This is a genomic window from Microlunatus soli (assembly GCF_900105385.1).
GTDB classification, from domain to species: domain Bacteria; phylum Actinomycetota; class Actinomycetes; order Propionibacteriales; family Propionibacteriaceae; genus Microlunatus; species Microlunatus soli.
This window is the reverse complement of record NZ_LT629772.1, coordinates 3,669,739-3,726,595: the sequence shown is the minus strand read 5'-3', so window position 1 is coordinate 3,726,595 and position 56,857 is coordinate 3,669,739. Positions and strand designations below refer to the sequence as shown.

Genomic DNA, 56,857 nt, shown 5'->3' with positions numbered 1-56,857 from the left:
GTCGAGGAACGAGGACGGCATCGACCAGGGTGTAACCGTTCAAGAAGATCTCGCAGTCGCAGTATCCACCGACGCTGCCCAGCCGATTGGCCAGGCCGGTGGCGCGGGGCGCCCACCGATCACGATAACCGGTCGCCCACCGCAGAGTCGTGTCGCAACCGAACTCGTTGACCATCCGCGCCACGTAGCAGAACACGCACTCGCCCGGTCGGGCTGCGACCAACATCGCAGAGCGCGCCCGCAGGACCGATTCCAACTCCAGGACCACCGCATCGGTGTCTGTCATCTCTCCCCCTTCGCCACTGGGACGAGAGGATGCCGGGCAGGTCCGACAGTCCTGCTGTCGAAACCGGCCACGTATCGACAGATCGTTCGGCCGGGGCGTCCCGGCCGCGGGATTGCTCGCCGCTACGGTCGGAGCCGTGGAGCTACACGATTACCAACAGGCCGCGCTACGAACCGCCCGGGACAAGGATGCGCCGGATGAATTCATGCACCTGGTCCTCGGCCTGGTGGGCGAGGCAGGCGAGGTCGCCGAGAAGGTGAAGAAGCTGGTCCGCGACAAGGACAGCGTGCTGGAACAGACTGACCGCGAGAGCATGGTGGCCGAGCTCGGTGACGTGATGTGGTATCTGGCGGTGCTGGCGAACTTCCTGGGCTACTCGCTCGATGATGTCGCCCAGCGAAACATCGACAAGCTCGCCGACCGACAGCGGCGCGCAGCCCTCAGTGGATCGGGCGACGATCGCTGACTTTCCAAAGGAACGGATGCTGCACGCGAACCGGCGGTGGGGTTCCCCGCCCGGTACTCGGGCAGGCCCTGGCACCGTCGGGCTGAACGGTCAGCGACCGGCGGCGCGCTTCTGGCGTTCCTCGTTGGCGAGCTTCTGCTGGGCCTCGGCCTGGGCCTTCATGGCGTCCCAGTCGAGGGTGAGCAGCACCAGCGCGACGACGGCGGCGATACCGAGCGCGATCATCGGGGACAGCCCGAGCAGCAGCGGGGCGGTGATCAGCAGGCACATGTCGAAGCCGCGGATCAGGCCGATGAAGAGGCCCGGCGGAATCGCACCGAACTGACTGGCGACCGCCGGACCACCGAAGTTCGGGGGCTTACCGGTGGTCCAGCGGACGGCGCCGAGGAACCCGGCTGCCCCGGTGGCCAACGCCATCAGCACGGCGGTCGAGGGCGGATGGTGGATCCCGCCGGAACCGAAGCCGAGAAAGGCCGGCACCGCCGCAGCAACCCACAGCACCGTGATCACGGCCGGAACAGCGACCACCGCGCGCTTGATCGCTTTGGTCGGGAACGGCATGCAGCGGGCCAGACCACCGGTCCGGGTCAGCACCCGCAGCCCGTTCAGCATCGGGATCAGCGCACCGAACAGCACCAGCGCGGAGAAGATCGGCATCACCACACCCATCCCCAGCGCTTCGGCCGCATACGGCACCACCAGGCTGAGCGCGACCCACAGCAGAGGCTGCGGGCTGCGCGCGAGCCGCTGTGCCTCCCGCCAGATCAGCGGCTGCAGGCCGACACCGCGACCCTGCTTGGACTTGACGTGCCCGATCTCCATCGCCCGCCGGTCCACCACGATGTCGCGGATCAGACCGAAATCGAGGGCGAAGAAGGCTCCCGACAGACCGCTGACCAGCGCGCCGCCGCTCATCAACCGGGACCGCCTGATCCGGCTCAACCGCAGCTGGGAAAGCAGGATCGAGACGACCAGCACGACCACCACGACGGCGACCACGGCCAATCCGATCTCGGTCCCACGGGTGGTGTCGACGGTCAGGTCGATCCAGCCGGCCGCGACCGCGATCACCGCGAGCAGGGCGGCGAACCCGACCAGACCGAACAGATAGCTCAGTGCCCGGGTGAGCAGATGCCGTTCGACGCCTTGTTCGGCTGCGGCGAAGGAGATCGCCGCCGCCGCCGCCAGCCCGGTGGCTGCCGCCCAGACACCGATCTCCAGCGCCGGCGAACCGGTCAGGGCCGAAACCAGCGCACCGATCCCGGCACCGGCGACCAGACCGGCGACGGTGATGCCGATCAGTCGCGGCGCCAGCAAGCGGGCCCGCCGGACCGGCGCGTCCAGCAGCCAGAAGCCCTCCGCCGCCGAGGCGAGCACCGGCCCGAACAATCGGCTCAACACCAAGGCAGCGGCGACCGACACGGCGAACGCGGCCCAGGGCAACAGACCACGTGCCGACAGGCAGGCGTCCTGGTCACACTGGGACACCACGCTCTGGGCCTGGACGACGACGTTGGCGATCATGCCGCCGACCAACAGGAATCCGAAGACTGCGATATAGCCGTCGGAGATCGCCTCGCCCAGCGAACGGGTGGCTCGTCCCGTCCGCCAGTCGCGGATCATGTCCTTGAGCTCTTTGGCCGTCGCCGGATGGTCGGCGGTCAGCGGCGCACGACGGGACGGCCCGGCGTTCTCGGTGCCGCCCGTCGGGGTCACGGGAAAGTCGGCAGCGCTCATCGGTTGCGGTTCTCCGAGGGTGACTTCGGCCGGTTCTGCTGCTTCTTGCGGCCCTGGCTCGGCTTCGGCTTCTTCTTCGGCTGCTGGGTCTGGGTCTGCTGCGGCGCGCCGGCCCCGACCTGTTCGACCAGCGCCGGGTCGGCGGCGCCGGCCTGCAGCGACGGCTCGGCCAGGCTCTGCCCGGTCGGCGCACCGGCCTCGGCTCGGGCCGCACCCAGATGCAGGATTCGGGTCGCGACCGAGTTGACCAGCGTCGGCTCGTGACTGGCGAACACGATCGCCAGGCCGTTGTTCCGCTCCTCGGCGAGCCGCCCGGACAGCCACTTGATGCCCTCGGTATCCAGCCGCTGCTCCGGCTCGTCCAGGATCAGCAGCTTGCGCGGGCGGACGAACGCAGTGGCCAATGCCAGCCGGCGCCGCTGACCCGACGACAGCGTCCCCGGCAGCTGACCGGACTGCGGAATCAGTTGCACCTCGTGCAGGATCTCGTCGACCACCGGCTCGGGCTCGCCGAGGCCGTGGGCCCGGGCCAGCAGATCGAGATGTTCGACCACGCTGAGGTCGGGGAAGAAGTCCAGGTCGTCGATCACGGTGGCCATGTCGCGGCGAATCTCCGGAGCTGTCTCGGACAACTCGGTGCCGCAGACGGTGATCGAGCCGTCATCCGGCTTGTCGGCACCGACCAGGCAGCGCAGCAGGGTCGACTTACCGGCACCGTTGCGGCCGGTCAGCGCCACCGCCTCGCCGGCACGGACCTCGAGATTGAACTTGTCCAGAATGGTGACCGGACCGAAAGCACGCCGGAGCCCCGACACCTTCAGAACGACTTCGCCGCGTTTCGCCATAGTGCCTCCCAGTCTCTCACGCCGCGCCCGCCGGTCTCGTCGGCGTCAGCAGTCACCGGGTACCGGGCAGTGTGGGTGGGCCATGGCAGGCTGGGTTCCCATGATCGTCCTGGGAGCGTACGCAGCCCGCAGCTGTGCGGTGAAGACCCACAACGCGTTCGACCCGACGATCCAGGCGCCGATCCGGGAGCCCGACGAGGCGCTCACCGAGCTCTTCGAGGGCGGCGAGCAGTTCCGCGACGCGGTGATCAATCGGTTGGTCGGTGCCGCCGGTGGTCAGGTGATCGACCTTCGCCTGGCCGACGAGTTGCCGGCCCACATCCAGTCCGGTGCCTGCGCCGAAGCGGCAGCCTCGGGCGCGGAGTTGATCATCGGCGGTCTGCTGCCGCGTGATCCTGATCACCATCGGGTCGGTCGCCCCGACGTGCTGATCCGGGGAGCAGATCGCGCCGACGGCCGGCCCGGCTACCACGTGCTCGAGATCAAGATGCACAAGATCCACGAGCGGAAGCGGCCGACCACGGTCCGTCGTCCGAACACCTCTGTCCTGGTCAGCCCGTTCACCGCACCGGCACCCGAGCATGCCGACGAAATCGACGGGTACGGATTCCGGACCGGTTCGCGGGAGGCGGATCTGATCCAGCTGGCGCACTACCACCGGATGCTGATCGACCTCGGCTGGGACGCACCCGGCCGGCCGTACGCGGGTCTGGTCGGCACCGACGACTGGAGCGCGGAGGATCTGATCACCTGGATGGATCTGGACGAGCCGCTGCTGCGGACCTTCTCCCGGACCGGCCCGTCGGGTTGGACCGCGCGCAGTGCGCTGGTCCGCTACGACCACGAGCACGCGTTCCGGGTGGACGTCGCCACCGCCGCGGCCCAACAGGGACACAACGGCGCCAGCCCGCGGTTACTGGTGCAGCCGATCGTCACCGACGAGTGTTCCCGCTGCCAGTGGTGGGATCACTGCCGGTCCCAGTTGCCCGACGACGACGTCAGCCTGCGGATCGGCAAGGGCGCGCTGGACGTCCGGGAGATCGCCACCCTGCGATCCCGCGGGATCTCCACCGTCAGCGATCTGGCCGGCGTCGACCTTGATCAACTCCTGGAGTGGTATCTGCCGGAGGTGACCCATCGGGCCGGCGCGGAGGAACGACTGCGACGGGCCGCACATCGGGCCAGTCTGATCATCGACGGCGTCCACTTCGAACGGATCACCAGCGGTCCGATCGACGTGCCCGGCGCAGCGATCGAGATCGACTTCGACATCGAGACCACCGCCGAGGGATCCATTTATCTGTGGGGATTCCGGACGCATCAGGGCGGATCGACCGACGGTGCGTACCAGCCGTTCGTCGACTTCTCCGACCCGGACGCCGACACCGAGCGACAGCTCGCCGTCCGTGCGCTGAGCTGGCTGCGGGAGCAGGCCGAGGGCGAGGAGAGCGTCCGGGTCTACCACTACAGCGGCTTCGAGGTGGCGGCCCTGCGGCGGCTCGCCGAGGCCCACCCGGACGAGCCGATCTTCGGCTGGGCGCTGGAGTTCGCGGCGACCTCGTTCTGCGATCTGTTCCCGGTGATCAAGGAAAACTTCTTCGGCGTCGACGGCATCGGCCTGAAGCCGGTCGCAACACTCGCCGCCGGATTCAACTGGCGCGATGACGACGCCGGAGGGTTGAATTCGACGCGCTGGTTCATCGACGCGGTGCACGCCGAGTCCGCCGAGCAACGAGAACTGGCTCGGACCAGGGTGCTGCAGTACAACGAGGACGACGTGATCGCCACCGCGGTCGTCAGAGCGTGGCTGCGAGCCCGTTGAGCTGCTGATCGAGAGTACGACGATGGCGCCGGTCCACGATGACGTCGAGCACCTCGATCCCGCTCGGCGGCTGCCGCAGGGCCGCCGTCAGCTGGTCGACCGAGTTGATCTTGAGGTAGCCCGCACCGACCGCGGCGGCCAGTCCCGACAGGTCGGTCCCGTGACCGACGCCGAAGACCCGTTCGAACGCACCCATCTGGGCCGGGTGGCCCTGTTCCAGCGTGGCGAAGATGCTTCCCCCGTCGTCGTTGGCGACGACGATCCGTAGCCCTGGCCTGGGTTCGGCGGTCGGGACGATCAACCCACCGGCGTCATGCAGGAAGGTCAGATCACCGACCAGCGCGTGCGTCGGCCGGTCCGAGGCCAGCGCGATCCCGGCCGCGGTCGACAGTGCTCCGTCGATCCCGGCCAGCCCCCGGTTGGCGTAGGTCTGCGGGACCGTCGGTCCGATCGGTGCGAGATCAAGATCACGGACCGGGTTGGACGATCCGACGAACAACTGGTCGTCCTCGCCGAGAGCTCGCCACAGGGTCGCAGCCAGCGTCGGGCCGGTGATCGACTCGCCGTCGGCCGCTGTCGTGGTGATCAGTTCGTCGATCTTCGGACGCAGTGCATGGTCGGCCTGTTGCCACCGGGACAGCCAGTCGCCGTCCTGCACACCGCCCCGGTCCTCGCTGTCGTCGAAGCTGATGCCGCCCAACACCCGGTCGGCGTTCATCGCCGGGTCGGCCCACTCCGGACTTCCGTCGACGACGATCAGCTCCAGGTCCGGCCGGCGCATCAGGGCCGACACCGGGCGGGACAGCGTCGGATGCCCGACCACGACCACCCGTTCGATGTCGTCGGTGAGGCTCGACTGCAGCAGCAGCCGGTAGCTGCCGATCGCCGCCGGTCCACGCCGGGCGTTGCTGGACGGCTCGGCAAGCAACGGGATCGCGGCCCGTTCGGCCAGGTGGGCGATCCGGTGTCCCTCCTCCGGTGGCAGGTCACCGGCGATGATCACCGTCTGCGGCGCAGACGGCAGCACGGTCGGCGCGACCGACACCGCAACCGGATCGATCTGTCGGAAGTCCTCCTCGGGTCGATCGATCGGCTCCGGGACGAGCGGTTCGTCGAAGGCGATGTTGATGTGGGCCGGCCCGCCGATCATGCTGCGCCGGCCGGATGCTGCCACCAGCGCGCGTTGGATGGCGAAGCGCCACGCCCGCGGGCTGGATTCGCTGCTGGTCACCTGCACCTCGGACCGCACGTGTCCGGCGAACAGGCCGCGCTGCCGGGTGGTCTGATTGGCTCCGGTGTCGATCATGGACAGCGGTCGGTCGGCCGTGATCGCGATCAACGGGATCCGGGAATGCCAGGCCTCCATCACCGCCGGATGCAGATTGCCGGCCGCGGTCCCGGAGGTGGTGATCACCGGCACCGGCAGCCCGGACGCCTTCGCCATTCCGAGCGCGGTGAAGGCGGCGCTGCGTTCGTCGATCCGGACATGCAACCGGAGCAGGCCGATCTTGTCGGCCTCGAACAGTTCATAGGCCAGCGGCGCGTCCCGCGAACCCGGCGCCAGCACGGCCTCCCGGACGCCGAAGGAGATCAACTCCTCCACCACGACCTGGGCACACGCCGTCGAACTCATCGAACCCCCTGCACAGCAAGATCATCTTCACTGAGACCGGCCGACGCCAACGTTTCACCCAGTCGCGCCGACCAGCGCCGATGATCATCCTCGGCGGCAGCACAGCGACGCACCGCATCGTCGTCCACCACCAGGTCGTCGACCGGCAGGACGCCCTGCTCGGCCACCAGCGATGGCCGGCCAAGATCATCTTTCAGCAGCCGGATGGTGTTCAGCCCGCAGGCGTACGGCAACTCCGGCAGCGCTGCGGCCAGGGCGACGCCGGCCCGGATCCCGATGCTGGTCTCGACCGCACTGGACACCACCACCGGCATCCCGATCCCGGCGGCGATCTCCAGACAGGCCCGGACACCACCGAGCGGCTGCACCTTGAGGACGGCGAGGTCTGCGGCCTCGAGCTCGGCCACCCGGTAGGGATCCGTGGCCCGTCGGATCGATTCGTCGGCCGCGATCGGGATCGGTGTCCCGCCGGCTCGGAGCCGTCCGCGCAGCGCGGCCAGTTCCTCGGTGGTCGCACAGGGCTGCTCGGCGTACTCCAGGTCGAAGGCGTTCAGATCTCGCAGGGCCGCATAGGCCTCGTCGACATCCCAGCCGCCGTTGGCGTCCACTCGGATCCTGCCGCCGTCTCCGAGCGCGGCCCGGACGGCCGCCACCCGGGCAAGATCATCTCCGGGCGACTGACCCGGCTCGGCGACCTTGATCTTGGCCGTCCCGCAGCCGGACTCGGCCGCCATCCGGTAGGCGACCTGCGGCTCCACCACCGGAATGGTGCAGTTCACCGGGATCCTGTCCCGGACCGGGGTCGGCCACGGCTCGGTCGCCATCTCCCGGGCGGCTCTCAGCCAGGGCACCAGCTCGTCGCCGGCGTAGTCCTCGAACGGGCTCCACTCGGCCCAGCCTGCAGGGCCCCGCCAGACCATCCCGCGTCGCTCGGTGATCCCGCGGAAGCGATTCCGCATGCCGATCGCGTAGCTGGCGATACGGGCGACTGCGGACACGCAGGTCAGTGTAGGGGCCGGCTCGATTCCGGGTTCGAGGGTCGGCGCGGCAGACTGTCGGGGTGCATCCCGAAGCCCTGCGACTCCTGCCACCCGGCAGCGACCTGGCCGTGGTGACCGAGGCCGTTGCCGCGGCAATGGCTGGCGGACAGCCGATCGCACCACTGCCTGCCGACCCGGCCGAGGCGTCCCGGGTGCGGACCATGCTGCGTCCGGACCGACCGGTCACCGAGCCCGACGCCGCGGTGATCGTTTCCACCTCCGGTTCGACCGGGACCCCCAAGGGCGTGGTGCTGTCCCGGAGCGCGATCAGTGCCTCGGCTGCCGCCACCCATGCACGACTCGGTGGCGCCGGGCACTGGCTGCTTGCGTTGCCGACGCACTATGTCGCGGGTCTGATGGTGGTCACCCGGGCCGTGGCCGCCGACGTCGGTGTCAGCGACGTCGGCTCGGACCTGTCCGGCCTGGCTCGCGTGCTGGCCGCCGACGACATCGGCCGCAGCTACCTGTCGCTGGTGCCGACCCAACTCGCCCGCGCGTTGGACGATCCGGATCTGTCGGCGGCGCTGAGCCGGGTCGACGCCGTCCTGCTGGGCGGCGCCGCGGCCCGCCCGGATCTGCTGCGACGGGCCGCCGAGGCCGACATCGACGTGGTCACGACCTACGGGATGAGTGAGACCTGCGGCGGCTGCGTCTACGACGGCGTGCCGCTGCAGGGGGTCACGATCAGCCTGGCCGATCCCGATGCCGATGGTGTCGGCCGGGTGCTGCTCGGCGGCCCGACCGTGTTCTCCGGCTACCGGCTGCAGCCCGAGCTGACGGGCACGACCCTGACCAGTCCTTCGACCGGTTCGGGAGTGGCCGTCCGGACCAACGACCGCGGCCGCATCGTCGGTGATCGACTGGAGGTGCTGGGCCGCTTCGACGACGTGATCATCAGCGGCGGGCTGAAGATCGACCTGGCGGCGGTCGAACGCGCCGCGCGGGACTGGCCGGCGCTGGTCGGCGGCGAGCTCGCGATGATCGGCGTACCCGACGAGGAGTGGGGCAGCCGGCTGGTCTGCTGCGCCGAACAGGTCGGTCGGCCACAACCCGGTGCACCGGCCGACCTCGCGGCGTTGCAGGATTTCCTCACCGGGCGCGTGGCCCGGCACGAACGGCCCAGGGAGTTGATCATGATGGCGCGGCTGCCGCGCACCTCCAGCGGCAAGATCGATCGGCAGCGGTTGCTCGCCGACGCGATCGGGAGTGCCACCCGATCGGAGGCGACCGTCCGATGAGTCCGGACACCACCGCACCCGGGGCACCGGGGATGCCGAGCTTCGCCCAATGGCTGTCCGGCGCCCGGCCCCGTACGCTGCCGATCTCGGTGGCGCCGGTGATCGCCGGCTCGGCCACCGCGTACGCCGCCGGCGGTTTCGCAGCACTGCCGGCGGTGCTCGCACTGCTGGTCAGCATCGCCCTGCAGATCGGGGTCAACTTCGCCAACGACTACTCCGACGGCATCCGCGGCACCGACACCCACCGGGTCGGTCCGATGCGGCTGGTCGGCTCCGGGGTGGCCCGGCCGGTGCTGGTCAAACGAGCCGCGTTCGGCTGTTTCGGTTTCGCCGGCGTGCTCGGTCTGGTGCTGGTGGTGATGTCGCGGCAGTGGTGGCTGCTGCCGGTCGGCGCCGCGGCGATCCTGGCGGCCTGGTACTACACCGGCGGCAAACGCCCGTACGGCTATCGGGGCCTCGGCGAGGTGTTCGTCTTCGTCTTCTTCGGACTGGTCGCGGTGCTCGGGACGACGGTGGTTCAGCTCCGCCGGATCGACGCGGCCAGCATCCCGGTCGCAGTCGCGATCGGGCTGTTGGCGGTCGCGGTCCTGGTCTCCAACAACCTGCGCGACATCGGCGGTGACACCGCCTCGGGCAAGCGGACCCTGGCCACCAGGATGGGCGATCGCCCGACCCGGGTGTTCTTCGCTGCCCTGGTCGCCGCCGCGGCCGTCGGATATCTGATCGCCGCCGCGCTGAGCACCTGGTGGGCGCTGCTCGCCCTGCTCGGGATCGGCTATCTCGTGCCACAGGTGCTGGTGGTGCTCCGCGGCGCGACCGGACGCGACCTGATCGGGCCGCTGAAGGCCGCCGGTTTCGCCGACCTGTTGTCGGCCGCGCTACTCGCCGTCGGTGTCGTCCTCGGCTCCGTGCTCTGAAGGTCGCCGTCGGGTCCGGAGTCCAGGAATCAAGATTGCTCTGACAATTCTCTGAGTCTTTGGTCGCTAACCGCCAAGTGACCCGTACCCGACGCCCTGGTGCCCTTATGGTGAACAGCATGAATACAGCGCCCCGGGTCAGCATCGTCGTGCTGTCCATGGGCGACCGCCCGGAAGAGCTCGATCGCTGTCTGCGCAGCGCCCTGGCCCAGAAGTACGACTCCTTCGAGGTCTTCTGCGTCGGCATGGGCTGGCAGCCGGAGGGGCTCCCGGAGGGTGTCCGGGTCGAGGGCGTGGAGGAGAATCTCGGGTCCCCGGGCGGCCGTAACTACGCCGCCTCCCGGGTCCGCAGCGAGGTGTTCATGTTCCTCGACGACGATGCCTGGCTGCCCGACGCCGACTTCCTCGGCAAGGCGATGGTGATCTTCGAACGCTGGCCCAAGCTGGGTCTGCTGGCACCCCGGCTGTCCGACGCCAACGGCACCACGTTGCGGCGGTGGGTGCCCCGTGCCCACGTCGGTGACCCGAACGAATCGGGCCCGGCCTTCACCTGCCCCGAGGGCGTCACGCTCTACCGCCGTACGGCCTGGGAATCGGTCGGTGGTTTCCCGGGCAACTTCTTCCACGGTCATGAGGGCGTCGACGTCTGCTGGCGGATGCGCGATCGCGGCTGGGACGCCTGGTACGAGGCTTCGCTGACGGTGCACCATCCGGCCCTGCCGCCGGGACGGCACGCCTACTACCTCCGGCTCAACGCCAGAAACCGGGTCTGGGTGGCGCGGCGCAATCTGCCGGTGCCGCTGATCCCTGTGTACGTAGGGATCTGGACCGCGATCTCGCTGGCCCGCAATGCGCGGGACTGGGAGTCGGTGAAGTCCTGGGTGTCGGGGTGGCAGGAGGGGTGGCGCACCTCGCCGGGTGATCGCGACCCGATGCATTGGCGGACCGTCGCCAAGCTGGCCCGGCTCGGTCAGCCCCCGATCATCTGAGTCCGGCCATCGGACAGAGCGGTCAGACGGCGGTCGACTCGCGGACGAACAGCGACCAGTCGAACTCGTACAGCCGCCCGGGCCCGGTATCGGTGCCCGTCGCACGATCGGCGATGATCCGGGCGACCCGCGAGTAGAAGTCCGTCGGACCGACGGTGGACAACGTCGGCCGGGTGCGTTCTCCTTCGAGGGTGTTCCCGACGCCGATCACGGCGACGTCGTCGGGCACCCTGATCCCGAGCCGGTGGGCGGCACGGATCGCACTGATCGCGGCGAAGTCGCTGACCGCGTAGATGGCGGTCGGCCGGTCGTCCCGCTCGAGCATCCTGGTCGCCGCTTCGTACGCGCTGGCCGCGTCGCGTTCGAAGGTCTCGACGTCGTGCTCGCCGACGGCTACGCCTGCCGCGGCCAGTTCGTCGTAGTAGACCTGCAACCGGGGACTCCGCGGCCGGTTCGATTCCACCGCCAGGCAGCCGATCCGCTGATGGTGTTCCAAGAGGTGCCGGACCGCCAGTCGACAACCTCCGATCGCCGGCGACCGGACGACATCGAATCCGTCCGGTTCCAGGGTGTCGTCGAAGACGACGATCCGGTCACCACGTTCGACGAGCCGGCGGATCTCGGTCACGTCGCCGGGCTCGATCCCGTCGACGAACACGGCGTCGGCCTTCTGCCGATCGAGGGTGGCCTGCCAGTCGCCGTCGGCCAGGATCAGTGCGGTCAGGCCGGCCGGCGTGACCGCCGCGCTGACCGCGTCGGCCATTGCCTGCGACCACGGGTCGGACAGCATCGTCAGCGACAGAAGTACGACGTTGGTGCGGCCGGTCCGCATCGTCCGCGCGGCCTGGTTGGGTCGGTACTGCAGTTGCTGCGCGGCCTCGCGCACCCGTCCGACGGTCGCCTCCGACACCCGGGCACTACCCCGCGCTCGGCCGGACAGCACGTAGGAGACCGTCGCGGTCGAGACACCGGCGAGGTCGGCGACCATCCGCAATGTCGGACGGCCGACGACGACCGGCGGAGTCTGTGGTGAGGCGACGCCGGGAGCCACGGAATCGGACGGCGCGACGACCGGATCCTTCGGCTGGTCAGGAGCCATCGGCAGTGACGTCCTTAGCGAGCACCTTCTGATACTCCTCCCTGATCTTGTCGCCGCCCCCGTTGCGCCACCGCTTGACCGCCTCTTTGAAGGTGTCCGGCTTCTTGCGGCCGGTCACCACATCGGTGACGGCATCGGTGATCTGCTGGCTGAGCTTGGCACCCTTCTTGGAGTTGGTGTCGGAGTAGGTGCCGGCCGTCGGGTTGCGATGGGCATGCTTCAGCAACTCCTTCTCCAGCGCGTAGATCTTCTTGGTGTCATCGGCGTACTGGGTCGAATAGATCACCGACTCCGAGGAGCTCATGATCTGCAGCGCACTCACCAGGCCCGGGGCGTTCGTCGTACCGGTCTTGGTGAGATTGGCGTTGCCGTGGGAGTCGAAGGTGAAGTCCTTGCCCTCCGTGCCGTAGTTCTTCTGCAGATACTCCTTCGTCCCGAACGGTGCGGACAGCCAGTTGATCAAGGACAACAACTCTTTGATCCGGGCCTCGTCCGCCTTCTTGAACGGCGTGAACCCGACGGTTCCATAGCCCATATCGTAGTTCGGCTCGCTCTTGCCGTCCCAGCCGAAGGGCACCAACCCGACACCCTGCAGTGTCTTGTCGAACTGGCGCAGTTCGTTGATGCCGGTCGGGCCGACCGACACGTAGGCAGCGATACTGCCCTGAGCCACCTTCGGCCGGGCATCCGGCAGGTTGGCGTCGGGGTAGAAGCAGCCGGCGGCGAACACCTTGGCACCGAATTCGAGGGCGGCGAAGTATTCGTCGGTCTCGTAGATGTTGGTCAACGTCCGGTCCTTGTTGACCCGCCACCCGGTCGGTGCGCCGAACCACTCGCCGAACATGTGCATCATGTTGATGTAGGCGGGTTCGAGCGCGTACACCTTGTTCTTGGGATCGGTCAGTTCCTTGGCCTTGGCCAGGAAGTCGTCGGCACTGTCGAAGCTGAACCCACCGACCTTGTCCCACAGCTTCGGATGCCCGATCATCACCTGCCCGAACGGTGTACTGGGGATCGGTGCGCCCCAGATCTTGCCGTTCACCACCGCGGTCCGCCAGGAGTCGGGCTTCAGGGCAGCCAGGTTGGGATACTCCAGCACCGCATCACCGGACAGGTGCGAGGTCAGGTCGGCGAACTTCGCCTCCAACATCGGACCGACATTGGGAATGCCCTGGTTCGGCGGCAGCCACATCATGTCCGGAAGATCATCACTGGCCAGGATCGTCGCGAACTTCTCCGGATAGCCCGGATCGGTGCCGATGGTGATCTGCAGCTTGCCGCCCAGTTCGCCGTTCAGCCGCTGCCAGAACGGGTTCGATCCCATTCCCGGCGGTGGCGTGGTGAAGGTCTCGCTGAGTGCGGTGACGTCGCTGGACAGCGGCGCTTTCTCGGTGGAGGCGACCGCGTCGGACGGCATCGCCAGGAAACCCGGCTGCAGGCCGTCCGTGTCGCCGGGCAGGTCCGGCTTGATGCCGGTGAACTCCTTGTAGGTAGGAAGTTTGACGGCCGCGGACTTGGCCGCACCACCGTCCTGCGAGCCGCCCGAGCCGCAGCCGGTCAGGGTGCCGCCGACGGCGAGGGCGCCGAGAGATCCGGACAGAGCCAGCAGGTGACGCCGAGAGATTTGCGTTGCAGACATGACGAGTACGTCCTTCGGATGGAATGAACCGGGTGATGGAGGGAACGAGTGATGGGCTGGGAAGTTGACTCAGCCCTTGACGGCGCCGGTGATGACGCCCTTGGTGAAATGCCTTTGCAGGAAGGGATAGACCAGCGCGATCGGGACCAGGGCGATCACCACGACCGCCATCTGGATCGACTGCGGCGGTGGTAGCCGATCGACGCCGAGCTGATCGGCGGTCAGCGACTGGCCCTGCAGCACGTAGCTCCGCAAGATCAACTGGATCGGCCACTTGGCGGTGTCGTTGATGTAGAGCAGCGCGTTGAAGAAGGCGTTCCAGAAGCCGACGGCGTAGAACAGGCCGACCACGGCGACCACCGCCTTGGACAACGGCAGCACGACCCGACGCAAGATCACGAAGTCGCTCGCGCCGTCGATCCGGGCGCTCTCGATCAGCTCCTCCGGGATGCTGGTGAAGAAGGACCGCATCACCACGAAGTTGAAAGCGCTCAGCGCCGTCGGCAGGATCAACGACCACAACGAGTTCAGCAGCCCGAGCTCACGGACCATCAGATACATCGGGATCAGCCCCGGCGCGAACAGCAGAGTAAACAGCACCAGGAACAGCGCCGGTCGGCCGAACAGCACCGGCCGGCTGGTGGCATAGGCCATCGTGATCGTGACGAACAGTGCGATCAGGGTGCCGATCACGGTCACGAAGATGCTCACCCCGACGGCACGGAACATCACCCCGCCGCTGAACAGGGTCTGATACGACTTCAGGGTCGGATGGGTCGGGAAGAGTACGTAGCCGCCCGCCTTGATGATCTGATCATCACTGGCCAGCGAGGTGGAGACGACGATCAGCAGCGGGATCACGATTGCCAGGCTGATCGCCCCGATCACCACCGCCTTGATCACCTGATAGCCGAAAGCCGGTGGCTCCTTCCAGGCAGGCCGGCCGGTGTCGACAGCTGTACGGGCGCTCATCGGTCCGCCTTCCTGGACATGAAGATTCCTTGTTCACCGAGCCGATGGGCGATCTTGTTCGCCGCGAAGATCAACACCGCTCCGACCACACCCTTGGCCAGTCCGGCTGCGGCACCGGCCGACCAGTCGCCGCCGATCACGCCGGCGTAGTAGGTGAAGGTGTCCAGCACCTCCGCCGCGTCGGCTCCGACCGCGTCGCGCTGCAGGATGAACTGTTCGAAGCCGACGCTGAGGATGTCGCCGATCCGCAAGATCAACAGCAGCACGATGGTGGTCCGGATGGAGGGCAGCGTGATGTGCCACATCCGTCGCCAGCGACCGGCGCCGTCGGCGGCCGCAGCCTCGTACAGGGCGACGTCGACATTGGCCAGCGCGGCCAGGAAGATGATCATCGCCCAGCCCGACTCCTTCCAGACCACCTGCAGGGTCGCCATCAGCGGGAAGGTGGAGGGATCGGTCATGAACGGGATCGGGCTGGCTCCGAAGTCGCGGAGCAGGTTGTTCAGCGCACCGGCACCGCCCAGCGACTGCTGGAACAGCGCGATCACCAGCACCCAGGACAGGAAGTGCGGCAGGTAGACGATGCTCTGGAAGATCCGCCGGATCTTGGTGCTGATCAAGGAGTCGACCAAGATCGCCAGGAACAACGGCACCGGGAAGAACAGCACCAGTTGGAACACCGCGAGCACCAGGGTGTTCTTCAGCGCCGACCAGAAGTCGGGGTTGTCGTACAGGTCGATGAAGTTCTGCAGCCCGACCCACTCACTGGTCGAGATGCCCAGATACGGCTGATAGTCCTGAAAGGCGATCACGTTGCCGAAGATCGGGATGTAGAAGAACAGCAGCAGGAACGCCAACCCCGGGACCATCATCAGCAGCATCTGCCAGTCGCAGCGCAATCGGGCCCGGAACGTCGTACGCCGCTGCGGCGATCGGCCGGATGCCGATCTGCGTCGCGACGCTCCGCGCCCGGCGGCACTGTCCGCCGCATCGTCGACGGCTCGGACCGACGTGGTGGCTGCCATGCCTCCCCCTGGTGGTGCGCGCGCAGTGTTGATTTGCGCTTGGTTAATGGATTAAGCGAACGTAAAGCATCAGCGCCGGTGATGGCAAGAGAACACGGCAGATGAAATGAGTCGGTAACGTTCCCCCTGGTCCGAGCGACCTCGCCCCGACCGCCGTACGCCAGTACTGCGCCCCCGCGGAGCTACCCATCCACCTCTCCGACCGAGGACCGACCGACCGTCCGGAGATCACGACCCTCGCGACCTCCCCACCCCGAAAAGTGGCCGAGTGTCCAAACTTCACAGCCCCGGCCACAGCACCACCCGCGAAAAGTGGACGAGTGTCCGACGTTCGCGGTCCTTCGATGCGCGGGTGCGGGGCCGCGGCGTTCGGGGGCGCGGCGTTGCCGGCGCCGAGGGTTCCGGAGCACGTTCCTGCGATGGGCCCGGCTCAGGGCAGCGGGATCGGTCAGGCGGTCTCGGCGGGTGGGCGGAGGCGGCTGGAGACCAGGATCGACAGCAGGTAGCCACCGGCGGTCAGTGCTGCGAGCGGAAGAGCGGCGATCGCCCAGATCCGGAGGATGAACTCCGAGCCCAGGGCTGCTCCGGCGCCTGCGCCGCCGATCGGCGCCTCGATCCCGGCCAGCCGCAGGATCACGTCGACTGTCGCGAACACCAGCAGGATCAGCGAATACTCGATGGCGCCGAAGGCACGGAAGAACGGGAAGAAGCGCAGCAGGCCGCGCAGCGAACGCAGCCCCGACGAACGGGGAGCGGCGAGTTCGGCGTCCTCACTCAGCTTCGGCCAGCCCTGATAGGTACGGGCGACATGGACGAGATCACCGAAGGCCTTCTTCAGCAGGACCAGGATCCCGGTCGCCATCCCGATGATCGTCCAGCCGCCGAGGTGGCCGAGGCCGCCGTCGAGATGGATGCCGAAGCCGATCGGCAGCGCGGTCTCGGTCAGGTAGTGACAGATCCGATCGATGTAGACCCCGGCCGCCGACGACTGACCTCGCCAGCGGGCGATCTCCCCGTCGGTGCAGTCGATCATGATGCTGAGCTGGATCACGATCGCGCAGACCAGGAACGGCCACCAGCCCGGCAGGATCAACACGGCGGCGGCGAGCAGCCCGAGGATGGCGATCCACCAGGTGACGGCGTTCGCGCTGATCCCGGTCGGCAACAGCACACGGGTGATGTAGATCGATCCCTTGCGCAGATACAGCGCTCCGGCCCAGTGCTCGGAGTTCCGTCGACCGAGGACCGTCTCCGGCTGCGAAACGGCACGAAGCTCGGCCATCGTCGGATGGTTGCTTCGCGTCGGCTGCTCGGACATGCCGGACAGCATAGGGCGGACTACCCTGTATCCATGGGTCGGTATCTACCAATCATGATGATGGCGCTGCTCGCCATCTACTGTGTGGTTGAGGTAGCCCAGGCCCCGACGTACGCAGTCCGCCGGATGCCTCGTTGGCTGTGGGCAACCGCAATCATCTGTCTGCCCCTGCTCGGTCCGCTCGGCTGGCTCATCCTCGGCCGCCCGAACCGGGCATCGCGCAGTGACTCCAGCATCGGTCGACCGAAGGCACCTGACGACGACAACGATTTCCTGCGCGGCCTGTGACCGCGGCCGAGCCCCCGACACCGGTCGAACCTCCGGCACCGGCCGAACCTCCAACACCGAGCAGTCATGAGCTGACGCCGGGTGTTCGGCGGGTTGCTGCCGTCGTCCTGGCCGGTGGAGCGTCCCGGCGATTCGGTTCGGACAAGTTGGCCACCGCGCTGGACGGTGTCCCCCTGCTGGAATGGGCGATCGCCGAGTTGCCCACGGACTGGCCGGTGATCCTGGTCGGGCCGACCCGACAACTCTCGGCAACGCTGCTGGCTGGACGGACCGTGATCACGGTCCGCGAGGAGCCGGCGGGCAGCGGTCCGGCGGCGGCCGTCGTCGCCGGGGTCGGCGCCGCACTGTCCGCCGGGACCGCGCCGCGGGCCGAGGTCGTGGTCACGCTGCCGGGCGATGCGCCGGCGGGCGGCGCCGCCGCCCGCGTCCTGGTCGGCAACCTGCTCGACACAACAGATCCCGAGCCGGCGTCAGCGGTGGTCGGCGTCGACGTCGACGGCGTCGAGCAACCCCTGCAGTTCGCCGCCAAGGCCTCCGTGCTGGCAGACCTGGCTGCCCGGACCGACGCCGCGGGCCTGCCGGCCCGCAGCCTGCTGACCGGACTCGGCCGCTATCGCCGGGTGGCACTGCCGGCCGAACTCACCGCCGACGTGGACACCACCGACGATCTGACGACCTGGCGGCGATGACCGGCGCCGACGCTCCGACGGACCGCTGCCGGAGTCGACCCAGCAGCGGTCCGGCGATCTCGTACCGTGCTCAGCTGCCCGCGGTGGTCATCGGCTTGCCGGTCTCCAGCACGGTCTTCAAGCTGGCCAGCACCCACGGCCAACCGCCGCCGCCGTTCTCGACGTCGCCGCTGGTGCCGGCCACATCGGCGGCGGTCTTCGGTGACTCGGGGCACGCGTGCGTCAGCGTGACGCGGGTCAGCCCCGACGAGCCCTCGACGATCTCCCAGGTCAAGCGGGAGGCCGGCTCGTCCGCGTGCCAGACCGGCGACCAGTCCAGGACCAGCTTGTTCGGCGGGTCGCATTCCACCACCGTGCCGGTCGCGGCCACGTCACCCATCCCCATCTGCTTCATCGCATCGGTGGTCAGGTTGCGGTAGCTGCCACCCGGTTTGAGTTCGATCTCGACGTCGCCGCCGTAGCCGTAGGAGTTGGTCAGCTCCGACGTGGTCAGGGCATCCCAGACCTTCGTCGCGGGTGCGTCGATGTAGATACCGAAGACCTGCGTCGTCGCGTCAGATCCGGCGGCCGCTGTGTTCGTCGTCGTCTCGGTCATGATCATTCTCCACAGTTCGTTTGAGGTCGATCAGCGCGTTCACCCGCGCTGCGGTGTACTTGTCGATCCAGCGGTCGTGGATCAACCGGATCGGCACCGGATTGAGGAAGTGCAATTTCTCCCGCCCCGATCTCCGCGTGATGACGAGGTCGGCCTGTTCCAACACCTTCAAGTGTTTGGCAACACCGAACCGCGACATCTCGATGTGCCGGGCGACGACCTCTTCCAACTCTCCGAGCGAGCGGCCGTCTCGCTCGAAGAGCGTGTCCAGGAGCAGCCGGCGGGTGGTGTCCGCCAGCGCCTTGAAGACCAGCTCGTCGTCCTGCATGACCTCAACAATATGTGACCTTTTGGTCACATGTCAATGATGAGTGATCAGTCGACCAACCCCAGCCCGCGACGACCGACCGAGTTGAGGTCGTCGACGGAGAACCGGTTCGGCCATTCCCGTTCGTAGTTCTCCTCCGGGAAGTCGCTCGGACTGTCGCCGGCCAGGAAGGCGGTCCGGACCCGCGCCGCGTAGGCCTCGTTGCGCGGACACCACGGAGCGGCCGGGATGTACATCACGTTGCCCCAGCCCTGCTGGTCGGTGACCGGTGCGACGCTGTGGATCATGTCGCAGTGCCACCAGACCGAGTCGCCGGCTCGCACGTCGGGGATGCCGCTGACGGCAGGCAGCAGCAACTGGTGCCACTGCTCGCTCACCGGGAAGACCTGATTGGTGGTGACACCGCACATGTCGTCCTCCGGCACGTCGGCCAACAGCGGCCGCAGCATCAGGTACGCCATCGCCTCCGGGATCGGCACGGTGTGCAGCACGCCCTGGTCGTGATCCATGTCCGACAAGGCGGTCCAGCCCTGGAAGGTGCGGAACGCCGAACACATCGTGCTGCCCGGATACTGCGGCCCCGCCGTCCGATGCGCGGCATCCCACGGGTCGTACTCCTCGACGGTGCCGTCGAAGAGGTGACGGAACGCCAGTTGGTTGCTTTCGGTCATCCACAGGTCGAGGGTGCCGGGATCGAGATGGGTGCCCAGACCGCCGGATTCGGCACCCGGCGGACGACGCCGGATCCGATCGGGGTAGAGCGAATCCCGCTCCGGATCGAACCAGACGGTGCCGTCGGACTCGTTGCTCCACTGCGCGTTCAGGAACGCCTGAACGGTGGCCATCCGGTCACTCTGGCGGGCTTCCATCTGAGCCCGGGACCAGTAGATCGGGTAGATCTCCGGCTTGGACCCGACACTGCCGAAGAAGTCGTCACCCGGACCTCGATAGTTCTCGAAGAAGCGATTGGACTCGACATAGTCGACGACGTCTGCGTCCCAGGCCCGTGCCTGTTCCCGCGGGAAATGACCGCGGACGACCAGGCAGCCACGGCGCTGCAGCTTCGCGAGGTCCTCGGGTGACACCGTGCCGGCGGCGATGTCGCCGTAGTCGATCACCGGCCAGACGGTCTCCCCGCCCTGTCGATCCCGTTCGATCTCCTCGACCCGCGCGGCGATCCGCTGCTCGACGACCTCGATCACCTCCTCGACCGTCCGCCCCGAGGCTGCGATCCGCGCGCGCAGCGCCGGCTTGATCTCCCTGATCGCGGCCTTCAGGTCCGCCGGCGTCTCTTCCCAGTGCGGCAACGGCGGCAGCGCACCGGCCGTGCCGTGCTGTTCGCCTGCTTCGCTACGGGTGGCTGTCATCGGATCGTCCCCTTCGACATCGGAGCTGGCGGAGTCGCCTCCACCTTTAGGAAGGATTCCTTACTTATGCATACCGTAGCGACCTCGGCGCCGTTTGGGCAAGAGTCCTTCTAAAGTGAGCGGGTGCAATCGTCGCGGCCGAAGCCGAGTCTGGGTCTGTTGCGGTCACTGACCGACGAGCACGTTCTGCGTGCTCTGTTGCGCGAGCGTCAACTGACCCGCGCCGAACTCGCGGCGCAGACCGGGATCTCCAAGCCGACCGTTGCCGAGAGCGTACGGCGGCTGGCAGCGGAAGGACTGGTCCACGACACCGGCGACCGCAGCACCGGCCGAGGCAGATCGGGGTCGTATTTCGCCTTGGCCGAGGGCCTCGGCTGGGGGTTGGCGATCAGCGTCACGGCCGAGGCGGTCGAGGCCGAACGGATCGATCTGCTCGGCGACGTGGTCCGGCGCACGATCGAACCGATCCCGGACTCCCCCGATCAGGATCGGGTCGGTGAGGCGTTGACGCGCGCGGCCACCGGTGTGAGCAACGGAGCCGGTCCGGCCCGGCTGGCAACGGTCAGCGCCGCCGATCCGGTGGACCGGCACAGCGGACGTCTGGTCGAGTTGCCGGACTCACCCTTCCTGGTCGGAACACTCGATCCGGCGGCGGTGCTGTCCGAGTTCGTCAGCGGTCCGGTCACGGTCGACAACGACGTCAACTGGGCTGCCCGGGCAAAGCTCGCCGAGGACGGCAGCCCGGCCGACTTCGCCCTGCTGTATCTGGGCGCCGGCCTCGGGTGCGCGATCGTCAGCGACCGCGAGGTCCGGCGCGGCGACACCGGTCTGGCCGGCGAGATCTCGCACCTGATCACCCGCGGCCAGGACAGCAGGGCTGTTCATTTCACCGAGGTCTTCGATCAACTCGGACTGCATCGACCGCACAGCTCGGCGATCGATGTCAGCCTGCTGCTGCGCCGCCTGGATGAGCCGAACAGCGCCGTCCTACCGGTGGTGGCCGACGCCGTCTGCGACGTCGCGGAGACCTTGATCGCGGTATCGGACCCGCACCTGATCATGGTGACCGGACCGTGGGGCGAGCACGCCGCGCTGGTGGCGGCGATCCGCAACCGGCTCGCAGATCGGCCGCGACAGACGGCGTTCCTGCCGTCGCGGTTGGCCGCGGACGCGTCGCTGGCCGCCGTCCGCTGGCACGTCGGAGAAGGTCTCCAACAAGCGCTGCTGACCCGGAGCTGAGGACGCGGCCGATCGCTACGGCTGCAGCGTTGTTCCGGTGGCCCGCTCGGCGGCCGGCCAGAGGATGTCACCCGAGGTCGGATCGCTGGCCAGTCGCCGCGGCCGGACCTGCCACGGCTCGCCCCGACCGACCCAGCGCGGACCGATGTACTCGCCGCCCTGCAGGGCGGCGGTCGCGGCGAAGACCTGGCTGCGGGCTCCGTCCTGGGCGGTCGATCCGAGCGGTGCCCCCAGCCGGTGCAGCGCCTTCGGGATGGCACCGCGTTGACCGGCGAACAGACCGGTGTTGGACCAGCCCGGATGAGCCAGTACGGAGGCTACCGATGAGCCGGCCGCGCGGAGCCGGCGGTCCAGTTCGAGTCCGAGCACACCGCAGCTGAGCTTGGTCTGGGAGTAGGCCAGGGTGGGGTTGTACGGGCCGCGTAGGCCGAAGCTCGGGTCGACGCGGCGCGGCACCCAGGCCATCACGCTGCTCAACCACACCACCCGACCGTTGCTGCGTTCCAGGGCCGGCAGCAGTCCGGCGACCAGGCTGAAGTGTCCGAGCACATTGGTGGCGTGCTGCAGTTCGAAACCGTCGTCGGTCAGCGTTCGTTCCCGGACCATCGAAATGCCGGCGTTGTTGATCAACACGTCCAGCCGGTCGCGGCCGCGTTGATCATCGACGAAGGCGCGCACCGAGGACTGCAGCGACAGATCGAGGTCGGCGATCTCGAGCTCGGCGTCGGGGACCGCCGCCCGGATCCGAGCAGCCGCGGCCTGGCCGCGTTCTCGATTCCGGACGGCGAGCACCACCTGCGCGCCACGGGCTGCCAGCTGCTCGGCCGAGGCCAGTCCCAGCCCGGAGCTGGCACCGGTGATCAGGATCCGCTTCCCTTGTTGATCACGGACCTGTTGATCTTGGACCGGCATCGTTCACACCCCCAGCCCCAGCTCGCGGACGGCGGCCGCGACGATCTCCTCCGGCGCCTGGTCGACATCCAGGACCACACCCGGCTCACCGGGCTGCAGCGGTTCCAGGGTTGCCAGCTGCGAGTCCAGCAGCGACAACGGCATGAAGTGACCGCGACGGCCGCTCATCCGTTCCCTGATCAGCTCCGGATCGCCGTCCAGGTGCAGGAACTTCACGTCGGCCTTCGCCGATCGCAACACGTCGCGATAGCTCCGCTTCAGCGCCGAACAGGTCAGCACGACACTGCCCGGCTGCGTGTCGATCCATTCCCGCAGGATCTCCAACCACGGGGCCCGGTCCTCGTCGGTCAGCGGGATCCCGTCGTGCATCTTGGCGACGTTGGCCTCGGGATGGAAGTCGTCGGCTTCGGCCTCCTGCCAGCCGAGCTGTTCGGCGAGCAGCTCGGCGACCGTGGTCTTGCCCGAGCCGGCGACTCCCATCACCACCAGCGCGGTCTTCGGGGCGCTGGCTGTTCCCGATTCGGTCACTGCTTGGTTTCGGAACGGTCCAGGCTCCACTCGGTGTGGAAGGTGCCCTCCTTGTCGACCCGACGGTAGGTGTGGGCACCGAAGAAGTCCCGCTGAGCCTGGATCAGCGCAGCCGGCAGCCGATCGGCCCGGATGCCGTCGTAGTAGGCCAGCGACGACGAGAAGGCCGGGGTCGGGACACCGTTCTGCGCGGCCCCGGCGACGATCCGCCGCCAGGCCTCAAGGCCGGAGCCGACCGCGTCGGCGAAGTAGTCGTCGGCCAACAGCAGTGGCAGGCCGGGCTCCCGCTCGTAGGCCTCGGTGATCCGGTTCAGGAACCGGGCCCGGATGATGCAGCCGCCCCGCCAGATCCGGGCCATCGCACCGCGGTCGATGTCCCAGCCGTACTCGGCACTGGCCGCGGCGATCTGGTCGAAGCCCTGCGAGTAGGCGACCACCTTGGAGGCGTACAGCGCCTGCCGGACGTCCTCGATGAAGGCGTCCCGGTCCTTGACGTTCCAGTCTGCGGCCTTGGCTGCGAGCTTGCCGTTGGCCGCCTCCCGCTGCGGAACCGATCCGGACAACGCCCGGGCGAAGGTGGCCTCGGCGATGCCGGTGATCGGGACACCGAGATCAAGGCCGTTCTGCACGGTCCAGCGACCGGTGCCCTTCTGCTCGGCGCGGTCGAGGATGACGTCCACGAACGGCTTGCCGGTCTCGGCGTCGGTGTGGGCCAGCACCTCGGCGGTGATCTCGATCAGGAACGACTCGAGGTCGCCGGTGTTCCACTGCTTGAAGATCTCGGCGATCTCCGGGGCGGTCGCCCCGAGTCCGAGCCGGAGCAGGTCGTAGGCCTCGGCGATCAGCTGCATGTCGGCGTACTCGATGCCGTTGTGCACCATCTTGACGAAGTGCCCGGCGCCATCGGAGCCGATGTAGGTGCAGCACGGGACGCCGTCGACCTGGGCCGCGATCTTCTCCAGCATCGGACCGAGCGACTCATACGACTTCGGCGACCCGCCGGGCATGATGGACGGCCCGTTGAGCGCACCTTCCTCGCCACCGGAGACGCCGGTGCCGACGAAGTGCAGGTTGTGCTCGGCAAGTTGCTTCTCCCGGCGGATGGTGTCGGGGAAGTGCGCGTTTCCGGCGTCGATGACGATGTCGTCGGGCTCCAGCAGCGGGATCAGGTCGTTGATCACGGCGTCGGTGCCGGGCCCGGCCTGGACCATGATCACGATCCGCCTCGGGCGCTCCAGCGATGCGACGAAATCCTTGAGCGATTCACTGGGCAGGAAGGTGCCCTCGTCCCCGTGATCGGCGACCAGCGACTCGGTCCGGGCATAGGTCCGGTTGTGCAGCGCAACCCGATAGCCGTTGCGGGCGAAGTTTCGGGCCAGATTGCGACCCATCACCGCCAGTCCGGTGACTCCGATCTCGGCGAGTTCTGACATCTAGGACTCCTTCGTGCTGATTTCTGCTTCGCGATCTTCGGTGGCGATCCTCAGGTCGGGGTCCACCGGTGGCCTGAACCGGTGCTTCCGCAGACCTTCGCCGCAGACATCCTTTCATCGCCGGCCGCGCAGCGCACAGAGGTCTCATTCCGCAGCACCGTTCGACGCGGAAGCGACCGGGAGCCAGGCCGTGCACTAGCCTGCTGGTATCGGCCGTCGGGGCGAAACCGGTCGTACAGGTCCGTACGCAGGTCACGGGTCGGCCCCAGCGCCGTCACCGGAAGGGTCAGGATGCTGGAGATCTTCGGGATCGACGAAGAGTCGGAGAAGGTGTATGCACGTCTCCTCGCGCTCGGCAGTGCCCCGATCGAGAAGGTCGCCGAGGAGGCGGACGCCTCGCCAGAGGTTGTCGAGGGGCGGATAGCCACCCTGCAGTCCGCCGGGTTGTGTGTGCGAGATGTGACCGGTTGGTGGCAGGTCGTCCCGTTGCCGGAAGCGCTTCGTGCGCTGCGGGCCAAGCGGACCGCTGAACTGGACGCCCTGGTCGCTTCCGCCGACGCCACCCAGACCCGACTGCTGGCGATGTCGGACGTCGGATCGGGAAATCTCCGTGCTTTGGTGGGCGGCGAGGCACTGCGGACCGCGCTGCGCGATTTTGCCCACAACGCCCGCTTCGAGATCTGCGGCTTCGACAAACCGCCGTACGAGATCACCCGGCCGCCGACGAAGGAGTGGCTGGAAGAGCATTCGCCGGAATATCAGGCCCTGCTCCGTGGGGTCGGCATCCGGTCGGTCTACCATCCCGGGTTCGACCGGAACCGGTTGACCGAGATGTCGACCTTCCACGACGCCGGCGAACGGGCCCGCACCGGCGACGTCCCGATGAAGCTGATGATCGCCGACGCATCGGTGGCGCTGACCCAGGCACCGGCCTCGTACGCCCCGGACCAGGAGCGGCGAGCAATCCTGGTCCAACACCCGATCATGGTCGAGGCGCTGCAGTCACTGTTCGAAGCGATCTGGCATCGTTCGCTGCCGATCGACACGACCAGCGGTGGGCTGTCCAGTGACCCGCGGCGGGACCTGCTGATCTCGTTGCTGATGGGTGGCGCGACCGACGTCGCCATCGCCAATCAGCTGGGGGTGACCGAGCGCTCCGTCCGACGCTGGATCGCCAACCTGATGGAAGATCTCGACGTACAGACGCGTCTGCAACTCGGGGCGGCACTCGCCCGCAGCGAAGCGCTGCGCAACGACAGCACGAGTCTGGCCGGTTTGGACGCGGACTGACCCCGGCCCGCGTCCTACCTGTCGCCGCTCAGCCGAGCAATGAGTGGATGTCGCCGATCGATCCCGAGTTGCTGACAACCTTCGAACCGTTGATCGCCCCGGACCCGTTGATCGCCTTCGATCCGTTGATCGAACCGGACCCGTTGATCCCTTCAAGATCATCGACCGTTCCGGAGCCGTTGATCGTGCCCAAACCGACGATCGAACCCGAACCGTTGATCGCCTTGGACCCGTTGATCGAACCCGAACCGTTGATCGCCTTGGACCCGTTGATCGAACCCGAACCATTGATCGCCTTGGACCCGTTGATCGAACCCGAACCATTGATCGCCTTGGACCCGTTGATCGAACCCGAACCGTTGATCGCCTTCGATCCGTTGATCGAACCCGAACCGTTGATCGCCTTCGATCCGTTGATCGAACCCGAACCGTTGATCGCCTTGGACCGTTGATCGAACCCGAACCGTTGATCGAACCCGAACCGTTGATCGCCTTCGACCCGTTGATCGAACCCGAACCGTTGATCGCCTTCGATCCGTTGATCGAACCCGAACCGTTGATCGCCTTCGACCCGTTGATCGAACCCGAACCGTTGATCGAGCCCGAACCGTTGATGCCACTGAATGAATCCCCGCTGGGGGCCGCGGTTGCCGATGTGGCACCGACGGTGCCGAGTGTGAGGGCAGTGGCTGCTGCGAGGGCGGCCAACACACCGGCGTGACGGACAGGGACCTTGGACATTGGACATGTTCCTTTCACCGAGGCGCCGGCACCTCGGATCATCCCGTAGGTAACTCGAACCGACGCCTACCACCATCAGACTACGGAGACGCACTCAGAGCCAGCCAACCGGAAAATGTCCAAAACCGGACATGTCCGGTATAGGACAAACGGCGGCAAGCGTGCTACTGTTCCGATACCGGCAGCGCCCGCGGCCCTTACCAGGACCGCGGGCGCCACCCGGGGGGATGTGATGAGTGCCCACCTCGCGGCGGTCACTCACCGGCTAGCGATCGGGTCAGCAGAGCAGCGCCGACCACTCAAGACCCGTTCGCCAGACTCGTGGGGGAAACGGCTCGCAAGGAGCAGCTTCCCGCATGGGCATCTTATCAAGAGTTCTGCCCTACCGCAGACTTCACCGAAGCTGGTCTACCCCATCAGGGGAGCAGACCCGCCGAGCTCGGTGCCGTCGAGGTTCGTCGGATCTCGATCAGTTGAGTGGTGGCCGCCAGAACCGGGCGACGTCGGGGGACGTATCCGGGGAGCATCCAAGCGTGGCGGCGCACTCGGCGTCGACCATGGGCCCATGTCCAAAGCCCTGGTCACCCTCCGGGCTGCAGGTGGGGGTCATCACCTGCAGTCCATCGGCTGTTCGGTCGTCAGGTCGCTCCCGGGGAAACGCTGAGCTACCTGTTCGCAGCCGGGCAGTGGCGCGTCGGGTTCGCCACTGTCCGTACGACCGATTTGCCGGTCGAGGACCAAGCGCGCCGCCCACGTCGGAGCTCCTGCGCCAAATGATCAACATCGATCTCCTGACGAGCGGTCTCGAGTTCCGCACCCATGGAGGAAATCGGAGATCCGAGCGCTGCGGTGCATTCACGATGCTAGTGGACAGCGTGCGGCCCGGAACCCCTCCGAACCGTCCACTACCGGACATTTCCGGTAGTGGACAACGTCTTGCCCTGGGGCACTCCCGGCCGATGCCACCGCCAGTCACGCCGGGTCCGTGAGTCACCCGAAAGCCCTGTTGCTCGGACAATTTCGCCGCTGACCGATCGCGCGCGTGCGACGCCGTCGGAGGAAGACCGTCGGTGCCGCGAGCTAGCGTCGAAGACGTGATCGTGATCACTCGGCCGGCGATCACCGGCCGATCGGCCAACCGTCCCGGAGGTCATCGTGTCGTGTCATTTCATTCCTTCCTATCTGTTGCAGCGGCTGATCGACAGTGCGCCGGTCGAAGCCGGAGCCGATCACTGTCGACGAACGTTGGAGCTTGACGATCGACTTCGTACGACGCGACAACAGGCCGGCGGCCCCGAACCGCTGACCGCAGCCGACGACGACGCCGAGCGGACCGTCTACACCGCCGGCAACAGCGAGCAGTTGCCCGGCGAGGTGGCGCGCAAGGACGGTGACCAACCCACCGGCGATGCCGCGGTCGACGAGGCATGGCAGTCCTCGGCGCAGATCTGGGACCTGTTCGCCGACGTGTTCGACCGTCGCTCGGTGGACGGCAACGGCACGGCGATCACCATCACGGTGCATTACGGGACCGACTACGACAACGCCTTCTGGGACGGCCGCCAACTCGTCTTCGGCGACGGCGACGGCGAGGTGTTCGAGCGATTCACCAAACCGATGGACGTGATGGCCCACGAGTTCACCCACGGCGTCACCGAACACACCGCGGCACTCGACTATCAGGGCCAATCCGGCGCGCTCAACGAGAGCATCTCCGACGTGTTCGCCGCCATCTGCAAACAACGGGGCGGCGATCAGACCGCCGACGAGGCCGACTGGCTGATCGGTGAGGGGTTGTTCAAGCCGGACATCGAGGCCGTCGCGCTGCGGTCGATGAAGGAACCCGGGACGGCCTACGACGATCCCCGGCTGGGCAAGGACCCGCAGGTCGGTTCGATGGCCGACTACGCCGACACCACCGACGACAACGGCGGCGTGCACATCAATTCCGGGATCCCCAATCGTGCGTTCTACCTCGCCGCGGTCGGGCTGGGCGGTCGGAGTTGGGAGCAGGCCGGCCCGATCTGGTATGCGGCGTTGACCGGCGGCGAGGTGACCGCCGGCACCGACTTCGCCGGCTTCGCCGAGGCGACCGTTGCCGCGGCCGGCCGGCTGTTCGCCGACGACCCGGCGGTCGCCGACGCCGTCCGGGCGGCCTGGACCGGTGTCGGCGTGCTCCAGGCATCCGGCTCCGACACCGGCGCGACGACCTCGGGCACGGGCACCGGCGGCAGCTTCGTGGTGCGCCGCAGCGGCGGTGTCACCGGGATCACCCGACAGACCGAGGTTGATCTGGACACCGCCGCCGGCCGGCAGATCCGCGACCTGCTGGACAGGGTCGATCTCGGCGGGATCAGTGCCACCGGCGGCCGACCCGACCGGTTCAGCTACCACCTGGAGTACGGCGATCGGCAGCTGACGATCGGTGAGACCGAGCTTCCTCCCGAGATCGATCAGGCGATCAAGATCGCCTTCGGCCGGACCGACTCCGCCGATTGATCGTGATCGCGCCGAGCTCGCCCGGCCGGTCGCCGGCCGGGCACTGCTGAAAGACTGTCCTGCGTCGGACATGATCATCGCAGCGAAAGGCGCACTCCATGACCCCTCTGGCTTCCGAGATCTGGTGCCCTCCCCTGTCCCCGGTCGAGACCGGCGGCCTCGACCGGCCGCGGATCGGCGTCGGCGGGATGTCCATCGAGGCCAGTACGTTCTCGCCCCATGTCAGCGGTCCGGAGGCGTTCACCGTCCGACGCGGCCAGGAGCTGCTGTCCTACTATCCGTTCTTCAACGGCACCGATCCTGCAGGGCGCGGTGATGATCTTGCCCGTGCGGCGACGTGGGTGCCTCTGGTGCATGCCCGCTCGCTCCCCGGTGGTGCGGTGCAGACAGCGTTCTACGAGTCGATCAAGCAGGAGCTGATCGACTCGGTCACCGAGGCGATCAAGGCCGAGGGGCCCTTCGACGGCTTCTACTTCGACATCCACGGCGCGATGAGCGTGCTGGGGATGACCGACGCCGAAGGTGATCTTGCCACCGCACTGCGGGAGGCTCTCGGACCGGACACCCTGATGAGCACCTCGATGGATCTGCACGGCAACGTGTCCCGAGCGCTGCTGGACGCGACCGACCTGATCACCTGTTATCGGATGGCGCCGCACGAAGATGCGATGAACACCAAGGAACGTGCGGTGTTCAACCTGCTGACCCGGCTCCGAGCCGGATCCGGAAACGATCCCGAGGCTCGACGGCCGTACAAGGCCTGGCGGCAGGTGCCGGTGTTGCTGCCCGGCGAGAAGACCAGCACCCGGTTGGAACCGGCCCGCAGCATCTACGCCGAGGTCCCGGTCGCCGAGGCCAAGGACGGCGTGCTGGACGCCGCCATCTGGGTCGGCTACGCCTGGGCCGACGAGCCCCGCTGTCAGTGTGCCGTCGTCGTCACCGGCGATGATCAAGAACTGATCGCCGCCGAGGCCGAGCGGCTCGCCGGCCTCTACTGGCAGGCCCGGGAGGATTTCGTGTTCGTCGCCGACGCACTACCCCTGGATCAGGCCTTGGATGCCGCCTTGGCCGAGGGCGCCGCACGGCCCTTCCTGATCTCCGATTCCGGCGACAACCCGACGGCGGGTGGCACCGGAGACGTGTCCTGGACCTTGGGCGAACTGTTGGCGCGCCCGGAGTTGGGTGACGGCGGCCCGACGGTGATCCACGCCTCGATCTTCGACCCGGACGTCGTCGATGCGGCGGTCGCGGCCGGCGTCGGAGGTCGGGTCAACGTCCAACTCGGCGGCAAGGTCGACGGTGGTCCGCGTGGGCCGGTGCCGTTCCAGGGCGAGGTCTTCTCGATCACCGAGGGGGACCCGACGGCCGGCACCCAGGTCGTGTTGTGCAGCGGATCGGTCCACGAGATCGTCACCCAGCGCCGCAAGCCGTTCCACAAGCTCGCCGACTTCACCCAGCTCGGCCTCGATCCCGCCACCGCCGCCATCGTGATCGTCAAGATCGGTTACCTGGAGCCCGAGCTCTACCAGCTGGCCGCGGACTGGAAGTTGGGACTGACACCGGGCGGGGTCGATCAGGACCTGCTCCGGCTCGGGCATCACCGCCTGCAGCCGGGAGTCTTTCCCTTCCAGCGGCAGCAGACCGATCCGGATCTGACTCCGGTGGTCACCCGACGCTGACGGCAGTCGCGAGGATCACAACGCTGCGGCGGCCAGCGCCGGACCGCGACGTCGGAGCAGCCGCTGCATCGCCGCTCCCAGGCTGCTCGGCTCGCCGGTGTGCCAGACAGCGCCGATCCGACGGCGGGCCGCAGCTCCGGCGATCGGGATCTCGACCGCGTCGGTGCCGGCGCGGTCTCTCGGCACCAGGGCGACGCCGAGACCGGCGGCGACCAGTCCTCGTACGGTGTGCAGGTCGTCGCCCTCGAAGGCGATCGTCGGAGTGAATCCCGACGCTGCCGCGAGATCGGCCAGCATCGATCGCAGACCGAAGCCGGGCTTGAGGCCGATGAAGGTCTCTCCTGAGGCCTCGGCCAGGTCGATCCTGGCCGACCTGGCCAGCCGGTGGCCGGGCGGAACCAGCAGCACCAACGGCTCGGAATGCAGCGGCACCCCGGTGAGATCGGACCGCTCCTCGATCGGCGAGATCAGCGCGATCTCGGCGGCACCGGCGTCCAATGCTTCCAGGCATTGGCCGTGCGACCCCTGGCGCAACTCGAATCTCGTCCTCGGGTGCTCGACCAGGAACGCCTTGATCAACGCCGGGACGACCCGATCGCCGAGCGTGTTCTGAAAGGCGATGCTCAGGGTGCCGAAGGCTTGAGCATCCTGCTCACGGACCGCTTCCAACCCGGCAGCGACCGCGTCCAACGCCGCCCGTGCATGTGGCAGCAGAGCCTCACCGGCCGGTGTCAGCGTGATTCCGCGGCCGCGCCGCTCGATCAGCGGCGCCCCGAGCACGGTCCCGAGCCGAGCCAGTCCGCGACTGACCGACGGCTGCGGCACGGCGAGCGTTGCCGCCGCCAACGTCACCTGGCCGGTCTCGCCCACCGCTGCCAGCAACGGCAACAACGGCAGCACCTTGCGCACGGCTTCCTGATCCATATCAGAATCGTATGTGATTGCAGACTTTCATGCATTGGACACATGACTTGTGGCGTCCTAGCGTCTATCGGGTGAAGATCGCGAGGAACGACGGTCCGGCAGCCGGCGTCGGGAATCGGCGGACCTCGGCCCCCGCCCGCCCCATTGCCTGGACCGGGCATGCCCGCGGTTCGAGCGGGTATCGCCGGATCCTGATCGCACTCGGAGCGGCCGGCGTCGCGACCTTCGCGCAGCTCTACTCACCCCAGGGGATCCTGCCGCTGATCGGCAGGTCCCTGCGGGCCGATGCCGCCCAGGCAGCGCTGACGGTCTCGGCTGCGACCCTCGGACTGGCGGTCTCCGTGCTCGGCTGGGCCTGGGTGGCCGACCGGATCGGCCGTGCGAGGGCGATGAAGATCGCCCTCTCCGCGGCGGCGCTGATCGGACTGGCAACCCCGCTCGCCCCCAGCTTTGCGGTGCTGGTGGTACTCCGGGTCGCGGTCGGGGTCGCCCTCGGCGGCGTCCCCGCGTTGGCCGTGGCCTACCTGCACGAGGAGGTTCACCGTGACCAGGCACCGATCGCCGCCGGCAGCTACGTCTCCGGGACCACGATCGGAGGGCTCCTCGGCCGGCTGGTCGCGGCACCGTTCGCCGATCTCGGCGGCTGGCGGCTCGGAGTCGGAGCCGTCGCCGTACTCGCGGCGATCGCGGCGTTGGTGTTCCTGCTGTCGGTCCCGGCCGCTCGGGGCTTCGTCCCCGATCGTCGGCACCGTGGCACGATCCGCGACGCCGCGGCTGCCCTGACCCGTTGCTTCCGCAACCCCGGGCTGCTGGTGCTGTATGCCCAGGCCTTCCTGCTGATGGGTGGATTCGTCGCGACCTACAACTTCCTCGGGTATCGGTTGGAAGGGGCACCGTTCGACATTCCGGTCAGCCTGACCGCACTGATCTTCCTCGCCTATCTGGCGGGCACTGTTTCGTCCCGACGGGCGGGCGCTCTGGCCGCGCGGTTCGGTCGTCGCCCCGTTCTGCTGTGCTGTATCGCCACGATGATCATCGGCATCGGGCTGACCATCCCCGACCGGCTGCCGTTGATCCTGATCGGGTTGCTGATCATGACCGCGGGCTTCTTCGGCGCCCATGCCACAGCCGCCGGTTGGGTCGGGGCTCGAGCCAGCGTCGCCAAGGCACAGGCGACCTCGTTGTACAACCTCTTCTACTACGCCGGATCGAGCCTGTTCGGATGGCTCGGCGGATTGGCGTTCGTCGTCGGCTGGACCGGGACCGCGGTGATGGTGCTGGCGTTGACCGTGGCGGCGTTGATCATCGCCCTCCTGGCAGCGCGGGACTGACGCCGCAGGTGAATTCCTGCGCCACATTGTCGGGAATCATCAGCCGGCAGAGTTGATCGACGATAACCTTCTTGAGCAGCGCCGAAGGCGCGATCTCGGGGGAGGCACCATGATTCAGCGCGTTCAGACGCTGTATATCGACGATTGTGACGGACAGAGCGCGGCGGACGAGACCGTCCAGTTCGCTCTCGACGGGGTGAATTACGAAATCGATCTGACCAGCGCCAACGCGGCAGAACTGCGTGCACTGCTGCAGCCGTGGCGGGACCGCGGCAGGAAGGTGGCGCGGGCGGGGCGCCGGCAGCGAGAGGCCAATGGCGGAAAGCCGAACCGGCCGCATCGGGCGACCCGGATCGATCCGGCTCAGTCCAGAGCCATCCGCGAGTGGGCGGCGGCCAACGACATGCCGATCTCCAGTCGGGGCAAGATTCCCACCGCCGTCCATCAGGCCTACGACGCCGCGCATGCCTGACCGGGTCATCCTGCAGCCGTAGCTCACAATGCTCCTGGAGGATGACGACTGAGCCGCCCGGGTGCGGAAGAGTTCATCGTGTCCGCATCGTTCGACTCCTGCTGACGGCACTGATCTCGTCGGGTGATCAGTGCCCTGTCAGCAGCGTCAGCCGACGGCGGGCGGATCGGTGAATCGGGGGACTCACTGTTACCTCAGCAACACCGGGGAGAGGCACGACGCGATGTCGTTCCGCTCCCCGGTGGTTCGTTCCGTCTGGTTATCCCTTGACTGCGCCCTCGGTGAGCCCGCCGCGCCAGAATCGCTGCAGCACGATCATCGCGATCGCCAGCGGGATCACCGACACCAGGACACCGCCGGTGGTCAACTGGTAGAACTCCGGCAGCCGATCGACCTGGCTGCGCCAATTGTTCAATCCCAGGGTGATCGGGAACAGTTTCGCGTCGCTGAGCATGATCAACGGCAGGAAGTAGTTGTTCCAGATGCTGACCAGCTGGAACAGGAAGACCGTCACCAACGCCGGCGTCAGCGATCGCAAGGCGATCACGTGGAAGATGCGCAGCTCCCCCGCGCCATCGATCCGGGCAGATTCCATCAACGCGGTGTCGACGGTCGAGGCGGCGTAGATCCGGCACAGGAACAAGCCGAACGGTGACACCAGGGACGGCAGCAGCACCGCCAGATAGGTGTTGGCCAGGCCGATCTGGCTGAACAGCAGGAACAGCGGCAGGGCGGTGGCCGTGCCGGGGACCAGGACACCGCCGAGCACCGCGGCGTAGACCGCGTTGCGCCCCCGGAAGTCGTATTTGGCCATCGCATAGCCGGCGGCCGCGGCGAAGTAGGTGGCGAGCACCGCACCGACACCGGCGTACAGCACACTGTTGGCGAACCAGCGGATGAAGATGTGTCCGTCATAGCTGAACACGTCGGCGAGGTTGGAGAACAACCGGAAGTGCTGGCCGAACCAGAAACCGTTGGTCGTGAAGAGTTCCTCGCTGCTCTTCGACGCCGCGACGATCACCCAGTAGATCGGCACCAGGAAGTAGGCCGCCACCACGACCAGAACGGCGGTCACGATGATCTTGGGTCCGGTGCGTGCGGTCCCGGCTGCCGCGCCTCCGGCGGTCTGCGCGCTCATCGATCACTCCTCCGGTTCGTCACGGCCAGGAAGATCGCGGACAGCACGAAGGCCGCCAGGGCGATGATCACGGCTTGCGCCGACGCGATCCCGTAGTCGTTGTAGGCAAAGGCATTGGTGTACGCCGACAGGTTCGGCGTGTACTCGGAGTCGATCGACGGTGAGACCGTCTGCAGGACCTGCGGTTCGACGAAGAGCTGCAGGGTGCCGATGATCGAGAACACGGTTCCCAACACCAGGGCAGGCCGGATCAACGGCAGTTGGATGGTCCAGGCGATCCGCCAGGAACCGGCGCCGTCCACCCGCGCCGCTTCGTAGATCTCACCCGGGATCGACTTCAGCTGGGCGACGATGATCAACATGTTGTAGCCGGTGTAGGTCCAGGTGACGATGTTGGCGATCGACCAGAGCACCGTCGTCGGGCCGAGGAAGTCCACCTCGATCCCGACCTTGGCCAGCAGCCCGATGATCGGGCTGATGCCGGGGACGTACAGGAAGGACCACAGGATGGTGGCGATCACGCCCGGCACCCCGTACGGCAGGAAGTAGGCCGCACGGAAGAACTGCGGCCACTTCGCCGCCGCCGACTCCAGCAGCAGTGCCAGCACCGTGCAGGCGATCATCATCACCGGCACCTGGACGACTCCGAACAACAACACCCGGCCGATCGAACCGATGAAGTTGCTGTTGCCGAGCGCGGCCGCGTAGTTGGCGAAACCGGCGAACGAACTATGGATCCCGGCCTCACCGAAGAGGCCACTGCGCTCGGTACGGGTGAAGCTCTCACCCACCGCGTAGATGATCGGCGCGACGAAGGTGAGAAGGAACAGCAGCAGGAACGGCGTCATCAGGATCCAGGGCGCCCGCTGCTGGGCTCGGCTGCCCTTCGGCCGATCGCCGCTGGACTGCCGCTGGTGATCTCGGGTGCTGCTCGCGGCGCTCATCGGGCGGCCGCCGTGACGCTGAGACCCATCTGCCGCATCGTTTCCAGCACCCGGTCCTGGGCCTGGACGACGCTGTCCACCAACGTCTTGCCGTCGGTCAGCTTCTGCCGGAACCCGTCGCCGAGGATGTTGAACAGTTGTTGGGTGATCGGACACCAGGTCCAGCGGCGATTCTGTTGTTGGGCAGCAGGTTTGAAGATCTCGGTGTTGTAGCTCTGGCCGCTGAACCAAGGGCTGGGCTTCTCCCGGCTGGCGCCGATGTAGGCGTCGTTGGGTGACCAGCCGATGCCGCAGTGCTCGACCATCGCGTCGATGCCCTCCTTGCTGGTGGTCATCCAGACGGCGAACTCCATCGCTTCCTTCGGATGCTTGCTGGTGGCCAGCACGGCCGCGGTCGAGCCGCCGAGCTGGGAGGATCCGTAGCCGCCGAAGGACCACCGTTGCATCGGTGCGACCTTCCATTTGCCTTCGCCGCCGCCGACGGTCTGGATCAGCGCGTCACCCCAACTGGCGTTGGTGACCGCCGCGATCTGGCCGGCCGCTGCGGCCGCCGTCCAGCCCGGCGAGAACGCTCCGAAGCCGGTGTTCACCAGATCCTTGTCGATCGCCCGGTCGAAGAATCGGGCGACCTCCATGGTGGCTTCGTCGGTCATGTCGACCCGCCAGCCGTCGTCGCCCGGGGTGAACCAGGAGGCTCCCGCCTGGGTGACGTAGCTGACGAAGCCGGACGGATCGCTGACGTCGAAGCATTCCAGGTAGTTGGACTTGCCGGTCTTGCGGATCTCGACGGCCAGCTCGGCCCAGGCGTCCCAGGTCTTCGGTGGTTCCGCGCCGACCTGCCGCAACGACTCGGTCTGGTAGTAGAAGGCCGTCGGACCGGAGTCCTGTGGCACGGCGTAGGTGCTGCCGTCGAAGGTGCACTGATTCCAGATCGCCTCGTTGTAGCGATCGGCGTACTGCTCGATCCCGTAGCGGCTCAGGTCGACCAATCCGTTCACCAGCAGGTATTGCGGGACGGTCCGCATCTCGATCTGCCCGATGTCCGGACCACCGCCGGAGGCCAGCGCCGCAAACATCTTCTGATAGCCGCCGTCGTTGCCGCCCGGGATCCAGACGGCCTCGACCTCGACCTCGGGGTGCTCGGCGTTCCAGATGTCACAGACCTTCTGCAGGTCCTTCAGCCACGCCCAGTAGGTGAGTTTGATCTTGCCGGAGGCCGGCGGGATGGCGGGTTCGGTGTTCACCCTCGGCGCGGCCGGCGGCGCACAGGCACTCAGCCCTGTGGTGGCCAGACCGGCCCCGGCCAGCCCGGCAGCGGAGTAGCCGAGTAATCGTCGGCGGTCCATCCGGGTTCGGTCTTGCTGCGGTTGCCGGCGACTCCCGGACCCTGGCACAGATTCCACCTCGCTGCGATCATTTCCCGCCGGACACGGGTCGTCGTGTCGACGCTTCATACGGGTTGTCGTCGCGACGATTCATGCGGGAACCGCTGCGCAGCGTACATGTCGACATATCGCCGGAACCGGTCAGGTGTCGGGCGGCCGGCGTCGGCTGCTGCGCTACTGCTCGGAGAAGATCTCGGCGAACCGTCCGCGAGCTGCGAGCAGTTCCTCGTAACCGCCCTGTTCGACGACCCTGCCGCCGTCCAGGACATAGATGCGGTCCATCCCTTTCAAGGTCCAAGCGCGGTGCGAGACGACGATGGTGATCCGGTCGGCCTTGGTCCGCTGCAACTCGGCGAAGATCTGCTGTTCGGCCTCCGCGTCGATCGCCGATGTCGGTTCGTCCAGCACCCAGATCCCGGCACCCCGGAGGTAGATCCGCGCCAGCGCGAGTCGCTGCCACTGACCGCCGGACAGCCCGACGCCTCCGAACTGCGGGCCGAGCTGGGTGTGCAGGCCATCGGGCAACTCTCGGATCCGGTCGGCGAGGTGCGCCGAATCCAGAGCCGCCCAGACCTCCTCCTCCGATGCCACACCGTCCGGACGACCGAGCCGTACGCTCTGGTCCACGGTGAACTCGTAGCGGCCGAACTCCTGGGTGAGCAGGCCGAAGTGCGCCAACCGTCCGGCCGAGGTGGTGCCGGCAAGGTCGGTGCCGTCGATGCACACCGTGCCGCGATCACAGTCGACGGTGCCGAGCAACGCGTTGACCGCCGTCGTCTTGCCCGCGCCGTTGGCGCCGACCAGCGCGATGATCCTGCCCCGCTCGACGCGGATGCTGAACCCGTCCAGCGCGGGATGTACGGCGCCGGGATAGGTCACCGTCAGATCGTCGGCCTCCATGGTGGCCACATCTCCCACGACCTGCTGATCCGACCGATCCGCAGCACCGGGCACCGCGCCGACCAGTCGACGAAAGGCGCCGACCTTGGGAGCGATCGCCATCAGATCGCCGTAGGCGAAGCCGGCGCCCCGGGTCGCGGTCAGGCCTGCCAGGACACCGAGAATGCCGGCCGACACACCCGCACCTCCGGCGCCGCCGGCGAGGATCCCGGCCAGGGCGGCAGCCAGTAGGCCGGCCGTGGTCGCAGCCCCGACCAGGTCACCGCGAGTCAGTAGCACCAGGATCCGGTCGATCAACCGGTCGGCCTGCTGTTGCCCCTCATCGGCCAACTCCGCCACCTGATGACCGGACCCCAAGGTGGCCAGCTCGGTGGCGCTGCGTTGACCGATCAGCTGCTCGACCCGGTAGTCGGTGCGGCGCTGCCACCGGGCTACCGGCACGAACGCCCGGTCCTGCATCGCTGCCTGCCAGCCGAAGATCATCAGGCTGGGGAGCAGGGCGGCGACGACCAGGATGCCGGCGATCGGGCTGATCACCCAGACCGAGGCACACAGGGACACGGCGGTGATCACGGCCGCGACCGCGGTGATCACCTGGACGACCAGGCGACCGATGTCGAACAACGCTCCTCGGCAGGCTTGGATCAGCGAGCTCAGCTGCTCGTCGGCCAGCTGCTGCGGCGACATCCGCGCGATCGCCCGCATCAGTTGATCTTGATAGCGGCGACGCAGTCGGTTGCGGATCCGTTGATCGGTCATCCGGGAGAGATCACCGAGCACCTGGGACAGGCCGATCAACGCACACAACAACAGCAGCGGGAGCAGGTAGGCCGCGAATCCGTCTGCGGCGACGCGGACCAGCCAGGCGACGACCACGACCTGACCGGCCGGCGTGATGGCCGCCAGCAACTGGACGATGATCAGTTTGATCAACCACCCGGGCGTCCAGCGCCAGGCCTGGCCGATGGCGAAGGCAGAGCTGCGCAGAGCAGCCCAGGCCGCACCACCTCGATGATGATCACCGTCGTCGGGTACGTCATTCATGGCCGGGCCGCGGAGAGCAGGTAGGCCGACGGGATCCTGTCGGCGACCGTTCCGAGGCCGGGATACATGTCCGGGGCAGCCCACTCGCGCAACGATTCGATCATCAGCCCGGCCGCAACCAAGGCCGTCACGACGGCGCCGATCCCCCAGACGAAGCTGCGGTGCTCCGGCAACTCCGCGGTCGAGCCCCAGGTCACCTGCGGTGCCTTCATCGGGTCGGTGTACCCGTCCCGGCCCTGCCCGAAGTAGTCGGCACTGACCAGCAGCGAGTTCTCGCCGTTGACGGTCAACACCTCCCAGAGCGGATGATGCTCACTGATCACGATGCGACCACCCGGCGTCAGCCGGCCGGCGACGTCGACGGCCCACCGGTCGAGGTCGGGCACCCAGCACAGACCACCGCCGGAGATCAACACCCGATCGAAGCCGGCCAGCTCAGGCGCCAACGCCATCATGTCCTGCCGGAGGAAGTTGATCTTGACGCCGAGCGCGGCGGCCTTCTGCCGTCCGGTCCGCAGGTGACCCTCGGCGAGGTCCACCGCGGTCACCTGTGCACCGTTGCGGGCAAGCGTCAGCGACTCGTCGCCGACCGAGCAGGCCAACTGCAGCACCCGCAGTCCGGTCGGGTCGCCGATCAGTGCAAGCTCGTCGTCGGTGAGCGCGGAACCACCGGAACGGAGGAATTCGATCGATTCGCCGAGCCGGCCGGGCGCAATCGCCTCCCAGTAGAGCCGGTTCTGCTCGACCACCTGCATGTCCTCGTTCACTGTCGCCAGGTTAGGGACGAGCGCTTCGGGCCGCTACCGATTTGCACCGATCGACCGACATCGATCGATGATCGATCAGTCGAATCCGCTCCGGCCGTCCAACTGCTCACGCAGGATGTCCAGGTGACCAGCGTGCCGCGCGAGTTCCTCGATCATGTGGACATAGATCCAGCGCAATGACACGGCGCCGAAGCGCCAGTGCTGTCCCGTGTCGTCGAGGGCATGGTCGGCGGCGATCGTCCTGGACCGTTCGCAGGCCTGCTGGTATTCGTTGATCAACTCGGCCAACGATTCGTCGCCGGATCGGAACTGCCACTCCGGGTCCTCGTCCCGCCAGGACGGACGTCGACCGCCGTCCAGGACCTCGACGAACCAGGCATCCTCGACCCAGCGCAGATGCCGGATCAGCCCGGCGACGGTGGTCTGCGATGCGACCAGCTGTCGGCGGGCCTGCTGATCGGTCAGACCGACGACCTTGCGAAGGACGATCGCCCGGTACTGCTCCAGGAATCCCTCCAGGGCGGTGCGTTCGTCGGCGGTACCGCCGGGCGCAGGCAGCGCTGGCGGGGCCTGGACCTGCTCGGAGGAGGTCACGGCGTACTCACCGCCGGAGCGTCGGCGAGCCAGCGGTGCACCAGCGGAACCACCGAAGCTCCCTCACCGCTGGCCGAGGCGACGCGCTTCATCGAGCCGGCCCGGATGTCCCCGACCGCGAAGATGCCCGGCACCGTACTCGCCAGATCCGGGGGTGGCAGTCCGCCGTCCCAGGCCGACTGCGGAACATCTCGTCCGGTGAGCACGAATCCATGATCATCGCGGGCGAGGCTACTCGGTAGCCAGTCGGTCTGTGGTTCCGCTCCCAGCAGCAGGAACAGCCCGGCGACAGGCAGGGTCTGTCGCTCGCCGGTGCGCTGGTCCTCCAGGCAGACCCACTCCAGACTCGGGTCCCCACCACCGTCGACGATCCGGGCGTCGGTCTGCACGGTGATCCGGGAGGTGAAAGAGATCTCGCCGATCAGATAGGACGACATCGTCTCCTCCAGTCCGGACCGTCGGACCACCAGCCGGACCGACCGGCAGAATCGGGCCAGGTGGACGGCTGCCTGTCCGGCGGAGTTGCCACCTCCGACGACCACCACGTCACGGCCCTCCAGCTCGCGGGCCGCGGTCAGTGCGGCGCCGTAGTTGACGCCCGATCCGACCAGCGCCTCGATCGGCTCCACGCCCAACTTCCGGTAACGCACACCGGCGGCGATCACCGCCGACCGAGCTCGCACCCGACCACCATCGGTGATCAACTCGTGCGGCGCCCCCGCCTCCAGTCCGAGCACCGGCCAACCGGTGAAGAACTGAGCGCCGAAGCGCAGCGCCTGATTCCGGGCGCGTTGCGCGAGCCGCATCCCGGAGATACCGCGCGGGAATCCGAGGTAGTTCCTGATCATCGAGCTGGTTCCGGCCTGGCCACCGATCGCGCCGGATTCCAGGACGACGGTCGACAGTCCCTCCGATGCCCCGTACACGGCTGCCGCCAGGCCTGCCGGACCAGCTCCGATCACGGCCAGGTCGACGACGCCGGGCACGCTGACCGCGTCCGGTGTGCCGTAGATCGATCGTGCGACGTCGCTGACCGATCGCGGAGCGATCGGATCTCGGACCATCGACCAGACGAGCGGGTAGTCGACGTCGGCTGGGAACTGCTCGCGGACGTGGTGCCCCACTTCGCTGTCCGGGTCGTACCGGCGATTCGGCATTCCCATCCGGTCGAAGAAGTCACGGATCTCCAACGCAGGAAGCGAGTTCGGCGGTGCGATGATCTTGGCGGTCAGCGCTTCGGGGTCGGGAACGGTTGACCCCCAGTCCGACAGTAGGTCGGTGATCGCGTGGTGGAACTCCTCGTCCCGCGGACCGCGGGGCAGCAGCAGGTACGCGTCGTACTTGCCCGTCGCCATCCCGATCCGCAGGCCCGGCGCATCGCCGGTGAACCGCTCCACCGGCGCGATGATCACCCGCCGCGAGGTCGGCACCGCCGCCCGCCAGTCGGCGAAGGCCGCCAGGATCGGAGCATCCGGCAGCCGGGAATCGGCCGCGAACAGTGCGATCGGTACCCCGGCGGCCACCAGCTCGCCGATCACGGCCGACGCCTCGGCATGTGACCGGGCAGCGTGCAGTTCGTAGTCCCTCTCGTAGCGGCAGAACTCCGCCATCATCCGGTCGGAGTATTCCGCCGACACCAACACGATGGCCGGACGACGATCCGGCCGCGCCCCTGACGTCGGTTGCGACATGGACATCAACCTAGTGGGCGGGAATCCGGATTCCTTGACGTTGGCGGCGCCCAGACGCGCACATCGCGGCGTCCGGCTCGGTCGCGTTACGCCCGGTAGCCCTTCCCTCGCCGTCCTTGCGCCGCACGCACCTGGACGCCGCCAAACGTCAAGTTGTCCGGCTTCCGACCCAGGAGCGTGGTCTGCATCACACTGCCGCGAGGGTCGACAGGTCGACCTCCGAGCCGGCTCACCGACGAGAATTCGGCGCGTGGATAAAGCTCCTGAATTCGGCAAATGCATTTCAATTCATCAATGCGCCGCCGCTGATTAAAGGCATCTGGTGTCGGATACCGAAAGCCGACCGCGATCCCCGAGGGGCTTCGACGGTCGGCTTCGGTGTATTCAGATGTTGATCAGGCGAGCCCGCCGACGTCCGGCAGGTCTCCGGTCGGCAGATCACCGGTCGGCAGCGAGTGAAGCTCGGACAGCAGGTCGCCCACGATGTCGAGATCGATAGTGACGTCCACACCGAGCTCGGCGGCGATGTCGGACTCGACACCCGCCTCGAGGTCGGCCTCGACGGCGTCATCGATGGCGACACCCGCAGCAAGGTCGGCCTGCACGCTGGATTCGATGTCGGCTGCAGCATCCGCGGCAACGTCTGCGGCGACCGCGTCCCCGACCTGAGTGCTCAGTTGCGCCTGGATGTCGGCCTGGGCGTCGGCAGCGACATCGGCGGCGACGGTCGCGGCAACATTCGCCGAGAGTCCTTCACCGACCAGGTCACCGAGCCCGTCGGCGCTGGCGCTCGCCACGCCACCGAAGGTCGCGACACCGAAAGCGCCGGCCGCGACGGCCGCCTTGAGCGTCCGTGACATTCCATTCATTGAAGACCCCTTTCAATATTCCTCGGTCGATTACCAGCACTGACATTAGAATCGACACAGGAACGGGATCAAGCCGAAGACGGCAAATTCGACGCAATTCAAACAGCGACTGTTTGTGAGATTTCTGTGAAGCTCAACACTCATCAAGCGGGCTCATGACATATGCCCAACAACGTCCGAGCCCCGCCGATCGGGCTCTCACCGGAGCTGCCCGAACGCCCCGCGGGCTTGCATCGGTGGGCCCCGTGGGACTCGAACCCACAACCCGCGGATTAAAAGTCCGCTGCTCTGCCAATTGAGCTAGAGGCCCGCGTCGACCGACCCCGGGCCGTGCCCGGTCGGGACGCGCCGGACAAGCGTACCGGCCCGCCCTCCGGCGCGCATGTTCGCCCCGACCGCAGACCTCCGTCGGAGATCAGCCGGCGCCACGCAGCGTCGACCTCAGAACCTCCTCACACCAGGTCCGGAAGGGTCGTCGGCGGCCTCCCGACTCCCCCAAAGGGCCGACCCGTCAGTTTCTCCCCGACACGCCGGGCATGTCGGGGAGAAACTGACAGGTCGGCGTGTGTGGGTTGGGGTCGCGGACGGATCAGCCGCGCCGGGATCGCCATTCGCCGACGATCCGGTCGGCACTGACGGTCCGCAGGAACGAATCGGGTCCCCGGTTGTGCCCACTGGACGGGCGAAGTCGCATCTCCCGGATCCGGCGGTTCAGTTCCTCGACCACGGCGCGCACCTCGGCCTCGGTCCGGAGTTCGGCGACGGTGTCGATGATGTTGTCGGCCTCCTTGCGCAACGCGAGCTCCGGCGGCAGGACACCGGACAGGTCCTCTCGCTGGACCCATTGGGTGACCCAGTCGCCGCCCAGATTGCGCAGCGGCTTGCCGGCGCCGGGAAGGTTGTCGAACTCGCCGCGTTCCTGCGCCTCCCGGATCATCCGGTCCTGGGTCGACTCGTTGCGCCGCCATCGGGGCTCGGACTCCGCGGACCGACCGACATCGGCACGGCCGGCTGCGTCGTTGTCATTCATGCTGCCTCCCTGGAGGTCTTGTGAATGCTTTCACAACCTACCTCAGGCTTCGGCCGTATGGAAGGCTTGTGGCATGGACGGTTGGGTGATCGGGTTGATCGCGCTCCTCGTCATCGGCATCGGCGTGATCGCCTACGGGGGCCTGTCGGACCGTCGCAAGCACCGCCGGACGGTGGAGCAGATGCTGTCACCGCCACCCCGGACGATCCCCCAGTTCAAGGGCGGGTCGCAGCACCCCCACTACCTCCCCGCGCAGGTGGCCCTACGTCCACCCCCGGGCCAGGAGCGCGGACCGTTGCCCGACTCCGACCGCGAGACGGTCGACCGCGAGCTGAAGTCCCGCGACACCGTCACGATCGATGTCGGCTACGCCTCCGATGCATTCGTCACCGACGAACGATCGGGGCGAACCGTCCTCGATCATCCACGGATCCTGGTCAGCGCCGAGCCGATCATGAGCGTCCGCGAGGTGATCTCCGTGATCGAACACATGATCACCGACGGCACCCCCCTGGTGGTCGCGGCACCATCGATGGCACCGGAGGTGCTGCAGACGCTGGCGGTCAATCACATCCAGCGCAAGCTCGATCTGGTCGTCCTGCTGTCGGTGGACCCGGTGCCGATGGATCAGGTCGTGACCGCCACCGGCGCCAACCTGGTCAGTCGGATCGATCTGCAGACCGGCTACCTCGCCGACGCTGATCTTGGTCGCTGTCGACGCTGGGTCAGTGATCGCCGTCGCAGCTGGATGGTGCCGACTCAGCTGTAGCCGAGCTCGTGCAGCTGAGCGTCGTCGATGCCGAAGAAGTGGGCGATCTCGTGCACCACGGTGATCCCGACCTCCTCCACGACCTCGTCGGTCGTGCTGCAGATCCGCAGGGTCGGCTGTCGGAAGATCACGATCCGGTCCGGCAGCACACCGGCGTACCCGCCGTCGCGTTCGGTCAACGGGACGCCGTCGTAGTAGCCGAGCAGATCGGGTTCGTCCGGCGGCGGCCAGTCCTCGACCATGATCACGACATTGTCGAGTAGGCCGGCCAGCCGCTCGGGCACTCGGTCGATCGCCTCCGAGACCAGGCGATCGAACTCGTCGTCGGGCATCTCCATGACCACCCGTTCAGTCTCTCCCACCGGGCCAAGACCCGGACAGTGAGCCCGACAGGAGGCCGAACTACACGCTTGGAATTTTTACCCCGCGGACGGCGTGTCGGGTTGCGAGGGCTGCGAAATCCCTACTCAGAGGTTGATCTTCGGCCAGAAACGCAGTTACTCTCCTGAGAAATTTGTGACTGCTGTTACTGGCGTGGTTGGGGAACCACAAGGTGCAGCAGATGCATCAGATCCCCCATCTGCGGCTCGGGAAGGCCGTCCAAGGAGGAAAGACCGTGACCACCGCGATACGCAAGGTCGGAGCAGCCGCGATTGCTGCGACAGCCGGAGCCGCGATCACCATCGGCGGCGCCCAGCTCGCCACAGCCAACTCCGCCACAGCGACCACCGGAGTCAACATCCGTTCCGGGCCGGGTACGTCCTACGACATCGTCGGCGGACTGGTACGTGGCCAGCGGATCACCACCGTCGGAAAGGCCGACGACGGCTGGATGAAGGTTCGCTTCAACGGCGACACCGGCTACGTCTCCGCCCAGTACCTCGGCACCGACGGCAAGAGCGTCGGCAGCAATGAAGTGACGATCTCGACCAAGGGCGTCAAGATCGCGACCGCCGCACTCAACGTCCGCGCCACGCCAACCCTCGGGGCCAAGGTCGTCGGCTATATATCCGACGGCCAGAAGGTCTCCTTGACCGGCAAGCAGTCCAAGGGCTTCGCCGAGGTCCTGTACGGCGGCAGCCGCGCCTGGGTCAGTTCGCAGTATTTGATCAGCTCCTGGCGGGACCTACCGAGTTCCTCGGGCACCAAGGTGGCTACGGCGGACCTGTTGATCAGGACCAGCACCGACTCGGCCTTCATGATCATCACCACCGCACCCAAGGGCACCAAGCTCAAGGTCACCGGCACCACCCGGAACGGCTATGCCCAGATCGTCTACGGCGACGCGATCCGTTGGGTGACGGCGAAGTACCTGTCCAACAGCGCAGTGTCCGGGCCGAGCAGCTCGGCACCCGAGCAGAGCAGCGCCGACAGCAGCAAAAAGTCGACATCGAGCAACAAGAAGTCGTCCAGCAACAAGACGTCGTCGGGCAACAAGACGTCGTCCAGCAAGAGCAGCACGGCCACGCGGCCGAGCACCCCGTCGGTGGTCGGCACCCGCTACGCCACCACCGAACTGCTGGTCCGCTCGACGGCGGGCAGCGACTACCGTACGGTCGCCACCGTCGATCGCGGGGACACCGTCAAGATCACCGGACGGACCAGCAACGGCCGCGCCCAGATCGTCTACGACGGTTCGGTCCGCTGGGTGACCGCACAGTATTTGTCCAGCAGCAAGCCACGGGCAGCGTCCAAGCCGGACAGCAAGCCCTCGACAAGCCCCGCGAAGAACACCGAGGACAAGTCGTCGGCCGGTCTCGATCCGACCTACAAGGGTGATAGCCGCAACGTGGCCGACAGCACCTGGGACGAGCTGGCGATGTGTGAATCCAGTGGCAACTGGAGCATCAACACCGGCAACGGGTTCTACGGCGGCCTGCAGTTCACCGCCCAGACCTGGCGCGGCTTCGGCGGCACCGGCATGCCACAGGACGCCAGTCGCTCCGAACAGATCAAGGTCGCCGAGCGCGTCCTCGCCGTCCAGGGCTGGGGTGCCTGGCCCGCCTGCAGCAGCAAACTCGGGCTGCGCTGATAGCCGCTGATCATCGGTTGAAGCCTGAACTCTCAACCGGTGATCGAGCCGACCTTGGCCGTCGGTGATGTCCCCGTGATCGCTTCGTGATGCGAGCGTGATCAGCGGCGGACCTCACCGGCGGCCTTTACGGTCCCGCACCCGATTTTCCGCCTGATACGGGGCCGCAGGGCTTGATCGACGAGGCTCACGACAGCCCTGAATCACAACCATGAAGTTTTATCAACTCGGGCGGCGTGTCGGATTGCCAAATGTGATTCATGAGTACTCAACGGGTTGCCGGGACCCATGTGGCGTGATTAAAGTCCTGCGCAGTTTGTGACTGCTGTGACTGGCGTGGTTGGGGAACCACAAGGTCCCGGTGGCGTTGAGATCCATCCACGGTCCGGGAAGGCCGTAGAGGAGGAACAGTGAGCAGCACCTTGCGTAGAGCCGGTGCCATGACCACGGCGTTGGCCGCGGCCGGCGCGGCGATCACGATCGGCGGAGTCCAACTCGCGTCGGCTGATTCCGCGACGGCCACGGCCGGCGTCAACATCCGGTCCGGCCCAGGCACGAAGTACGACATCGTCGGCGGACTTTCCGCCGGCCAACGGATCACCGCCGTGGGCAAGCCCAGCAACGGCTGGGTCAAGGTCCGACTCAACGGGTCACCGGCCTACGTGTCGGCGCAGTACCTGGACCTGAAGAAGGGCAACAAGGCCGCCAGCCCGGCGAACATCTACACCAAGGGCGTCAAGCTTGCTACCGCACCGCTCAATGTGCGTTCCAGTCCGAGCTTGGGCAGCAAGGTCGTCGGCTACGTGTCCGACGGCCAGAAGGTTTCGCTGACCGGGAAGCAGTCCAAGGGCTTCACCGAGATCCTGTACGGCGGCAGCCGCGCCTGGGTCACGTCGCAGTATCTGGTCAGCTCGATGAACGACCTGCCGCGGGACACCGGGTCGCGGTATGCAACCGCGGACCTGCTGATCCGGACCACCACCGACAGCGACTTCAACATCATCACCACGGTGAAGAAGGGCACCGAGCTGCACACCACCGGTGCGACTCGGGACGGCTACGCCCAGATCATCTACAACGACGCCGTGCGCTGGGTGACCGCGAAGTACCTGTCGAACCGGACGGTCAGTGGCCCGTCCTCCCCCAGCAGCAAACCGGCCCCGAAGCCGAGCAAGCCGGCCAAGCCGAGCAAGCCGAGTTCGTCGACGCCGAAGGCGATCGGTTCGCGGTATGCGACCACCGAGTTGCTGATCCGGAGCAGCTCCGGCAGCGATTTCCGGACGATCACCGAGGTGCCGACCGGCACCAAGCTGCGGATCACCGGCAAGACGTCCAACGGCAAGGCCCAGATCATCTGGGACGGCAGTGCACGTTGGGTGACCGCCCAGTATCTGGCCAGCACCAAGCCTTCGACCCGGGACGACAGCGACACCGGCTCATCGCTGCCCAGGGTGGTCGGCTCCCGTTACGCCACCACGGAGTTGTTGATCCGGAGCAACTCGTCGGCCGACTACAAGACGGTGGACACCGTCGGCACCGGCTACAAGCTGCGGATCACCGGCGTCTACAAGAACGGCCGCGCCCAGATCGTCTACGACAACGCGGTCCGCTGGGTGACCTCGCAGTACCTGTCGAAGTCCAAGCCGAGCTCCGGGTCGTCCGGCTCCGGGTCGTCCGGAAGCAACAACAACCCGGGTACGCCCTCCAGCTCCAACAAGGGCCAGGTCGTGCTGAACTTCGCCAAGGCCCAGCTGGGCAAGCCGTACGTGTTCGGCGCGACCGGACCGAGCACGTTCGACTGCTCGGGTCTGACCCTGCGGGCCTGGGAGGCGGCCGGGGTGAACCTGCCGCGGACCTCGCAGCAGCAGTTCCTGGCCAGTCCGCGGGTGTCGATGGACAACCTCAAGATCGGCGACCTGGTGTTCTTCTACGGACCGAGCCCGTCCCACGTCGGCATCTACGCCGGCAACGGCAAGGTGATCAACGCGCCACGGCCGGGCAAGACCGTCGAGTACACCCAGATCTCCTACATGCCGGTGGCGGGCGCCACCCGGCCGGGCTGATCAACGACTTTCTCCATCGGCCGACGATCGGCGGCAGTCTCCCTACCCCCGGGCGGCTGCCGCCGATCGTGTTCGGTGTCTGAGGCACTGGGGCCATCGATACGGGTTTGGGGCTGCGGCCCTGCGCACCCTATAGTTTTGCGGTCGGGTCCCCATCGTCTAGAGGCCTAGGACACCGCCCTTTCAAGGCGGCAACGCGGGTTCGAATCCCGTTGGGGATACGCGATGGAGGTCAGGTCGCGTACGGCACAGGTTCTGGTTTTTCGTGCAGGGCAGACCTGCGCTATAGTTTCGCGGGCGCCGGGAACGGCGTTCGAGGCCCGGGTTACCGGGCGAGCAAGGCCCAGTGGCGCAGTTGGTTAGCGCGTCGCCCTGTCACGGCGAAGGTCGCGGGTTCAAGTCCCGTCTGGGTCGCGGTAAGCGGCGAGGTTCCGGCCTCGCCGTTCGTGGTTGCAGGGCTTCGGCCCGGACCACCGGGGCCAGGTAGCTCAGCTGGTAGCAGCGTTCGCCTGAAAAGCGAAAGGTCGGCGGTTCGATCCCGCCCCTGGCCACCCCAGCGTCAGGTCAGCCGTCCGAGTCAGTCGTCCGGGCGTTGCGATGGTGGCTCGATCACGTCTCCGATGATCACTCCGGTCTGCCGCGGCCAGATCAGATAGCGATAGGCCAGATTGATCAAGGTCTGCACCCGGTTCCGACCGCCGAGCAGGTACCACAGGTGCAGCGCGACCCAGGCGAACCAGGCGAGCGGACCGGTGATCCGTTGACCGGTCGACAGCTGCACGACCGCCGATTGATTGCCGATCGTGGCCATGATCCCGCGGTCGTGATAGCGGAACGGCTCGGTCGACTCACTGCGGGTCAGCCGGACGATCTGTCGGGCGGCGTGCTGCCCCATCTGGATCGCCGGCGACGCCAGCTGGGCCTGCGGGTGATCGGGATTGATCGCGGTGTCACCGACGGCGAAGATCCGATCCTGATCTTGGACCCGTAGGTCGTCGCCGATCACGATCCGGCCGCCCTTGCCGATCGGCAGCCCCCACTCCTGGGAGTCCGGATAGCCCGAGATGCCGGCGGCCCAGACCACCAGATCGGCGGGTACGGCGCTGCCGTCCTTCAGCTCGACGTGGTCCTTGGCGACCGAGGCGATCGCGGTGTTCAACCGGACGTCGACGCCACGCTTGATCAACTGGCGCAACGCGTACTGCTGCAGGTGGCGGTCGAAGGGAGGCAGCAACGCGCCGGTCATCTCGACCAAGATCACGTTCACCTCCGCCGGGTTCAACTCCGGGAAGGTCGGGGTCAGCATCGCGTGCTTCAGCTCGGCGATCGCACCGGCCATCTCGACCCCGGTCGCGCCACCGCCGACGACGATCACGGTGAAGCTCCCGGTGCCGGTGTCGGAATCGCCGGCGATCTTCTCCAGTCCGCCGAAGATGGCGTCGCGGACCCGCAGCGCATCCACCCGGGTGTACATCGACATGGTGTGTTCGGCCGCGCCGGGAATGCCGAAGTGGTTGGTCGTACTGCCGATGCCGATGATCAGATAGTCGTAGTCGATCGGCTGCCCCTCATCGACGATCACCTGCCGGCGATCACGGTCGATGCCGATCACCTTGGCCCGTCGGTAGCGGGCATGATCACGGGCGCTGAGGTGCCGCAACGGATAGGTCACGTCACCGGGATTCAGGCCGCCGGTCGCCACCTGGTAGAGCAGCGGCCGGAAGGTGTTGTACGGATGCTGATCGACCACGGTCACCGAGACGTCGGCATGGGCGAGCTCGCGCAGTGCGGCCGCACCGGCGAAGCCGGCGCCCAGCACGACCACCCGCGGACGGTGTCGGTCGTTGCTTGTCATACCTCCATTCAACACCGCGACACGGTCGCCCCGGATGTTGGTTTGGTCACCCTGCCGCGGGCGCGCCCCGGATCGAGGCGTCCGAGGTCTCGGCGTCCGACGTCGCGGCGTCCAGGGCGGCAGCAACGGCCGGATCATCGCCGTCGGAGGCCTCCGTCGCGGGTGCCTGCGGGCCCGGCGGGATCGTCGGCAGATAGCCGAGCCAGGCCTCCATCTCGGCGAACACCGCCTCACGGACCGGCTTGGCACTGAGCACCAGGTCGTGCAGCCCACCGTCGAACCGGACGATGCTGACATGCCGGCCGAGGTTGGGTGCCCGGTGGGCGATCTGCTCGACGTCCAGCACCGTGTCGGCACCGGTCAGGTCGCGGTGCCAGCGCCTGCGGAACAGCGTCCTGGCCGAGCACATCACCAGGATCGGCACGGTGATCCCCAGCCCGGCGGCCACCCGCGCATGCCCCTGCCTGATCGCTCGAATCCAGCCGATCAGGATCGGTGCACCGGTGATGCTCTTCCAGGCCGGGTCGTAATCCCACTCGCCGTCCAGTTCGGACCGCAGGCTGCGGGCGTAGAGGTCGCTGCCGGGCATCGGGATCGCCGTCGTCGACAGGCCACGCTTGGCCAGGGCGTCGATCACCGGGGTGCCGATCGTGCGCACCATCGCAGACCCCTGCAGATCGAGCCAGGGCGAGTTGAGGACGACGCCGTCGACGGCGCCCGGGCGGTCGGCTGCGTACAGGGCAGCGATCAGCCCACCGGTGGAATGGCCGCTGATCACCAGCTGCCGACGACCACCACCGGGCGCCTCGTCGTTGATGATCTTGACCGCGGCGTCCAGTTCCTGCGAGTAATGGTCCAGTGCGGTGATGTAGCCCTGCAGCTGGCCCTCCCGCAGGCTCCGGCCGTACCGCCGTAGGTCAACGGCGTAGAAGTCGTAGCCGAGGTCGGCGAAGAAGTCGCCGAGATGGGTCTGGAAGAAGTAGTCGTTCCAGCCGTGCAGGTAGAGCACCGCCTTGGCCCGGCGCCGACCGGACCGTCGGACCAGCGTGGCTCCGACCCCGCCCTGCTGCTCACCAGGAACCAGTTCCGCGTCGGCCAACGGCAGCTCGCGGGACTGGTAGCCGGGCAGGATGTCGGGATGCCAGCTGGTCTCGGTCCCCGTCGTCATGGGACAAGATTGCCAGACCGGGACAACCGGACGGTGAGGGTCGAACCGACCCCACCCGGGCTTGCACCCGACCGGACTTTACGGCCGAACGGGCCTAACCGGACTTACGGAGGTTTCCGTAGTCGTCATCGCGCCCGGAGGACGAATTCTCGTACTCCTCGGCGAGATCGGCATACGCCTCGGGGATGGGCTCCGGCGGGTCACCGGCATCATTCCCGCGCAGTTCACGCTCCAAGGAGGAGAAGTCGGTGTCCACCGACCGATACTTCAGCTCCCGGGCAACCTTGGTCTGCTTCGCCTTTGCACGGCCGCGCCCCATAGGGTCGACCCCCTCGCGTCATCCGCCTGCGGCCAAGCCGCGGCATTTTGTTGGTCAATGTCGTGGGGTTAAGGCTACCCAATGCGATCCTGTGCGCAAACCCGACCCTACGGTTCGGCGCGCATCAATCCGGGTTGCGGCGTCGTGACGTCGGCGACGCGGCAACCGCCGGAGTGAAACCGTTCAGCCGTGCGCGCCGACCAACTCCACCGTTCCCTGCTCACCCGCCGGCTCGGCGGCCGCCTCGACGTGACCGCAGATCCAGCTGCTGACGCCGCGTCCGTTGAGCAGCGCAACGGCGGCGTCGGCCTGCTCGGCGGGCAGCAGGGCGATCATCCCGACCCCCTGGTTGAGAGTGGCTTCGATGTCGTTCTCGGCGATCCCGCCGACCTGCTGGACCAGTCCGAAGATCGCCGGCGGCTGCCAGCTGGATCGCTCGATGGTGACCGTGACACCCGCTGGCAGCACCCGGGCCAGGTTGTTGGCCAGGCCGCCGCCGGTGATGTGGCTCATCGCATGGACGTCATGGGCCTCGATCAGCGCCAGCGCGTCCAGGGCGTACACCTTGGTCGGCTCCAGCAACTCCTCGCCCAACCGGCGGCCGAGTTCGGGAACGTCACGGTCCAGCGACCAGCCGGCGTCGGCCAGCAGCACCTTGCGAACCAGCGAGTAGCCGTTGGAATGCAGGCCCGAGGAGGCCATCGCGACCGCGACGTCGCCGGGACGCACCAGGTCCGGGCCCAGCATCGCGTCGTGTTCCACCACACCCGTCGTCGCGCCGGCCACGTCGTACTCGTCGGGCCCGAGCAGCCCGGGATGTTCGGCGACCTCGCCGCCGAGCAACGAGCAGCCGGCCACCACGCAGGCGTCGGCGATGCCCTTGACGATGCCGGCGATCCGCTCCGGGACGACCTTGCCGCAGGCGATGTAGTCGGTCACCCAGAGCGGCTCGGCACCGGTGACCACCAGGTCATCGACCAGCATGCCCATCAGGTCGAAACCGATGGTGTCGTGGATGTCCATCGCCTGCGCGATCGCCACCTTGGTGCCGACGCCGTCGGTCGAGGTGGCCAGGACGGGGTGCTGGTAGCGGGCGATCTTGCTGGCGTCGAACAGTCCGGCGAAGCCACCGATGCCGCCGATCACCTCGCTCCGCTCGGTCCGCTTGACCGAGCTCTTCATCAGCTGGACGGCCCGATCACCCGCCTCGATGTCGACTCCTGCCGCTGCATAGGCCGAGCTACCAACGTGTGTCACGGTTGAACCCTATCGTTGTGTTGTCCGACATCGTGTTGTCCGGGGTACGACGAGCGTCGCCGGTGGATCGAGGGCAGCAGGATCGCCAACCCGGCCAGCATCGGGACCGCGCAGATCACCGCGAACAGGGTCCCGAAGATCATCGTGTAGCCATGCGGGTCGCTCGAGGCGGGGCCGAAACGCGCCGACACCGCCAGCCCGGCACACAGCAGGCACGGTACGCCGCCGACGACGGTGAGCACGGCGCCGATGACGATGCCGACGGTCCCCGGTCGAGCAGCCATCGGCTCAGGGCCTGCGGAGGGCGTCGGCGGCGCCGACACCGGCAACGACCGATGCATCGGTGTCCAGCTCCGGCAGCACGTCGGCGGTCTCGGCGGCTGCGTCGACGGTCTGCGGATGGAGATCCGGCAATTGTCGGCCGAGCCGCTCGCGGAGCGGGATCTCCACCGGGTAGACCCCGTCGAAGCAGGCCCGACAGAAGCTGTCCTTCGGCAGCTCGCTGGCAGCGATCAGCCCATCCAGCGAGACATAACCCAGCGAGTCGCCACCGATCGAACGGCAGATCTCCTCGGTGTTCAGTCCGGTCGCGATCAGCTCGGCCCGGGTCGGGAAGTCGATGCCGTAGAAGCACGGCCACTGCACCGGCGGCGAGGAGATCCGGATGTGTACCTCGGCGGCACCCGCCTCCCGGAGCATCCGGACCAGCGCCCGTTGGGTGTTGCCGCGGACGATCGAGTCGTCGACGACCACCAGCCGCTTGCCGGCGATCACGTCGCGCAGCGGGTTCAGCTTGAGTCGGATGCCGAGCTGTCGCAGGGTCTGACTGGGCTTGATGAAGGTCCGGCCGACGTAGGAATTCTTGACCAGTCCCTGCCCGTACGGGATCCCGGACTCCTCGGCGTAGCCGATCGCCGCCGGCGTGCCCGACTCGGGCACCGGGATCACCAGGTCGGCGTCGGCGGGATGCTCCCGAGCCAGGGTGCGGCCGACCTCGACCCGGACCGAATGCAGCCGCCGGTCCGAGATCGTCGAATCCGGCCGGGCCAGGTAGACGAACTCGAACAGGCAGCCCTTGGGCTCCGGTTCGGCGAAGCGGCGGCTGCGCAGACCGGCGGAGTCGACCGCGATCATCTCGCCGGGCTCGACCTCGCGGACGAACGAGGCACCGATGGTGTCCAGGGCGGCGCTCTCGCTGGCCACCACCCAGCCGTGTTCGAGCCGGCCGAGGCAGAGCGGCCGGATGCCCTGCGGATCCCGGGCGGCGTACAGCGTCTCCTCGTCCATGAAGACCAGGCTGAACGCGCCGCGCAGCCGCGGCAGCACCTGCGCCGCGGCCTCCTCGGTGTTCAGGTCGGTGAAGGTGGCGATCAGCGCGGTGATCACCGAGGTGTCGTTGGTGACCTCGCGGCTCAACGCGCCGGGGACCAGCGAGGCCGACGGCAGATCCCGGTCGGCGAGCCAGGCCTCCAGCTCGTCGAGGTTGGTCAGGTTGCCGTTGTGGCCGAGGGCGATCCCGCCGGTCGCGGTGGACCGGAAGGTCGGCTGGGAGTTCTGCCAGACACTGGCACCGGTGGTCGGATAGCGGGTGTGGCCGATCGCCAGATGGCCGCGCAGCGACGTCAAGGTGGATTCGTCGAAGACCTGGCTGACCAGCCCCATGTCCTTGAAGACGGTGATCCGTCGACCGTTGCTGACCGCGATACCGGCCGACTCCTGACCGCGATGCTGCAGGGTGTAGATCCCGAAGTAGGTCAGCTTGGCGACCTCCTCACCGGGAGCCCACACCCCGAAGACGCCGCAGGCGTCCTGCGGACCGCGGTCGTCGGGGTCGATCTCGTGTGAAAGAAGCCCGTCTCCTCGTACCACTCTTGGAGTCTAACCGCAGCACGCCGGTCTGCCACCGCCGCACAGATCGATGCTTCCCCTAGTGTCGTGAGTCGTTAATACGGTGCCTTGGTCGGGCGTCTGAAGCGGTGAGCTGCAAGGCGGAGGAGGTGCGCATGCCGGGGCATGTAAGCCTTTCGACTTCGCAGCAGATCGCCGCTTCAGGCGTTCGAACAAGGTGCCGGATTAACGACTCGGGACACTAGGCTGTGGACGGTCCGTCGGGCTGCTGAACAGGAGATCCGGTTGTCCAGGACGAGGTTGCGGTACGGAGATCATCCCAGCCATTGGGTCGACCTCACCGTTCCCGACCGGCCAACTGATCGACCGTTGCCGGTGATCATCTTTCTGCACGGCGGGTACTGGCGCGATCTGCATGCCGCCGACCAGGTCGAACCGTTGATCGCCGACCTGGCCGATCGCGAACTCGCACTGGTCAACGTCGAATACCGGCGGACCGGCGACGACCCACAGCACGGAGACGGCGGCTGGCCCGCGACCTTCAACGACGTGGCAGCCGCGATCGATCTGCTCGGCCGATTCCGGCCCGGTGGGCACCGTGATCGTCCGGCAGCTGATCTTGATGGGGTGGTTCTCGCTCTTGATCGGGTGGTCGCGGTCGGCCATTCGGCCGGTGCACACCTGGCTGCCTGGGCTGCGGCCCGTCCTGGACTCCCGACCGGGGCACCGGGAGCAGGTCCACGGGTGCGCCTCTCGGGCTACGTCAGTCTCGCCGGGGTGCTGGACCTGATCACGGGTGCCGAGCAACGGCTGGACGACGGTGCGGTCCAGGCCTTGCTCGGCGGTGAACCAGCGGACCGTCCGGAGGTCTATCCGATCGCCTCCCCGCTCAGCCGGGTGCCGATCGGAGTGCCCGGCGTGTGCCTGCACGGGACCGCCGACGATCGGGTCCCCATCGACCAATCGGTGCGATTCGTCGAGGCCGCTGTCGCGGCAGGCGACCGCTGCCGGCTGGTCACCCTGCCCGGAGTTGATCACTTCAGCTACCTTGATCCGACCAGTGCCGCCTGGTCCGCAGCGAAGTCGGCCGCCCTGGAACTGATCGGCTGACTGCTCAGGTCGGACCGCCGACGGCGTCAGCCCGGCCGACCCGACCATCACCCGACGAATCGTCATCGGCCACGAGCACCGCTCCGAGATCATCCAGCACGCGTTCGATCCGATCCCCGAAGATCGACGGCCGGTACTGGATCAGCCCGGTCAATCCGCCGTCAGCGGTGTGGTGCAGTTCGAGCACTACTCCGATACCGGTCCGCGGCCCGGCCGTGGCACCGCCGACCTCCGGCGGGCGGATCACCAGCCCCCCATCGGTAGGTATCGCGGCTGCGGAGTCGGCCACCGAAACCACCGCGTCGGGGACTGTCACCCGCCCCGGAAGTCTGACTGTCAGCAATTCGGCCGGGACAGGATTCTGCTCTGCCCATTCCTTGGCCCGGAGGACCTCGGTCACGCTCGGTGGACCGGAACGGTCGGCGGTCGACGTCGGGATCAGCAGTGTCGACGCCAACCGCCCGACGATGTCGGCGGTCGCCGCCGTCCGCCCGTCGAGGACCAACGCACCGAGCCGCGTCCCGGTCACCTGCAGCAGCGCGGCGAGGAGGACCGTCTGCAGGTCGGTGTCGGCCTGTTCGGCGCGGCGTCGGAGCCGATCGACGGTCTGTGGATCGAGTGTTGCCGGGCAGACCGCGGTCTCGAATCGATCGTCGGCTTCGACTGCGCGACGGGCGAGCCGCGATTCCCACGCGGTGAGCAGGGCTTCGGCCTCTGGGGAAGCCGACTGGCT

52 protein-coding genes, 4 tRNA genes and 1 pseudogene (2 of these 57 running past the window's edge) are annotated in these 56,857 nt (G+C 67.5%); 22 read left to right on the top strand and 35 right to left on the bottom strand.

Going from position 1 to position 56,857, the window contains the following annotated elements:
• On the bottom strand, positions 1–286 hold the 5' portion of the coding sequence (locus tag BLU38_RS17105; protein ID WP_231919890.1) for a DUF2695 domain-containing protein. 167 nt of this gene lie to the left of the window's left edge; only the first 286 of its 453 coding nucleotides appear in the window; it begins with the start codon at positions 284–286; its stop codon lies off the left edge, out of view.
• 136 nt (positions 287–422) lie between these two features.
• On the opposite strand from BLU38_RS17105, the gene BLU38_RS17100 reads away from it, so the two are divergent.
• Positions 423–752: a nucleoside triphosphate pyrophosphohydrolase family protein gene (locus BLU38_RS17100; RefSeq protein ID WP_091532620.1), complete on the top strand. Its 330-nt coding sequence runs from the start codon at positions 423–425 to the stop codon at positions 750–752.
• 90 nt (positions 753–842) lie between these two features.
• On the opposite strand, the gene BLU38_RS17095 is transcribed toward BLU38_RS17100, so the two are convergent.
• Positions 843–2,489 carry a DUF6297 family protein gene (locus tag BLU38_RS17095; protein ID WP_157683526.1) on the bottom strand — a complete coding sequence of 549 codons (1,647 nt, stop codon included), beginning with the start codon at positions 2,487–2,489 and terminating at the stop codon, positions 843–845.
• A 203-nt stretch (positions 2,490–2,692) separates the two neighbouring features.
• Positions 2,693–3,334, bottom strand: a pseudogene (locus tag BLU38_RS17085) (ABC transporter ATP-binding protein); the annotation flags it as partial.
• A 100-nt stretch (positions 3,335–3,434) separates the two neighbouring features.
• Between BLU38_RS17085 and BLU38_RS17080 the strand changes: the two are divergent.
• The gene (locus tag BLU38_RS17080; protein WP_157683525.1) at positions 3,435–5,156 is read left to right on the top strand and encodes a TM0106 family RecB-like putative nuclease; all 1,722 of its coding nucleotides are present in this window, start codon (positions 3,435–3,437) and stop codon (positions 5,154–5,156) included.
• Here the strand turns inward: BLU38_RS17080 and menD are convergent.
• The gene (gene menD / locus BLU38_RS17075; protein WP_091526723.1) at positions 5,131–6,789 is read right to left on the bottom strand and encodes a 2-succinyl-5-enolpyruvyl-6-hydroxy-3-cyclohexene-1-carboxylic-acid synthase; all 1,659 of its coding nucleotides are present in this window, start codon (positions 6,787–6,789) and stop codon (positions 5,131–5,133) included. The two genes, BLU38_RS17080 and menD, sit on opposite strands and share 26 nt — an antisense overlap.
• A complete protein-coding gene (locus BLU38_RS17070; protein WP_269458120.1) occupies positions 6,786–7,787 on the bottom strand; it encodes an o-succinylbenzoate synthase in 1,002 nt (333 codons plus the stop codon). Before BLU38_RS17070 ends, menD begins: the two co-directional genes overlap by 4 nt.
• A 62-nt stretch (positions 7,788–7,849) precedes the next feature.
• On the opposite strand from BLU38_RS17070, the gene BLU38_RS17065 reads away from it, so the two are divergent.
• The 3 genes from BLU38_RS17065 (at position 7,850) to BLU38_RS17055 (ending at position 10,973) form a co-directional block, all read left to right on the top strand.
• The gene (locus BLU38_RS17065) at positions 7,850–9,067 is read left to right on the top strand and encodes an AMP-binding protein (RefSeq protein ID WP_231919889.1); all 1,218 of its coding nucleotides are present in this window, start codon (positions 7,850–7,852) and stop codon (positions 9,065–9,067) included.
• 32 nt (positions 9,068–9,099) lie between these two features.
• Complete coding sequence (locus tag BLU38_RS17060; RefSeq protein WP_091532613.1) at positions 9,100–9,984, top strand: 1,4-dihydroxy-2-naphthoate polyprenyltransferase; 885 nt, start codon at positions 9,100–9,102, stop codon at positions 9,982–9,984.
• Positions 9,985–10,103: 119 nt separating this feature from the next.
• Positions 10,104–10,973 (top strand): glycosyltransferase family 2 protein, encoded by an 870-nt coding sequence (locus BLU38_RS17055; RefSeq protein WP_091532611.1) that lies wholly within the window; start codon positions 10,104–10,106, stop codon positions 10,971–10,973.
• A gap of 22 nt (positions 10,974–10,995) precedes the next feature.
• Here the strand turns inward: BLU38_RS17055 and BLU38_RS17050 are convergent, their stop codons facing one another.
• The 5 genes from BLU38_RS17050 to BLU38_RS17030 all read right to left on the bottom strand — a co-directional run bounded on the left by BLU38_RS17050 (position 10,996) and on the right by BLU38_RS17030 (position 17,026).
• On the bottom strand, positions 10,996–12,072 hold the full coding sequence (locus tag BLU38_RS17050; protein WP_091526722.1) for a LacI family DNA-binding transcriptional regulator: 1,077 nt from the start codon (positions 12,070–12,072) through the stop codon (positions 10,996–10,998).
• On the bottom strand, positions 12,062–13,711 hold the full coding sequence (locus BLU38_RS17045) for a type 2 periplasmic-binding domain-containing protein (protein WP_091526721.1): 1,650 nt from the start codon (positions 13,709–13,711) through the stop codon (positions 12,062–12,064). The genes BLU38_RS17050 and BLU38_RS17045 overlap by 11 nt, the downstream gene beginning before the upstream one ends.
• A gap of 69 nt (positions 13,712–13,780) precedes the next feature.
• Positions 13,781–14,683: a carbohydrate ABC transporter permease gene (locus BLU38_RS17040; protein WP_091526720.1), complete on the bottom strand. Its 903-nt coding sequence runs from the start codon at positions 14,681–14,683 to the stop codon at positions 13,781–13,783.
• Positions 14,680–15,708 carry an ABC transporter permease gene (locus BLU38_RS17035; RefSeq protein ID WP_091526719.1) on the bottom strand — a complete coding sequence of 343 codons (1,029 nt, stop codon included), beginning with the start codon at positions 15,706–15,708 and terminating at the stop codon, positions 14,680–14,682. Before BLU38_RS17035 ends, BLU38_RS17040 begins: the two co-directional genes overlap by 4 nt.
• 448 nt (positions 15,709–16,156) lie before the next feature.
• The gene (locus BLU38_RS17030; RefSeq protein WP_157683524.1) at positions 16,157–17,026 is read right to left on the bottom strand and encodes a CDP-alcohol phosphatidyltransferase family protein; all 870 of its coding nucleotides are present in this window, start codon (positions 17,024–17,026) and stop codon (positions 16,157–16,159) included.
• A 33-nt stretch (positions 17,027–17,059) separates the two neighbouring features.
• On the opposite strand from BLU38_RS17030, the gene BLU38_RS17025 reads away from it, so the two are divergent.
• Positions 17,060–17,314: a PLDc N-terminal domain-containing protein gene (locus BLU38_RS17025; protein ID WP_091526717.1), complete on the top strand. Its 255-nt coding sequence runs from the start codon at positions 17,060–17,062 to the stop codon at positions 17,312–17,314.
• Complete coding sequence (gene mobA, locus BLU38_RS17020; protein WP_091526716.1) at positions 17,311–18,003, top strand: molybdenum cofactor guanylyltransferase; 693 nt, start codon at positions 17,311–17,313, stop codon at positions 18,001–18,003. Before BLU38_RS17025 ends, mobA begins: the two co-directional genes overlap by 4 nt.
• 70 nt (positions 18,004–18,073) lie before the next feature.
• On the opposite strand, the gene BLU38_RS17015 is transcribed toward mobA, so the two are convergent.
• Genes BLU38_RS17015 through BLU38_RS17005 form a run of 3 tightly spaced genes read right to left on the bottom strand, consistent with a single transcriptional unit; the run spans position 18,074 to position 20,293 of the window.
• Positions 18,074–18,598: an SRPBCC domain-containing protein gene (locus tag BLU38_RS17015; protein WP_091526715.1), complete on the bottom strand. Its 525-nt coding sequence runs from the start codon at positions 18,596–18,598 to the stop codon at positions 18,074–18,076.
• Positions 18,558–18,926 carry an ArsR/SmtB family transcription factor gene (locus tag BLU38_RS17010; protein WP_091526714.1) on the bottom strand — a complete coding sequence of 123 codons (369 nt, stop codon included), beginning with the start codon at positions 18,924–18,926 and terminating at the stop codon, positions 18,558–18,560. Before BLU38_RS17010 ends, BLU38_RS17015 begins: the two co-directional genes overlap by 41 nt.
• 47 nt (positions 18,927–18,973) lie before the next feature.
• On the bottom strand, positions 18,974–20,293 hold the full coding sequence (locus BLU38_RS17005) for a YbiU family protein (protein WP_091526713.1): 1,320 nt from the start codon (positions 20,291–20,293) through the stop codon (positions 18,974–18,976).
• Between the two features lie 123 nt (positions 20,294–20,416).
• On the opposite strand from BLU38_RS17005, the gene BLU38_RS17000 reads away from it, so the two are divergent.
• Positions 20,417–21,532 (top strand): ROK family transcriptional regulator, encoded by a 1,116-nt coding sequence (locus tag BLU38_RS17000; RefSeq protein WP_091526711.1) that lies wholly within the window; start codon positions 20,417–20,419, stop codon positions 21,530–21,532.
• 15 nt (positions 21,533–21,547) lie between these two features.
• Here the strand turns inward: BLU38_RS17000 and BLU38_RS16995 are convergent, their stop codons facing one another.
• Genes BLU38_RS16995 through gndA form a run of 3 tightly spaced genes read right to left on the bottom strand, consistent with a single transcriptional unit; the run spans position 21,548 to position 24,405 of the window.
• Positions 21,548–22,444, bottom strand: coding sequence for an SDR family NAD(P)-dependent oxidoreductase (locus BLU38_RS16995; RefSeq protein ID WP_091526709.1), 897 nt, complete (start codon positions 22,442–22,444; stop codon positions 21,548–21,550).
• A 3-nt stretch (positions 22,445–22,447) separates the two neighbouring features.
• Complete coding sequence (locus tag BLU38_RS16990; RefSeq protein ID WP_231919888.1) at positions 22,448–22,972, bottom strand: gluconokinase; 525 nt, start codon at positions 22,970–22,972, stop codon at positions 22,448–22,450.
• Positions 22,969–24,405, bottom strand: coding sequence for an NADP-dependent phosphogluconate dehydrogenase (gndA, locus tag BLU38_RS16985; protein ID WP_091526707.1), 1,437 nt, complete (start codon positions 24,403–24,405; stop codon positions 22,969–22,971). Before gndA ends, BLU38_RS16990 begins: the two co-directional genes overlap by 4 nt.
• A gap of 291 nt (positions 24,406–24,696) precedes the next feature.
• Between gndA and BLU38_RS16980 the strand changes: the two genes are divergently transcribed.
• The 5 genes from BLU38_RS16980 (at position 24,697) to BLU38_RS16960 (ending at position 30,614) form a co-directional block, all read left to right on the top strand.
• Entirely contained in the window at positions 24,697–25,695 is a 999-nt protein-coding gene (locus BLU38_RS16980) for a helix-turn-helix domain-containing protein (RefSeq protein WP_091526705.1), read from the top strand.
• A gap of 47 nt (positions 25,696–25,742) precedes the next feature.
• On the top strand, positions 25,743–26,147 hold the full coding sequence (locus BLU38_RS16975) for a hypothetical protein (RefSeq protein WP_091526703.1): 405 nt from the start codon (positions 25,743–25,745) through the stop codon (positions 26,145–26,147).
• Entirely contained in the window at positions 26,144–26,416 is a 273-nt protein-coding gene (locus BLU38_RS16970; protein WP_091526701.1) for a hypothetical protein, read from the top strand. The genes BLU38_RS16975 and BLU38_RS16970 overlap by 4 nt, the downstream gene beginning before the upstream one ends.
• A 1,265-nt stretch (positions 26,417–27,681) precedes the next feature.
• On the top strand, positions 27,682–28,935 hold the full coding sequence (locus BLU38_RS16965; RefSeq protein WP_231919887.1) for a protealysin inhibitor emfourin: 1,254 nt from the start codon (positions 27,682–27,684) through the stop codon (positions 28,933–28,935).
• A gap of 98 nt (positions 28,936–29,033) precedes the next feature.
• On the top strand, positions 29,034–30,614 hold the full coding sequence (locus BLU38_RS16960; protein WP_091526697.1) for a M81 family metallopeptidase: 1,581 nt from the start codon (positions 29,034–29,036) through the stop codon (positions 30,612–30,614).
• 15 nt (positions 30,615–30,629) lie between these two features.
• On the opposite strand, the gene BLU38_RS16955 is transcribed toward BLU38_RS16960, so the two are convergent.
• On the bottom strand, positions 30,630–31,538 hold the full coding sequence (locus tag BLU38_RS16955) for a LysR family transcriptional regulator (protein ID WP_091526695.1): 909 nt from the start codon (positions 31,536–31,538) through the stop codon (positions 30,630–30,632).
• A gap of 71 nt (positions 31,539–31,609) precedes the next feature.
• On the opposite strand from BLU38_RS16955, the gene BLU38_RS16950 reads away from it, so the two are divergent.
• On the top strand, positions 31,610–32,869 hold the full coding sequence (locus BLU38_RS16950; protein WP_231919886.1) for an MFS transporter: 1,260 nt from the start codon (positions 31,610–31,612) through the stop codon (positions 32,867–32,869).
• Positions 32,870–32,921: 52 nt separating this feature from the next.
• Positions 32,922–33,341 carry a histone-like nucleoid-structuring protein Lsr2 gene (locus tag BLU38_RS16945; protein WP_269458119.1) on the top strand — a complete coding sequence of 140 codons (420 nt, stop codon included), beginning with the start codon at positions 32,922–32,924 and terminating at the stop codon, positions 33,339–33,341.
• 259 nt (positions 33,342–33,600) lie between these two features.
• Here the strand turns inward: BLU38_RS16945 and BLU38_RS16940 are convergent, their stop codons facing one another.
• The 10 genes from BLU38_RS16940 to BLU38_RS16895 all read right to left on the bottom strand — a co-directional run bounded on the left by BLU38_RS16940 (position 33,601) and on the right by BLU38_RS16895 (position 43,703).
• Positions 33,601–34,479 carry a carbohydrate ABC transporter permease gene (locus BLU38_RS16940; RefSeq protein ID WP_091526688.1) on the bottom strand — a complete coding sequence of 293 codons (879 nt, stop codon included), beginning with the start codon at positions 34,477–34,479 and terminating at the stop codon, positions 33,601–33,603.
• Positions 34,476–35,423: a carbohydrate ABC transporter permease gene (locus BLU38_RS16935; RefSeq protein WP_091526686.1), complete on the bottom strand. Its 948-nt coding sequence runs from the start codon at positions 35,421–35,423 to the stop codon at positions 34,476–34,478. The genes BLU38_RS16940 and BLU38_RS16935 overlap by 4 nt, the downstream gene beginning before the upstream one ends.
• Positions 35,420–36,769, bottom strand: coding sequence for an extracellular solute-binding protein (locus BLU38_RS16930; RefSeq protein ID WP_091526684.1), 1,350 nt, complete (start codon positions 36,767–36,769; stop codon positions 35,420–35,422). The genes BLU38_RS16935 and BLU38_RS16930 overlap by 4 nt, the downstream gene beginning before the upstream one ends.
• A gap of 213 nt (positions 36,770–36,982) precedes the next feature.
• Positions 36,983–38,752: an ATP-binding cassette domain-containing protein gene (locus tag BLU38_RS16925; RefSeq protein ID WP_091526682.1), complete on the bottom strand. Its 1,770-nt coding sequence runs from the start codon at positions 38,750–38,752 to the stop codon at positions 36,983–36,985.
• The gene (locus BLU38_RS16920; RefSeq protein ID WP_091526680.1) at positions 38,749–39,519 is read right to left on the bottom strand and encodes a class I SAM-dependent methyltransferase; all 771 of its coding nucleotides are present in this window, start codon (positions 39,517–39,519) and stop codon (positions 38,749–38,751) included. The genes BLU38_RS16925 and BLU38_RS16920 overlap by 4 nt, the downstream gene beginning before the upstream one ends.
• A gap of 75 nt (positions 39,520–39,594) precedes the next feature.
• Positions 39,595–40,113, bottom strand: coding sequence for a DinB family protein (locus tag BLU38_RS16915; protein ID WP_197679749.1), 519 nt, complete (start codon positions 40,111–40,113; stop codon positions 39,595–39,597).
• The gene (locus tag BLU38_RS16910; RefSeq protein ID WP_197679748.1) at positions 40,110–41,804 is read right to left on the bottom strand and encodes an FAD-dependent oxidoreductase; all 1,695 of its coding nucleotides are present in this window, start codon (positions 41,802–41,804) and stop codon (positions 40,110–40,112) included. The genes BLU38_RS16915 and BLU38_RS16910 overlap by 4 nt, the downstream gene beginning before the upstream one ends.
• A 395-nt stretch (positions 41,805–42,199) precedes the next feature.
• Complete coding sequence (locus BLU38_RS16905) at positions 42,200–42,664, bottom strand: hypothetical protein (RefSeq protein ID WP_091526675.1); 465 nt, start codon at positions 42,662–42,664, stop codon at positions 42,200–42,202.
• A 246-nt stretch (positions 42,665–42,910) separates the two neighbouring features.
• Positions 42,911–42,983: transfer RNA gene (locus tag BLU38_RS16900), tRNA-Lys, on the bottom strand.
• 279 nt (positions 42,984–43,262) lie between these two features.
• On the bottom strand, positions 43,263–43,703 hold the full coding sequence (locus BLU38_RS16895) for a DnaJ family domain-containing protein (RefSeq protein ID WP_091526673.1): 441 nt from the start codon (positions 43,701–43,703) through the stop codon (positions 43,263–43,265).
• Positions 43,704–43,776: 73 nt separating this feature from the next.
• On the opposite strand from BLU38_RS16895, the gene BLU38_RS16890 reads away from it, so the two are divergent.
• On the top strand, positions 43,777–44,472 hold the full coding sequence (locus BLU38_RS16890; RefSeq protein WP_091526671.1) for a hypothetical protein: 696 nt from the start codon (positions 43,777–43,779) through the stop codon (positions 44,470–44,472).
• On the opposite strand, the gene BLU38_RS16885 is transcribed toward BLU38_RS16890, so the two are convergent.
• Positions 44,463–44,810 carry a metallopeptidase family protein gene (locus tag BLU38_RS16885; protein WP_091526670.1) on the bottom strand — a complete coding sequence of 116 codons (348 nt, stop codon included), beginning with the start codon at positions 44,808–44,810 and terminating at the stop codon, positions 44,463–44,465. The two genes, BLU38_RS16890 and BLU38_RS16885, sit on opposite strands and share 10 nt — an antisense overlap.
• Positions 44,811–45,034: 224 nt before the next feature.
• On the opposite strand from BLU38_RS16885, the gene BLU38_RS32075 reads away from it, so the two are divergent.
• The 5 genes from BLU38_RS32075 to BLU38_RS16860 all read left to right on the top strand — a co-directional run bounded on the left by BLU38_RS32075 (position 45,035) and on the right by BLU38_RS16860 (position 49,118).
• Positions 45,035–46,504 (top strand): SH3 domain-containing protein, encoded by a 1,470-nt coding sequence (locus tag BLU38_RS32075; RefSeq protein WP_157683523.1) that lies wholly within the window; start codon positions 45,035–45,037, stop codon positions 46,502–46,504.
• A gap of 410 nt (positions 46,505–46,914) precedes the next feature.
• Entirely contained in the window at positions 46,915–48,567 is a 1,653-nt protein-coding gene (locus BLU38_RS16875; protein WP_157683522.1) for an SH3 domain-containing protein, read from the top strand.
• Positions 48,568–48,715: 148 nt separating this feature from the next.
• A tRNA-Glu gene (locus BLU38_RS16870) sits at positions 48,716–48,788 on the top strand.
• 119 nt (positions 48,789–48,907) lie between these two features.
• Positions 48,908–48,981 (top strand) — tRNA-Asp (locus BLU38_RS16865).
• 63 nt (positions 48,982–49,044) lie between these two features.
• Positions 49,045–49,118, top strand: a tRNA-Phe gene (locus BLU38_RS16860).
• Between the two features lie 26 nt (positions 49,119–49,144).
• Here BLU38_RS16860 and BLU38_RS16855 read toward each other — a convergent pair.
• The 6 genes from BLU38_RS16855 to purF form a co-directional block, all read right to left on the bottom strand.
• On the bottom strand, positions 49,145–50,422 hold the full coding sequence (locus BLU38_RS16855) for an NAD(P)/FAD-dependent oxidoreductase (RefSeq protein ID WP_091526664.1): 1,278 nt from the start codon (positions 50,420–50,422) through the stop codon (positions 49,145–49,147).
• Between the two features lie 46 nt (positions 50,423–50,468).
• Positions 50,469–51,590, bottom strand: coding sequence for an alpha/beta hydrolase (locus BLU38_RS16850; protein WP_091526662.1), 1,122 nt, complete (start codon positions 51,588–51,590; stop codon positions 50,469–50,471).
• A gap of 94 nt (positions 51,591–51,684) precedes the next feature.
• Complete coding sequence (locus BLU38_RS16845) at positions 51,685–51,909, bottom strand: DUF3073 domain-containing protein (protein ID WP_091526659.1); 225 nt, start codon at positions 51,907–51,909, stop codon at positions 51,685–51,687.
• A 183-nt stretch (positions 51,910–52,092) separates the two neighbouring features.
• A complete protein-coding gene (gene purM, locus BLU38_RS16840; RefSeq protein ID WP_091526657.1) occupies positions 52,093–53,166 on the bottom strand; it encodes a phosphoribosylformylglycinamidine cyclo-ligase in 1,074 nt (357 codons plus the stop codon).
• Positions 53,163–53,450 (bottom strand): hypothetical protein, encoded by a 288-nt coding sequence (locus BLU38_RS16835; RefSeq protein WP_091526655.1) that lies wholly within the window; start codon positions 53,448–53,450, stop codon positions 53,163–53,165. The genes purM and BLU38_RS16835 overlap by 4 nt, the downstream gene beginning before the upstream one ends.
• Positions 53,451–53,454: 4 nt before the next feature.
• Entirely contained in the window at positions 53,455–55,035 is a 1,581-nt protein-coding gene (gene purF / locus BLU38_RS16830) for an amidophosphoribosyltransferase (RefSeq protein WP_091526654.1), read from the bottom strand.
• Positions 55,036–55,299: 264 nt separating this feature from the next.
• On the opposite strand from purF, the gene BLU38_RS16825 reads away from it, so the two are divergent.
• The gene (locus tag BLU38_RS16825) at positions 55,300–56,124 is read left to right on the top strand and encodes an alpha/beta hydrolase family protein (RefSeq protein WP_091526652.1); all 825 of its coding nucleotides are present in this window, start codon (positions 55,300–55,302) and stop codon (positions 56,122–56,124) included.
• A gap of 4 nt (positions 56,125–56,128) precedes the next feature.
• Here BLU38_RS16825 and BLU38_RS16820 read toward each other — a convergent pair whose 3' ends face one another.
• Positions 56,129–56,857, bottom strand: partial view of a non-ribosomal peptide synthetase gene (locus tag BLU38_RS16820; RefSeq protein WP_172836171.1) — the 3' portion only. The gene runs 2,331 nt beyond the window's last position; the window shows 729 of its 3,060 coding nt (coding positions 2,332–3,060); its start codon lies beyond the right edge, outside the window; its stop codon occupies positions 56,129–56,131.

Excerpts from the sequence above, each read along its gene's own strand:
- BLU38_RS16980 (WP_091526705.1), top strand. The coding sequence starts at position 24,697 with ATGCTGGAGATCTTCGGGATCGACGAAGAGTCGGAGAAGGTGTATGCA.
- BLU38_RS16955 (WP_091526695.1), bottom strand. The coding sequence starts at position 31,538 with ATGGATCAGGAAGCCGTGCGCAAGGTGCTGCCGTTGTTGCCGTTGCTG.
- BLU38_RS17005 (WP_091526713.1), bottom strand. The coding sequence starts at position 20,293 with ATGACAGCCACCCGTAGCGAAGCAGGCGAACAGCACGGCACGGCCGGT.
- BLU38_RS32075 (WP_157683523.1), top strand. The coding sequence starts at position 45,035 with ATGCATCAGATCCCCCATCTGCGGCTCGGGAAGGCCGTCCAAGGAGGA.
- BLU38_RS16905 (WP_091526675.1), bottom strand. The coding sequence starts at position 42,664 with ATGTCACGGACGCTCAAGGCGGCCGTCGCGGCCGGCGCTTTCGGTGTC.
- BLU38_RS16855 (WP_091526664.1), bottom strand. The coding sequence starts at position 50,422 with ATGACAAGCAACGACCGACACCGTCCGCGGGTGGTCGTGCTGGGCGCC.
- BLU38_RS16910 (WP_197679748.1), bottom strand. The coding sequence starts at position 41,804 with ATGTCGCAACCGACGTCAGGGGCGCGGCCGGATCGTCGTCCGGCCATC.
- BLU38_RS17030 (WP_157683524.1), bottom strand. The coding sequence starts at position 17,026 with ATGTCCGAGCAGCCGACGCGAAGCAACCATCCGACGATGGCCGAGCTT.
- BLU38_RS16895 (WP_091526673.1), bottom strand. The coding sequence starts at position 43,703 with ATGAATGACAACGACGCAGCCGGCCGTGCCGATGTCGGTCGGTCCGCG.
- BLU38_RS17040 (WP_091526720.1), bottom strand. The coding sequence starts at position 14,683 with ATGAGCGCCCGTACAGCTGTCGACACCGGCCGGCCTGCCTGGAAGGAG.
- BLU38_RS16960 (WP_091526697.1), top strand. The coding sequence starts at position 29,034 with ATGACCCCTCTGGCTTCCGAGATCTGGTGCCCTCCCCTGTCCCCGGTC.
- BLU38_RS17095 (WP_157683526.1), bottom strand. The coding sequence starts at position 2,489 with ATGAGCGCTGCCGACTTTCCCGTGACCCCGACGGGCGGCACCGAGAAC.
- BLU38_RS16975 (WP_091526703.1), top strand. The coding sequence starts at position 25,743 with ATGTCGCCGATCGATCCCGAGTTGCTGACAACCTTCGAACCGTTGATC.
- BLU38_RS17055 (WP_091532611.1), top strand. The coding sequence starts at position 10,104 with ATGAATACAGCGCCCCGGGTCAGCATCGTCGTGCTGTCCATGGGCGAC.
- BLU38_RS17025 (WP_091526717.1), top strand. The coding sequence starts at position 17,060 with ATGGGTCGGTATCTACCAATCATGATGATGGCGCTGCTCGCCATCTAC.
- BLU38_RS17010 (WP_091526714.1), bottom strand. The coding sequence starts at position 18,926 with ATGCAGGACGACGAGCTGGTCTTCAAGGCGCTGGCGGACACCACCCGC.
- BLU38_RS16850 (WP_091526662.1), bottom strand. The coding sequence starts at position 51,590 with ATGACGACGGGGACCGAGACCAGCTGGCATCCCGACATCCTGCCCGGC.
- BLU38_RS16890 (WP_091526671.1), top strand. The coding sequence starts at position 43,777 with ATGGACGGTTGGGTGATCGGGTTGATCGCGCTCCTCGTCATCGGCATC.
- BLU38_RS16835 (WP_091526655.1), bottom strand. The coding sequence starts at position 53,450 with ATGGCTGCTCGACCGGGGACCGTCGGCATCGTCATCGGCGCCGTGCTC.
- BLU38_RS16935 (WP_091526686.1), bottom strand. The coding sequence starts at position 35,423 with ATGAGCGCCGCGAGCAGCACCCGAGATCACCAGCGGCAGTCCAGCGGC.
- BLU38_RS16925 (WP_091526682.1), bottom strand. The coding sequence starts at position 38,752 with ATGAATGACGTACCCGACGACGGTGATCATCATCGAGGTGGTGCGGCC.
- gndA (WP_091526707.1), bottom strand. The coding sequence starts at position 24,405 with ATGTCAGAACTCGCCGAGATCGGAGTCACCGGACTGGCGGTGATGGGT.
- BLU38_RS16995 (WP_091526709.1), bottom strand. The coding sequence starts at position 22,444 with ATGCCGGTCCAAGATCAACAGGTCCGTGATCAACAAGGGAAGCGGATC.
- BLU38_RS17045 (WP_091526721.1), bottom strand. The coding sequence starts at position 13,711 with ATGTCTGCAACGCAAATCTCTCGGCGTCACCTGCTGGCTCTGTCCGGA.
- BLU38_RS17035 (WP_091526719.1), bottom strand. The coding sequence starts at position 15,708 with ATGGCAGCCACCACGTCGGTCCGAGCCGTCGACGATGCGGCGGACAGT.
- BLU38_RS16940 (WP_091526688.1), bottom strand. The coding sequence starts at position 34,479 with ATGAGCGCGCAGACCGCCGGAGGCGCGGCAGCCGGGACCGCACGCACC.
- BLU38_RS16930 (WP_091526684.1), bottom strand. The coding sequence starts at position 36,769 with ATGGACCGCCGACGATTACTCGGCTACTCCGCTGCCGGGCTGGCCGGG.
- BLU38_RS16845 (WP_091526659.1), bottom strand. The coding sequence starts at position 51,909 with ATGGGGCGCGGCCGTGCAAAGGCGAAGCAGACCAAGGTTGCCCGGGAG.
- BLU38_RS17050 (WP_091526722.1), bottom strand. The coding sequence starts at position 12,072 with ATGGCTCCTGACCAGCCGAAGGATCCGGTCGTCGCGCCGTCCGATTCC.
- BLU38_RS17015 (WP_091526715.1), bottom strand. The coding sequence starts at position 18,598 with ATGACCGAGACGACGACGAACACAGCGGCCGCCGGATCTGACGCGACG.
- menD (WP_091526723.1), bottom strand. The coding sequence starts at position 6,789 with ATGAGTTCGACGGCGTGTGCCCAGGTCGTGGTGGAGGAGTTGATCTCC.
- BLU38_RS17080 (WP_157683525.1), top strand. The coding sequence starts at position 3,435 with ATGATCGTCCTGGGAGCGTACGCAGCCCGCAGCTGTGCGGTGAAGACC.
- BLU38_RS16885 (WP_091526670.1), bottom strand. The coding sequence starts at position 44,810 with ATGGAGATGCCCGACGACGAGTTCGATCGCCTGGTCTCGGAGGCGATC.
- BLU38_RS17060 (WP_091532613.1), top strand. The coding sequence starts at position 9,100 with ATGCCGAGCTTCGCCCAATGGCTGTCCGGCGCCCGGCCCCGTACGCTG.